This is a genomic window from Marinobacter nitratireducens, assembly GCF_000708045.1.
GTDB lineage: Bacteria > Pseudomonadota > Gammaproteobacteria > Pseudomonadales > Oleiphilaceae > Marinobacter > Marinobacter nitratireducens.
The window spans coordinates 922747-969006 of record NZ_ANIE01000003.1; the positions used below are offsets into that span (position 1 = coordinate 922747).

Genomic DNA, 46260 nt, shown 5'->3' on the forward strand with positions numbered 1-46260 from the left:
ACGTCGGCACGGCGGTCGCCGTCTCACGGGCAGTGTTTGAAGGCAAACCTCTGATCTCTCGTATCGTGACCATGACCGGAGAGGGCGTCAGTGACCCTGGGAACTTTGAGGCACTGCTCGGAACGCCGGTTCAGAGCTTGCTGACACAAGCGGGATTCGATGCCGATCGGACAAACCGCCTGGTTTCCGGCGGCCCGATGATGGGCTTCACCCTGAATTCGCTTGAGGTACCGATTACCAAGACCAGCAACTGTGTGATCGCCGCCAGCGAGCGGGAATTACCCACGCCGGCGCCGGAGCAGCCCTGTATTCGTTGCGGCCAGTGTGCGGATGCCTGCCCGATGGAACTCCTGCCACAGCAACTGTTCTGGTACTCCAAGGCGGGCGAGTTCGATAAAGCAGAACACCTGAATCTATTCGACTGCATCGAATGTGGCGCCTGCTCCTATGTTTGCCCCAGCTCAATCCCTCTGGTTCAGTACTATCGCCACGCAAAGGGAGAGATTCGGGTTCAGCGTGCGGAGCAACTAAAAGCAGACCGGGCTCGGGAGCGCTTCGAAGCCCGCCAGGCGCGCCTTGAAAGGGAGCAGGAAGAGAAAGAGCTCCGTCGCAAGGAGCGTGCGAAGGCGGCTGCAGAAGCACAGGCTCGTAAAAAGGCAGAAGCCGAACAGGCCGAGGCTGACGGTACAGCCACTGATGAGCGTGCTGCCAAGGCCGCTCTGGTCGAGCAGGCTTTGGCACGAAAGAAAGCGAAGGCCGAGCAAGGCCCTGCGACAGACAGTGACAGCCAACCGGCACCCGAGCCTCCCAGGCCGGACCTGGAAGCCCTGGAAAAACAGCTGACCCAGGCCCGCTCCAAACTGGAAACCATGCAAGGCATGCTGGAAGAGGCCAAAGCTCAGCAGGCGGACAACGTCGACAAGCTGGAACGCGCAGTGGCAAAGAATCATGACCGGGTCAAAAGGGCGGAAGAGGCCCTGACAGAAGCTCGCCAGTTGTTGGCGAATGCGACCGAATCACAGTCAACCGAATAACCGAGTTCAGGCCGAATCGACATGGCGTTTGTTCAACAGTCTTCCCCTCATGCCCGAAATGCCCGCCCGACCTCACGGGTCATGCTTTGGGTGATTATCGCAGCCCTGCCGGGACTGATCGCCCAGACCATTTTTTTCGGCTGGGGTAATCTGATCAATGTCATCTGGTGCATAGCCGTGGCGCTTGCTTCAGAGGCCATTATCCTCAAGCTCAGAAAGAAGCCCGTTCGTTTCTTTCTGAAAGATAATACCGCGGCTGTCACAGGGCTTTTGCTGGGACTGTCCCTGCCTCAATTCGCACCCTGGTGGGTGTCAGCAATTGCCGTGATCTCCGCCATTGTTATCGCCAAACAACTCTATGGCGGCTTGGGCTCCAACCCCTTCAACCCGGCCATGGTTGGCTATGCCCTGGTGCTTATATCTTTTCCGGTCGCCATGACCACCAACTGGGCCGAACCCACCCTGCTCTGGCAGGGCGCGCCCGGGCTTGGAGAAACCCTGAGTTCCATCGCCTCCGGACATCAGACAGCCGTTGATGGCTGGACGATGGCGACGCCATTGGATGAATACAAGCACAAGATTGCGACCCACACCGCTGACGAAGTGTTGTCTCACCCAACCTTCGGCGATGCAGTAGCTCGTGGGTGGGAATGGGTAAACGGCGCATTCCTGGCTGGAGGCCTGCTGTTGGTCGGCCTGCGAATCATCAGCTGGCATATCCCGGCGGGCTTCCTGGCAGGCCTTGCCGTGATGAGCCTGGCCTTCGGCAGCAATGCCGACCAATACGCTCCGCTTTCATTGCATTTGCTGGCCGGTGGAACCATGTTGGGCGCTTTTTTCATCGCGACAGATCCGGTATCGGCCGCTACCAGCCACCAGGGCAAACTGATCTACGGTGCCGGAATTGGCGTTCTGATCTATCTGATCCGCACCTGGGGGAACTACCCGGACGCTGTTGCTTTCAGCGTCCTGCTGATGAACTTTGCGGTGCCATTCATCGACCATTTCACGCCACCACGCACCTACGGCCATCACAAGGCCCGTCGCGGCGTGCCAGGCAAGAGTCAGGGGTAATTCATGGCAGCACTTGCTCAGTCCATCCGTCGAAGTGCCATTGGCCTTGGTCTATTTGCCGTCATTACCGGGGGCACCATTGCGGTAACGCAAGCCTTTACCGCCCAACGCATTCAGGAACAGGCAGCTCGCGCTGAAGCCAAGGCCTTATTTGAGATTATTCCTGAAAGCACGCATGACAACGACATGCTGCATGACACCGTTGAGCTGCCCGCCAGCGAACACCTGGCTCAGGATGGCCCGTTGACGGTATGGGTTGCCCGCAAAGACGGCTCTCCCACCGGCATGATCATGCCCGTCATCGCGCCGGACGGATATTCCGGAAACATTCGTCTGCTCGTGGGTGTCAACCTGCAAGGTACGGTTCTGGGTGTCAGAGTCACTAGCCACAAGGAAACCCCAGGGCTTGGCGACCGTATAGAAACCCGCAAATCCGACTGGATCCAGAGCTTCGAAGGGCGCTCGCTGGGCAAACCGCCCCACAGCGAATGGAACGTCAAAAAGAACGGCGGCATGTTTGACCAGTTCACCGGTGCAACGATCACACCACGGGCCGTTGTCAAAGCGGTACAGAAGGCATTGATCTACTTCCGGAAGAACCATCGGGTGATTCTGGAGCGCCTGGGCGCGCCTGCAGGGCCGGGAAAACACAAGCTAAAACCGGACGCAATTGCTGGTGAAACCAACACGTTGGAGCATTCCTGATTATGGCAGACAAGACTCCTGGAGAAATCATCAAGGACGGGCTCTGGAATAATAACCCCGCTCTGGTTCAGGTTCTGGGGTTATGCCCGCTACTGGCGGTTACCAGTACCGTTGTCAACGCTATCGGCCTTGGTCTCGCAACGCTACTGGTGCTTATGGGCTCCAACCTCGCCGTCTCCCTGATTCGCAACTTTGTGGGTGAATCGGTCCGGTTGCCCGCGTTCGTGATGATCATCGCCTCTTTTGTTACCTGCGCTGAACTCCTGATGCAGGCCTTCACCTATGAGCTTTACCAGATCCTCGGCATCTTCATCCCGCTGATTGTTACCAACTGTGCCATCCTGGGCAGGGCCGATGCCTTCGCCTCCCGCAATGCGCCCGGACGGGCCCTGCTGGACGGTGCCATGATGGGGCTTGGGTTCCTGGCGGTATTGATCGTCCTGGGCGGCATGCGCGAACTGATCGGTCAGGGCACCCTGTTCGTGGATATGAATCTTCTGTTGGGCCCCATGGCTGCAGACTGGGTCGTACGCCCCTTCGAAGCCTATCCGAACATGCTGTTCATGATGCTGCCCCCTGGTGCGTTTATGGGCCTTGGGCTGCTGATCGCCCTCAAGAACAGCATCGACAGCAAGCTCGAAGCCCGGCGGAGAGTCGCAACACCCGCGCCGGCATCCTCCGGCAGTAAGCGTGTACGGGTCACTGGTAACGTATCCTGATTATGAATAAAGAAAAACGCACAGAGATTTTCACGCGGCTGCGGGACGCCAATCCCAACCCGACAACCGAGCTGAATTACTCGTCACCGTTCGAACTGCTGATTGCCGTTATTCTCTCAGCACAAGCGACAGACGTCGGCGTCAACAAGGCTACAGACAAGCTGTTTCCCGTCGCTAACACCCCCGAAGCCATATTTGCCCTGGGTGTCGATGGCCTCAAGGAATACATCAAGACGATTGGCCTGTTTAACAGCAAGGCCGAAAACGTCATCAAAACCTGCCGGATACTGATCGACCAACACGGCAGCCAGGTGCCAGAGAAGCGCGAGGAACTGGAAGCATTGCCGGGCGTGGGCCGGAAGACCGCCAACGTGGTGTTGAATACCGCTTTTGGCCACATGGCCATGGCCGTCGACACGCATATTTTCCGGGTATCCAACCGCACCGGGATTGCGCCCGGAAAGAATGTCCTGGAAGTGGAGAAACGACTGATGCGCCTGGTGCCCAGGGAGTTTCTGCTGGACGCTCACCATTGGCTGATTCTTCACGGCCGCTACACGTGCACCGCCCGAAAGCCAAAATGTGGCGCCTGCATTATTGAGGATCTTTGCGAATTCAAGCAGAAGCGGGAATACCTGTAAGCCGTTCTTCCTCCGCACAGGCATCAACAAAAAAGCCGGCGTCGAAGCCGGCTTTTTCAGTCTGCAGGGGATCGCTGACTCAGCGCTGACCCAACATCTTCTCTTTCAGATCTTCCTGGGCAGGCTCATCGGACAACCAGATGCCGAAGAGCGCCTTTTTGAAGGCCAAGTCGCCAACGGTGTCTTTCAGCTCACCGTTTTTCAGAACCTTGACGCCCTCTGCCGGTAAATAGACCAGATCGAACACATCGCCCTCTTTGATCTCTTCTGCAAAAACCGCCATGAACTGGTCAACATCGCTCTGTATCGGAGCCAGGTTGCCATTGGTGGATGCCTCAAAGCCTTCCAGTGTGGCTTCGGTCATCCGGTCACTGGTGATCATGCCGGAGATAATATGCAAGGTGATCGCCTGGGGTTCATCCGCATTAATAACCGCTTCACCATCATCAACATTTTCCGGTACGTAGAGCCCTCCCACGTACAGGTCCATAAACCATTTGGAACGGGTGCCGGCACCGTTCAGTTTGAGCTCGGTATCCATGGCGGAATAGGTATCCGGAACATCAACACCTTCAACAGTCAAAGCTGTCGCCGGAGCCGAGAGCGCTGCCGCCATAACCAATGAAGCAAAACCGGTTGTAAGAGCCTTCATCATAGTCCTTCCTTTTCAGTCGTTATTATTAACGTGTTTCATTCGTGCGCCGGGATTCGACACCCTATCCCACCCGGTTCACGCATTCTAGCAACGACTAAGGACCACAATGCGCCACCTGGTTCTCATTTGCGGGGTTACTGAAACAGAAAAGCCGACCAGATGCACTGGTCGGCTTTTCAGAAAGGACAGGTCAGCGGGGCTACTTGAACAAAAGGTTTCCTGAAAGCCCTTCTTTCTCTAGTATTTCCCGCAGACGGCGAAGCGCCTCTACCTGGATCTGACGCACCCGCTCCCGGGTCAGCCCGATTTCCTGGCCGACTTCCTCCAGCGTGCTTACCGGGTAGCCACGCAGTCCAAAGCGCCGTGACAGAACTTCCTGTTGCTTTTCACTAAGCTGGTCGATCCATTTACCGAGACAGGAGCACATGTTGTTATCCTGAAGCAGATCGGCAGGATCAGAAGCGCCTTCATCAGCAACGGTATCGAGTAAGGACTTTTCTCCTCCTGAACCAATCGGCGTGTCCATGGAGGCAACCCGCTCATTCAGGCCGAGCATCCGTTTCACGTCCGCAGCCGGCTTGTCGACCATGCGGGCGATTTCTTCGGCGGAAGGCTCGTGATCCAGCTTCTGAGTCAACTCCCGCGCGGCGCGTAGATAAAGATTGAGTTCTTTGACCACGTGAATGGGCAAACGGATGGTCCGGGTCTGATTCATGATCGCCCGTTCAATGGTCTGGCGAATCCACCAGGTCGCGTAAGTCGAGAACCGGAAGCCACGCTCCGGATCAAACTTTTCCACTGCACGGATGAGACCGAGGTTACCTTCTTCAATCAGGTCCAGTAGCGTTAGTCCCCGGTTCACGTAACGGCGGGCGATTTTAACCACCAAGCGGAGGTTGCTTTCGATCATCCGTTTTCGACCGGACTCTTCGCCTTTGCGGGCAAGGCGGGCAAAATAGACTTCCTCTTCGGGAGTCAGGAGTGGAGAGAAACCGATTTCGTTGAGGTAAAGCTGGGTGGCATCCAGCTGTTTCTGACTGGTAAAATAACGCCCTTGGGTGGGAAAGTCGCCGCTGGATTCGGCACTGTCGCTACCGGATGAATCCTTCTCGACCTTCTCTTCGGCTAGCAGCTGATCCTCAGATTCTTCCAGATCCGCTACACGATCAATGATCACTTCATCTTGCTCTGCTGACATGGTTCTTGCCCCGCCTCTTAATAATCCTGGGTGTTGATCCAATACTTCTTGTTATTGCGGATCTTTTTCGTATCCGTGCTTTTTTCAGGACATCAGTTGGTTGGCCGGCCATCGCCGTAACCCTTGTTGTTTTTTTTTGCGGTTTTCTGTCAGTGCCAATTCAGGTGTTGGGCAGCATCCTGGCTGTCTGTTTGGTACTAGCGCGGAGGCAGATAATGGGCGGGATCAACCGGATTGCCATTTTTTCGTATCTCAAAATGCAACATGGGTCGTTCTGCGCCACTGCTACCGAGCTCAGCGATCACCTGACCGGCTTTCACATCCTCCCCTTCCTGCACCAGAATCTTCCGGTTGTGGGCGTAAGCGCTCAAATAACGCTCACTGTGGTTCACAATAATGAGGTTTCCGTAACCTAGCAACCCGTTGCCAGCGTATACCACGTTTCCGCTAGCAGCTGCCCTAACAGCATCCCCGGGTTTACCGGCAATATCAACTCCTTTGTTGACTTTCCCGGATGATGAATATCCAGCAATTACGGTGCCAATATGCGGCCAGCGCCAATTGATTCTGGCCACTGTCTGAGTCTGGGAAGCCAGCGGTGTTGCTCTGTCAGGTGCTCGAGTAACATCAGGTTTGGGCGATGTATCTGGCTTTGGAACACGCACCGTCGCCTGCCGGGATGGGCGAACAGAGGGGGTTGTGCGCGTGGATTGGTTTGACGATGTGGCGGATCCGCGAAGGTCGAGACGAAGTACCTGTCCCGCCCTGAGATGCCAGGGAGGACCAATGCCATTGGCACTGCCCAACTCCCTGTAGTCCCTGCCGTAGCGCCAGGCAATGCTATACAGGGTTTCTCCGGACTGAACCACATGGCGCCCCCAGTAAACGGGAGGATTGTAGAGATCGTCCTGGTAAATCGCCTGGCTGTTGCAGCCTCCCAGCAACACGAAAAGGGGCAGCATCAGCAGCAGAGTCGGACGACACAGGCCCGCTTTGGATGCACGAGTCGGTACGTGGGCACCGGATGGGAACCGCGGGGAGGCCGTTAATACGGCGATGATTAGCCCACGCAAAAATCTCACAGAAATAAGAGCTGTCCGGTTATGAAAAATCCGTATAAGAACTACAGAGTACCAAAGCAATTTCTAAAGTTTTTAGAGTAACTTGCTAATATATTGCACATTTCTATCCGGAATCCAAGTTACTCTGCGGCCACTATTGTTACCGCCCGAAACACCGGTTCTGCGCATCAGGTAACACTTTTGGCATCTTTCACATTTCGCTTTGCGCACCGCTTACAGGTTGCTGATACCGGCTTCCAACCCATTCCAGAGCGAAAACCAGAAACAATCCCGCCAAAGCCAGAACAATGGCCAGTGCGATCTGCGGGTCCTGCCCCGTCAGCTCCGCGTACGAAGCAGGCATAATACTTACCTCCTGCAATGGCACCTGCTCACCGGCACTGTTGGTGCGCCAGCTTAGGGTCTCCTTCCAGGGCCAGACTTTGTTCAGTGCGCCAATCATAAAGCCTGTCAGCAATGCCAGAACATGATCGTGAAAATGATGGAACGACCAGGTGATCAGTCGGGCAATCGACAATAACCCGACAACACATCCCGCCATAAACAAAAGCAGTATGCCGATATCTCCACCCTTTATGGCGGTCAAGACCGGTGAATACATGCCGATAATCAGCAAGATGAAGCTCCCGGAAATCCCCGGGAGGATCATGGCGCATATCGCCAGTGCACCGGCACCAAAAAAGAGCGGCGCGGAGGGTGTTGCCTGGCCAACCGACAGGGTCGTGATCCACCAGGCAACAGCAATGCCTGCACTCAGCGGGAGCACCAACGAATACCGGTATCGCCTGACCTGTCGCCCGACATGCCAGACGGAGGCAAGAATAAGGCCGAAGAAGAAACTCCAGATAAGCACCGGATAGGCCTCCAACGCAAAACTGATCGCAGAGGCAAGGGTCACAATACTGCCGAGAATGCCCGCCAGCAGGCACAACAGGAAGGCACCATCGATTTCGATCCAGAAGGACTTCAAATGGCCCCGGAAAAGATGCCGGAGTGCGGCTTTAGGCGCAGCATTGATCGCTTCCAGCAAGCGGAAATATATACCGGTGATGAACGCAATCGTGCCTCCGGATACCCCGGGGACGATATCCGCCGCTCCCATGGCAACACCCCGGAGGAAAATACCTACCGGCCGATGGCTACGATCCACTTCATCAGTGGCCGGTGTTGCTTCAACGCCCACGTCATTCAACGGATCACACCTCCTAACAAGGGCACAAAATAGACAGGCTCCAATTCCTGGTAATCAAAGTTGTCTCCCCTCCGAGTGACCTGCACCAGTACCTGTTCTTCTTCTCCGACCGGTGCGATCAGGACACCGCCATCACCGAGTTGGGCCAACAGCTCAGCCGGCACTTCTACCGGCGCCGCGGTCACGATAATACCGTCAAATGGCCCCCGGTCCGGCCAGCCCATGCCCCCATCGGCATGTTTGAGCAGCACGTTCCGGGCTCCAAGCTGCCTGAGACGATCTCTGGCACGGTCCTGCAACGGTTTTATGCGTTCAACACTGTAGATTTCATCAAACAAACGGGAGAGAACCGCCGTCTGATAGCCGGAACCGGTACCAAGCTCGAGAACACGGGCAGGCTCATGGGCCAGCAAAAGCTCCGTCATCCGGGCAACAATATAGGGCTGGGACAACGTTTGTCCGTGACCGATCGGCAAAGAAGTATCTTCGTAGGCTCGATGAGACAGGGCCTCGTCGAGAAATATATGGCGCGGAACCTCACCCATGGTTTCCAGCACCCGATCCGACTCGATCCCCGCCTCGCGGAGCCTCTGAACCAATCGCATTCTGGTTCGCCGGGATGTCATTCCGATGCCTTCCAGTTGCGCACTCATACCTGCCCCCCGAACCCATCCGGGAGCGCATCCACCCATTCATCCAGCGGCACCAGCGCTTCGTGACGCGTCATATCAACGTGGACGGGTGTAATCGACACATACCCCTCACGCACGGCATGGAAGTCGGTGCCTGGCCCGGCGTCGCCGCCCTCTCCTGCCGCACCGATCCAGTAACGTTCTTTGCCCCGGGGGCAGGTCATGGGTACTGCGCCCTCAGCTCGCTCACGACGCCCAAGACGGGTAACCCTGAAGCCTTTCAATTCATCCCATGGCACATCCGGGACATTGACGTTCAGAATCGATCGGGGCCCAAGAACCAGAGGACGGTTGTGCTCCAGCAACAGCCGAACAACCCGGGCAGCGGTTTCGTAGTGAAATAACCCCTCGTTGGCGAGGGACACGGCAATAGCCGGCAGTCCGAGATGGCGACCTTCCGTTGCAGCGGCCACGGTCCCGGAGTATATGATGTCATCGCCCAGATTGGCGTGGGTATTGATGCCGGAAACAACCCGGTCAAAGGGAACATCAAACAAACCATTGACCGCCAGATGGACACAATCGGTTGGTGTGCCATCAACTGACCGGAAGCCATTAGGGTGCTGTTCAACCGTTAACGGCCGATTGAGGGTCAGGGCATTACTTGCCCCGCTGTGATCTCGATCCGGGGCGACCACTTCCAGGTCACCCAGACCCCGAAGCCCTTCATACAGGGCTACCAGCCCCGGTGAATGAACCCCGTCGTCATTCGACAACAGAATACGCACGATGTTCTCCGCTAGCCTTGCTGTTTATTATGGTGGCCGAGGCTCATGTCCTCGATCTCAAAAATATCGTTCAGAATCGTAGTGGCATATTGTCCCGGGAGCAGGTTGAAACGCAGTTCCAGGGAGTCATTCGAAAACCACTTCCAGGACAGTTCTGCCGGAATGGTCGAGAGCGCCCTGCGCTCAGGCTGCATCCGGGTTGTTGAAAATACTTTCAGAAGCTCCGGAGCCTGCTCTGCCACTGCCTGTTCGAGTTGAGCTTGTTCCCCGGATGCACCAGATCCCCCATCCCCCCAGAGCGGCCCGGTGACCACACCCGGCTGATCAGGAAGACCCGTCTCACCCGAAAGGGGTTCCAACCAGCTCCCTTCCTCAACCCGACGCGCAAGCACTTCGTTGAAGATCCAGGAACGTGCCGCCGAAAAGTACAATACGTTTTTCGAGTCACGTCCGCCACTACGCTTTCCACGTCCTCGACCTTTGCCGCGACGACGCTGGTCCAGTGCGGACGGATCCATGACGGCTGCGCGATCAAGGTTGCCGCCATCAATCCCGAAGCGCTGGGGACCGAAGTAATTAGGTGCCCCACGCTCACGCAGGCTGGCCAGAGCCTGTTCAATATCGGATTTAACACCGTCCATGTCCCTGAGCGTGATCACAAAATGATTACACTGATGATCGCCACGGCGAAGCTTTCGGTGATAACGGCAGGCTTCGACAACCTTCCATTGTTGCGAGATTAGAGCAAGCACATCCGAGTCATTCGCCTGTTGCCCGGGACGATACAGGCTGAACCATTGCCGGGTTATGGCATGGCGATCCTTGAGGCCACTGAATCCGACATCAAGGTGACGACACCCTGACAGTTTCGCCAATTCGCGCGCCACGTACTCGGTGTTGTCCCCGGTCTTTTCAATGTGGACAAGGAGATGCTCACCCTCCCCAGGCACCTGCCCAGCAGAGAGACCCGTGACCATTCCGTCCAGCTTGAGGTCTTCGTAGACACAAAAATCCTCCGGGGAACGCTTGAGCCTTGCATGGGCGACTCGGCGTCCAGAAGACGTGGGCCAATCCAAACGCCATTTACTGTGAGATGGGGAGGCATTACTCACGAGGGCACAGCTTCCAGCAAACAAACGGCCTGACAGGCGATGCCCTCGCTCCGTCCGGTAAAGCCGAGCTTCTCCGTGGTGGTCGCTTTGACACTCACTCGACTGGCAGGAATGCCCAGATCTTCGGCGATGTTGAGGCGCATGGCTTCGACATGAGGCGCCATTTTTGGAGCCTGGGCAATAATGGTGCTATCAACATTGATGACCTGATACCCCTCTTCCGAGACCCGTTCCATCACCCGACGCAACAGATCCCGGCTATCCGCCCCGGCCCATTCTTCGCTCGTATCCGGGAACAAATGCCCAATGTCGCCAAGCGCAACCGCTCCAAGCAGCGCATCAGCAAGGGCATGCAGCAGCACATCGCCATCGGAGTGTGCTTTCAGGCCCTGACTATGGGGAATCGCAACACCGCCAAGAATAACGCGGTCACCGTCACAGAAGGCGTGAACATCAAAGCCCTGGCCAATTCGCATATTTCACTCCGGGAAACAAAACATTCAGAGACGGCTGAGAACGAAACCGGCTAACGCCAAGTCCGCCGGCACCGTAATTTTCAGGTTATCCGGTCTTCCTTCTACCAGAACCGGCATGTTACCGGAAAATTCCATGGCGGAGGACTCATCGGTGATCGGTTGCCTTTCAGCCAGGCTATTTTCAAGAGCCATTTTCAGGGCACCAATCCGGAACATCTGGGGCGTCAGTGCCCGCCAAAGTCGGCTGCGATCCACCGTTGCTTCCACTTCCGGTATCGCACCCCCACCTGCCTGTTTCAGGGTATCCGCAACAGGAGTCGCCAACAGTCCACCCACAGGATGGCTGGAAAGTGTGTCAATCAGATTAGCGAGATCGTCAGGATGAATACACGGCCGAGCGGCATCGTGCACAAGTACCCAGTCATTCTCATCGGCCTGACCTTCCAGGGCATGCAATGCCGACAATACAGAATCTGCTCTTTCCGAACCTCCGGTGCAGGTCTGAACACGATCATCGCCAGCCGCGGCTGAATCGGGCCACCACTGATCCTGCGCACTTAATGGGACCATACAGCCGGAAAAATCGGCGTGATCCAGCAATCGCGAAAGGGTGATGTCGAGGATAAAACGGTTATCGAGCTTGAGGTATTGCTTGGGGACGTCAGATTGCATCCGTTTGCCGATACCGGCGGCAGGAACGATAAGCCAGTACTTGGGGGATGTGGTCATTACAATTACTTGTCAACAACGAGAAAGAAGGTCTCGTCCTCGCGAATCAATCCAAGGTTCATTCGGGCCCGCTCCTCAACCGCACTTTGCTCGTTACGTAAGTTCCGGACCTCAGCGTAGAGCCGGTCATTACGAGCGGCCAGCTCGGCATTCTCGGCACGCTGCTCGGCAATGGACTGTTCCAGCGCCCAGACCTGCGCAAAGCTACCCTCCCCGACCCACAGGCGCACCTGTAGCAGGAGGATAAGTACAATCATTGTGGTCCAGAGTAGTTTCACGCCAATATCGTTCCGAAAAAAGCCGATCAAAAATTCATCGCTGGATGATGAGTATAGACCTTAGAGTAGATTAGCAACAAATTCTTCTAACTGATTGTGTAAAAAGGCCATCGGGCCCGGGTTCTCACCTCGGGCCCGATGGCCTTGGCATTCTTTACGCCACGATCATAACGATCGTGGCTAAAAAAGGGAACGCCGGGTATTAACCCTGCCCCTTGATCTCACTCAGGCCGCGGTAAGGTGCCTTGCCATCCAGCGCTTCTTCGATTCGCAGCAGCTGGTTGTACTTGGCAACCCGGTCGGAACGGCACAGGGAGCCCGTCTTGATCTGGCCGGCGCAAGTCGCCACAGCCAGATCCGCAATGGTGGTGTCTTCAGTTTCACCGGAGCGGTGCGAAATGACCGCCGTGTAACCGGCGTCCTGAGCCATCTTGATAGCATCCAGCGTTTCAGACAGGCTGCCGATCTGATTGAACTTGATCAGGATGGAGTTACCAACACCCTTATCGATACCCTGCTTCAGGATTTTCGTGTTGGTCACGAACAGATCATCGCCAACCAGTTGAACCTTCTCACCCAGCTTGTCGGTCAGAACCTTCCAACCGTCCCAGTCGCTCTCGTCCATTCCGTCTTCGATAGAAACGATGGGGTAGCGCTCGCACAGACCCGCCAGGTAATCGGCGAAGCCTTCAGAATCGAAGCTCTTGCCTTCGCCGGTCAGCTGGTACTGGCCATCTTTGTAGAACTCGGAGGACGCGCAGTCCAGGGCAAGAGTCACATCTTTGCCAAGCTCGTAACCGGCTTTCTCAACCGCTTCCTTGATGGCCGCCAGCGCTGCCTCATTTGACGGCAGGTTCGGCGCGAAGCCACCTTCGTCACCAACCGCGGTATTCAGCCCCTGGGCACTCAGAACTTTCTTCAGGCTGTGGAAGATCTCGGCACCGATGCGCAGCGCTTCGCCAAAACTCTTGGCGGAGACAGGCTGAACCATGAACTCCTGGATATCGACGTTGTTGTCTGCGTGCTCACCGCCGTTCAGGATGTTCATCATCGGAACCGGCATGGAAAATTTGCCAGAGGTACCATTTACATCGGCAATGTGCTCGTACAGCGGCTTGTCCAGGGCGGTCGCTGCCGCTTTGGCGGCGGCCAGGGACACAGCCAGAATGGCATTGGCGCCCAGAGTTGCCTTGTTGTCAGTGCCGTCGAGATCCAGCATGACCTGGTCCAGGCCACGCTGATCGGCAGCATCTTTACCCAGCAAGGCGTCGCGAATGGTGGTGTTCACAGCGTTAACCGCCTTGGTAACACCCTTGCCAAGGTAACGGGACTTGTCACCGTCACGCAGTTCGAGAGCCTCACGGGAACCGGTGGACGCGCCAGAGGGGGCACATGCACGGCCAAGTGTACCGTCTTCCAGAATCACGTCGGCTTCCACAGTCGGGTTACCGCGGGAATCCAGGACCTCACGAGCTTTGATGTTGGCAATCTTGGTCATTCTTCTGGGTCTCCAGGTTTTCAATGTCTAATCGTGTTCAAAAACAAACACCGCCAATCAGGCGGTGTCGACAGGTTTAAAACTTTTTATCAGGTCATCCACAGCCTTAACACGCTCGAGGAAAGGCTCCAACTGGCTCAGACGAAGCGCGCACGGACCATCACACTTTGCCTGATCGGGATCCGGGTGAGCTTCCAGGAACAACCCCGCCAGGCCCTGGGACATACCCGCCAGCGCCAAATCAGTAACCTGTGCTCGGCGGCCACCCGCAGAGTCGGCACGACCACCCGGCATTTGCAGTGAATGGGTAACGTCAAAGAACACCGGTACATTCATCTGCTTCATAATGCCAAAGCCAAGCATGTCGACCACCAGGTTGTTGTACCCGAAACTCGAACCACGTTCGCACAGGATGATCTGGTCATTACCGGCTTCTTCGCACTTCTTGATGATGTGCTTCATCTCCTGGGGTGCCAGGAACTGGGCCTTCTTGATGTTAATCACTGCGCCAGTGCGGGCCATGGCCACAACGAGATCGGTCTGCCGGCTCAGGAAAGCCGGCAACTGGATGATATCGCACACTTCAGCAGCAGGAGCTGCCTGATCCGGCTCATGAACGTCCGAGATAATCGGTACGCCATACTTGTCCTTGATATCCGCCAGGATCTGCAGCCCTTTCTCAAGGCCGGGGCCACGGAAAGAGTTGATCGACGAGCGATTGGCCTTGTCGAAGGATGCCTTGAACACGTAGGGGATTCCCAGACGCCCGCAGACATCCACGTACGTCTCGGCCACTTCAAAGGCAAGATCCCTGGACTCCAATACGTTCATGCCGCCGAACAGCACGAACGGCTTTTCGTTGGCAATCTCTATTCCCGAGACGGTCAGGTTGCTCCGGGCCATGATCAGGCTTCCTTCTGGCTCGCCAGCGCGGCCTTAACAAAGCCCTTGAACAGCGGATGGCCGTCGCGGGGCGTTGAGGTGAATTCCGGATGGAACTGGCACGCCACAAACCACGGATGATCCGGCGCTTCCACGACCTCAACCAGCTTGCCATCCGTAGAGCGACCGGAAACCCTCAGGCCAGCGCCTTCCAGCTGTGGCAGGAAATGGTTGTTTACTTCATAGCGATGACGATGACGCTCGCGGATCGTTTTCTTGCCGTAGCTATTAGCGATGGTCGAACCTTCAGTGAGCACACAGTCCTGGGCACCAAGACGCATGGTTCCACCCAGATCCGACTCTTCGGTACGCTCCTCACGTTCACCGGTCGCGTCCAGCCATTCGGTGATCAGGCCAACCACCGGCTCTGGCGTATGGGTGCGGAACTCGGTGCTGTGGGCGTCTTTCAGACCCGCGACATTACGGGCATATTCAATGACCGCCACCTGCATCCCCAAACAGATACCGAGATACGGAACCTTGTTCTCTCGGGCATACTGGACCGTACGGATCTTGCCCTCGACACCCCGTTCACCGAAACCACCCGGAACCAGGATTGCATCGGCGGACTTGAGCGCCCCGACACCGTCCCGCTCGATGTCCTCGGAATCGATATAGTTGATGTTGACCTTGGTGCGGGTCTTGATGCCGGCGTGCAGCAAAGACTCAATCAGCGACTTGTACGCATCCAGCAGTTCCATGTATTTGCCGACCATGGCGATGGTCACTTCGTGCTCCGGATTCATCAGAGCATCGACAACACCGTCCCACTCTCCAAGATCCGCGTTACGGGCGTCCAGATTGAAGCGCTCGATGACCAACTGATCCAGGCCGTGCTCATGGAGCATCCGGGGGATGGCGTAGATAGACTTGGCATCCTCAAGCGGGATAACCGCACGCTCTTCAACGTTGGTAAACAGGGCAATCTTACGACGGGAGCTGGCATCCACCTCATGCTCGGAACGGCACAGCAGGATATCCGGCTGCAGGCCGATGGAGCGCATTTCCTTCACGGAGTGCTGGGTCGGCTTGGTCTTGATCTCGCCGGCCGTGGCAATGTAGGGAACCAGAGTGAGGTGCATGAACAACGCACGCTGGGAACCCACCTCAACCTTGAGCTGACGACAGGCTTCCAGGAACGGGAGAGATTCGATATCACCGACGGTGCCGCCAATCTCGATCAGCGCCACATCCACACCGGCTGCACCCTCAACCACACGACGTTTGATCTCGTCGGTAATATGGGGGATGACCTGTACGGTACCGCCCAGGTAATCGCCACGACGCTCCTTGCGGATAACCTCTTCGTAGACACGGCCGGTCGTAAAGTTGTTGCGGCGGCTCATCCGGGTGCGGATAAAACGCTCGTAGTGGCCCAGATCAAGGTCGGTTTCCGCGCCATCATCGGTGACAAAAACCTCGCCGTGCTGGAACGGGCTCATGGTGCCGGGGTCTACGTTAATGTAGGGATCCAGCTTGAGAATAGTGACCTTCAGGCCGCGTGCTTCGAGGATGGCTGCCAGTGATGCAGAGGCAATACCCTTCCCCAGGGAAGACACGACACCGCCGGTGACGAAAATATAACGCGTCATGCAGATTCCGTGATTATCTGGTTCGGTGAAGGAGGGAGATTGTTCATCTCAAGATGGGACGCCAGACTACCAGAAAGCCCCCCCTGACTCAATCACAATCCCGCTCTACAACCAGCCGCCAGCCAGCGGCATGGGCGTCTCCGGAGTATTGGTCAGAACACCACAAATCGCCAACCGCAACCAACTCCTCTTCTCCTTCGGAAACCGCAAAAAACAACGGCATCCGGGGCCTTTCCCAGGGGGGAACACCTTGTTCCTGGAACCAGGTTTTCAACCGCCTGGACGGCCCACCCGGGTGTGGACGCAGGGTTTCACCTCCCTGCCTCGTAGATATCCGTATTGGCTTGGCAGCATTTTCAGGGTTGGCACCGGCAACCGGTTCCAGGCGAACATACCACTCCCCCCAGCGGACCGACTCTCCCGGCTCAAGCAAAATGTCGGAATCAGGAAACTCAGCGGGATCCGGAACCAGCCAAAGCCATCCCTGAAAACGACGAACACTGAACCCTGCACCACGTAATTCGGGCTCACGGTCATCGCCGGCATATAACAGGTCGTTCGCCACCTGCCCCCAATCTGCCAATGTCGGCACCGGTGATCCGCTTGTCCGGATCCACCAGAAAAGGAGGTTTTTCCGCTCAGCGTCGGACAGGGCCTGAACCCCCTCAACCGACAGCCGGCCCGCGTCGTCCATCAGCTCTCCCAACTGAAGTGAGGCCAGGCGCTGATGAAGCTGTTCACTTTCGGCACAGGCACTGGAGGTGTGCTTAAGCCTCCTGGTTAACCCCGGCCACCGAGACCTGAGCCTTGGCAAAATGGCGTGTCGGAGATAATTGCGGTCATAGCCTTCGTCGGCGTTGCTTGGATCCTCGACCCAGGACAATCCGGCTTGACGGGCACACGCCACCAGACCGGCGCGCTCAAATTCGAGAAGGGGACGAACCAGCTCACCAGCGCCCAGCGCCCGGCTTCTAGGCATACCAGCCAGGCCAGCCACACCACTGCCCCTCAGAAATCGGAAAAGCATGGTTTCAGCCTGATCATCAGCATGATGGGCCATCAACAGCAGGTCGCCGGCTTCAAGAAGCTCTTCAAACACCTGATAGCGGGCATTACGCGCCGCTTCTTCGATGCCTCCCGGGCCCGATTCAGTACCGTTTTTCTCGACCGTCACAGGACGGACGATGACTGGCACACCCAGCGCCTTGCATTCGGCACGACAGTGCGCCTCGGTGTCGCCGGCATTGGACTGCAACTGGTGATTGATATGAATGGCGCCCACAGGCACACGCCCCTGATGGCAATGGACAACCAGGTGAAGAAGGAGAACCGAATCCAGACCACCACTGAGGGCGACCCAGAGACGGTCGTGTTCAGGCAGGTTCCTGACCGAAGCACACACCGCTTCCGGCCAGGTAAATCCGGTTGCGGGCTTAGCGCCCGCTTTCATAACGGGTCAATCGCTCGTACCGCCGGGCAACCAGCTCGTCTACTGGCAGACGGCTGAGCTCGGACACACCCTTGCTCAACACCGCCTTCAGGGACTCGGACATATCCTCCGGGCTACGATGGGCGCCGCCCATCGGCTCCTGCACTACGTTATCCGCCAGCCCGAGATCCTTAAGGCGATCGGCCGTCACACCCATGGCCTCGGCGGCCTGGGCCGCGTATTCCGCGCTTTTCCAGAGAATCGAGGCGCAGCCTTCCGGAGAAATAACCGCGTAAGTGGAGTACTGCAGCATGTTGAGCTGATCGCAGACGCCAATTGCCAGGGCTCCACCGGAGCCGCCCTCACCGATTACGGTCGAGATGATCGGAGTCTTCAGCCGGGACATGACCGCCAGGTTGAAGGCGATGGCTTCACTCTGGCCGCGCTCTTCCGCTCCGATTCCGGGGTACGCACCCGGGGTGTCAATGAAGGTGAGTATTGGCATTTTGAAACGCTCTGCCATCTCCATCAGACGCAGGGCCTTGCGATAACCCTCGGGACGGGGCATGCCGAAGTTGCGTTTAACCTTGTCCCGTACTTCCCGGCCTTTCTGGTGGCCGATAATCATCACCGGCTTGTCGTCCAGCCGCGCGGTGCCACCCACGATCGCCAGATCGTCGGCGTAGCGACGGTCGCCATGCAGCTCATCAAAATCTTCGAAGATGGACTCAATGTAGTCCAGGGTATACGGCCGCCGGGGATGTCGGGCCAGACGCGCCACATCCCAGGGCTGGAGATTCGAGAAGATACTCTCGGTAAGGCTGACACTCTTCTTCTTCAGCCGGGTAATCTCATCGTTGATGTTGATATCGGTGTCGTTACCCACCATCCGAAGCTCTTCGATTTTGGCTTCAAGGTCGGCAATAGGCTGTTCGAAATCCAGATAATTAGGGTTCATGATGTTCCATCATTTGATTGTCAGGCAGAAACACACTCCGCCAAATCAGAATTTGGGACAAAGATAGCAGCGCCCGGTGGCTGGCTAAAGCGGACCTTTGTATGAGTCCGCATTCTGACAAACTTTTAATATTCCACGCAGTTAAACCCGGATAGCCAGTCCGCGCCTTGCCCGGCTACCTCAATCATAGACCAGTTCTACGCACTGGTCGCCCACCAGGTACCGAAGCTCCAGGAGCAAATTGTCGTCGGGCTGAACTCGCCAGGATTCACCGAGCTCGATCCGGGTCTTTGCCTCCGGACTGCTGTACTCAATCCAGACCGGACTCCCGTCACAGCGGAAAGGCCTGAGCGTATGATCCAGCTTGTCCAGAAGGCCGTTCTGCAACTGATCCGCATGCAGATTCAGTTGCAACCCTCGGCTGAACTGCTGACGCGCCGTTGCAACGTCCATCACCGAACTCACGCGCATTTTCATCTGCCCGGAGTAATCGTCATGGCTAACCTGCCCCTCAACCACAATGACCTGGTCCGACTGCAACAGCTCCCGGTTCTCAAAAAATGCCTCAGAGAACAGAGTGGCCTCGATACGGCCGCTGCGGTCGTCCAGCGTTATAAAGCACATGGTGGAGCCGGTCTTGGTCTTCATGGTGCGCTGGGCCACGACCAGCCCCGCAACCCGCTGGGGGGACTTGTTGGGTTTGAGGTCCACGATGGATGAACGGACAAACCGACGCACCTCTTTCTCGTATTCATCGAACGGGTGGCCGGTCAGGTAGAGGCCCAGAGTGTCCTTCTCCCCCTTGAGGCGTTCTTTTTCCGGCCACTCCCGAACACCCGCCACATCGGCGTATGGGTCTTCGCCCTCACCGCCGCTTTCGAGCATTTCCCCGAACATGTCCATCATACCGGCCGCATCGTTACGGGATTGTTGATCCGCTTGCTGAACCGCTTTGTCGATACTGGCCATCAGTTGCGCACGTCCGGCACCGAGCTTGTCCATCGCACCGGCCCGGATCAGGGCTTCCATGGCACGCTTGTTCACTTTTTTCAGGTCGACGCGACGGCAGAAATCGAAAATGTCCTGGAACGGGCCGTCCTGGGCCGCTTCAACGATGCTTTCGATCGGTCCTTCACCCAACCCCTTGATGGCGCCGAGACCGTAAACAATCTGGCCATCGTCGTTAACGGTGAAGGTATAGGCCGAGCGGCTCACGTCTGGCACCAGAAGGTCCAGCTTCATGTTCCGGCATTCTTCCACCAGCGTCACCACCTTGTCGGTGTTCTGCATATCGGCGGTGAGTACCGCAGCCATGAATTCGGCCGGGTAATGGGCTTTCAGCCAGAGCGTCTGGTAGGAAACCAGGGCGTATGCCGCAGAGTGGGATTTGTTGAAGCCATAGCCGGCAAACTTTTCCACCAGGTCGAAAATGTTTTCGGCCAGTGTCTTATCAATGCCATTGTTCTCACACCCTTCCAGGAAGACAGCTTTCTGCTTGGCCATTTCCTCGGGTTTTTTCTTACCCATGGCCCGTCGCAGCATGTCTGCACCGCCCAGGGTGTAGCCCGCCATAACCTGGGCGATCTGCATGACCTGCTCCTGGTAGAGGATAACCCCGTAAGTGGGCTCCAGAACGGGCTGCAGTCCTGCGTACTGGTAATCCGGATGCGGGTACGACATCGGCTGGCGACCATGCTTCCGGTCGATAAAGTCGTCCACCATGCCCGACTGAAGAGGCCCGGGCCGGAACAGGGCCACCAGGGCGATCATATCTTCAAGAGAGTCCGGCTGCAGGCGTCGGATCAAATCCTTCATACCCCGGGATTCCAGCTGGAACACCGCGGTGGTCTCGGCCTTTTTGAGCATGTCGAACGAGGGTTTGTCGTCCAACGGAATGGTTGCGATGTCCAGTTCACCCTCCCCGCGCTTCTCCCTGCGCGGGTTAATCATGTTCAGGGCCCACTTGATGATGGTCAGGGTCCGCAGACCGAGGAAGTCGAATTTGACCAACCCGGCGTCTTCCACGTCGCCCTTGTCAAACTGGGTGACCAGGCTTCCACCTTCGTCATCACAGTAAAGCGGCGAAAAGTCGGTAATCTTGGTCGGGGCAATAACGACACCACCGGCGTGTTTACCGGCATTCCGGCACACCCCTTCCAGCTTGAGCGCCATCTCCCAGATTTCCTGGGCTTCCTCATCCTGCTCCAGGAAGTCCTTGAGCTGGGGTTCCTCTTCAATGGCCCTGTCCAGGGTCATGCCCGGCTCAAACGGGATCAGCTTGGACAGCTTGTCCGCCAGACCGTAGGACTTACCCTGAACCCGGGCAACGTCCCGCACTACCGCCTTGGCCGCCATGGTACCGAAAGTGATGATCTGGGATACCGCCTCGCGCCCGTATTTGCGCGCGGTATAGTCGATCACGCGATCCCGTCCTTCCATGCAGAAGTCGACGTCGAAGTCAGGCATGGATACCCGTTCCGGGTTGAGGAATCGCTCGAAAAGCAAATCGTATTCCAGCGGATCCAGGTCCGTGATCAGTAGCACATAAGCGACCAGCGAGCCGGCACCAGAACCCCGGCCCGGCCCTACCGGCACGCCGTTGTTCTTGGCCCACTTGATGAAGTCCATAACGATCAGGAAGTATCCCGGGAACCCCATCTGGATGATAATATCCAGCTCAAAATTCAGGCGCTTGTAATAGGCCTCCCGCTTCTTGTCGTACTCCGGATCATCCTTGCTCAGAATCGTCTTGAGGCGCTCTTCCAACCCCTCCTCGGAGGCATGACGGAAATACTCGTCCATGGTCATGCCTTCCGGGATCGGATAATCCGGCAGGAAGTACTCACCCATCCTGACTTTCACAGAGCAACGACGGGCAATCTCAACCGTATTCTCGACCGCCTCCGGGATGTCCGAGAAAAGCTCGATCATCTCATCGGCACTGCGGAGGTACTGCTGATCGCTGAAGCGCCGGTCACGACGGGGATCATCTAGCGTTCGGCTTTCACCAATGCAGACCCGGGCCTCATGGGCTTCGAAGTCGTCTGCCGTCAAAAAGTGCACGTCGTTTGTCGCGACCACCGGCAAACCAAGCTCGCCGGCAAGCTCCACACTCATGTGCAGACAATCCTCGTCCCCGGCACGCCCCGTACGCTGAAGCTCGAGGTAGTAGCTGTCCGGATAGAGGTTTTTCCAGTATTCCGCTCGCTCCCGGGCCAGTTCGGGTTTCCCCGCCAGCAGCGCCTTGCCGACATCGCCCAGTTTGGCACCGGACAGGGCGATCAGACCGTCCGGCCGTGCTTCCAGCCACTCACGCCGGATAATCGGCTTGCCAAAACGCTGTCCCTCGGTAAAACCCAGGGAGATAACTTCGGTGAGGTTGAGGTAACCGTCACCATTTCGGGCAAGCAGCGTCAGGCGGAAAGGATTTTCTGGTTCATCCGGATTCTCCAGCCACAGATCTGCGCCGATAATGGGCTTCACTCCGGCGCCGGTGGCCGCTTTGTAAAAACGGACCAGCGAGCACATGTTGGATTGCTCTGTCAGTCCCACGGCGGGCATTCCCAGCTCGGCAACACGACCGATCAACGGTTTGACCCGGACCAGGCCATCCACCATGGAGTATTCAGAATGAACCCGGAGGTGTACAAAAGTCTGTGGCATAACGTCAGGTGATTCCTGCTACTAGAATATTCAGGGCTGGCACTTAACCGCCAATCAGGGCCCGGATGTCCGATTCTGTCTGAGGGCCGAACCGGGTCTCCACCAATTCGCCCTCGGGATTAACAATAAACGTGGCAGGAAGTCCAACCGGCATCTGCCAACCGAACGCTGGCCCGGGGTCCTTGTTCAGCAAGGTATAACCAATACCCATCTTCTCTCCAAGAGCCGCCAGGGCCTTTCCCTCAACACCGTCAAAATTAACGCCAAGAACCGCAATGTCCGGCGCTTTGTCCAGCTCATTCAGATCCGGAATTTCCTCAAGGCAAGGCTTGCACCATTCAGCCCAGTAATTCACCAGGACCCATTGCCCTCTGAACTTGTCCCATCCAATAGCAGGCGCATCCGCCCGCTCAAGCTCAATCCTTTCACACGCGGCGGTCAGCAGCATGGTGACTACCAGACCAAGTCGCAGCATACCTCCGGAAAACCTCCGGAATGCAGGGTACTGCACGGGAAAACCTCCTGTTAGACTACTGTCCACAAAACTGCTGTATCCATTCAGATAATCAGGCACGAAGATGACAGAACCAACCCGGATTTTCCACAACCCACGCTGTTCAAAATCCCGTCAAACCCTTGAACTGCTTAAAGAACAAGGCATTGAACCTGAAATCGTACGCTATCTGGAAACACCGCCATCGGCCCAGGAACTGTCAGACATTCTGCAACAGCTTGACTGTGAGCCGCGAGACCTGATGCGGGTCAAGGAAAGCGAATACAAGGAGCAGGGGCTCGACAATCCTGACCTGAGCCGTGAGCAGCTCATTGCTGCCATGGTCGAGACACCCAAACTGATCGAGCGGCCCATTGTACTCGCCAATGGCAAGGCAGCGGTAGGACGACCGCCAGAAAATGTGCTTTCAATCCTCTGAACTCGATGACACAAGGAACTCAGGCCATGGCGGATCAATCCCCCTACATTCTCGTGCTCTATTACAGTCGCACCGGTCAGACCGCCGAAATGGCGGCCCAGATCGGTCGGGGCGTGAGTCGGGTTACCGGTATTGATGCCCGTATTCGCAGTGTGCCGCCGGTGGCACCTGAGACCCGAGAGACGCTTCCGCCGGTGCCCGACGCCGGCGCTCCCTATGCTACCAAGGAGGACCTGTCCGGTTGCTCGGGCCTGGCTCTGGGCAGCCCTACCCGGTTCGGTAATATGGCAGCACCGCTGAAACATTTTCTCGATACCACCGGTGATATCTGGCTCGCAGGCACTTTGGCGGGCAGGCCGGCTGGAGCCTTCACCTCTACCGGGAGCCTTCATGGAGGGCAGGAAACCACGCTCGTGACCATGATGATGCCACTGCTTCACCATGGCATGGTGCTATGCGGCCTGCCTTATTCGGAAAGCGCTCTGTCAAAGACCGAAACCGGCGGAACGCCTTACGGCCCGAGTCACTGGGCAGGCACTGAAGAACAACTGGCACTGAGTTCCGATGAAAAGGCTCTCTGCCAGGCATTCGGTGAACGCCTGGCAACCATCGCGCTTAAGCTTGCCAGCTAAAACACCGCCACCCAACTCCATGCATTCTGGATATCGCACCATGCTGCACAATCCCAAAGCGAAAACGACAGCTCTGCTGACCTCCATTGTCTATCTCGCTGTTCTGGTCACGCTATTACTGACCACTTTCTTACCGGCTCCCGTTGAGGGCGTCTCGGTTCCGCTGATGCTATCGGTGAAGCTTCTGCCACTGCTGGCCTTCGCGATTCCTGTCTTTCGTGGCCACAATAAAGGATATATCTGGTTGGCCTTTGTGGTGATTTTCTACTTTACCCAAGCTGTGGTCTCAGCCTGGCTGAGTGAAGGAGCGCCTGGCCCCGTTATTCTCACGGTGCTAACGCTTGCGCTGTTTGTCATTGCCATGATTCACCTCAAAGTGAACCGTCCGGTGGCTGAATGAACGAAGCGCTGCCGCCTGTTCCTCCCCAGGGCCCGTTATCGCTCAGAGACCTTTGTACCGCGCTGGTCAGCAGTGGCGAAATCACCCAGGACGACGCAGAGCGCGTCCTGAGCGCCAACCTGGGCTCAGTGTCAGGAGGCAGCCAGGGCGCAAAACGCCATCCACTTGAATTGGTTGCCATAGCGGGCCTGACCAGCAGGTCTTCCGGTCGAACGCTCGATCTCGACACGTTAACCAAATGGCTTGCCGGATGGGCTGATCAGCCGTACTACCACATCGATCCCCTGAAAATTGATACCCCGGCGATTGCTCAGGTCATGTCCTACGCCTTTGCACAACGCCACGGTATTCTCGCGGTGGACATAGGTGCCCATGAGGTGGTCATTGCCAGTGCCGAGCCCTTCAAAAGCGACTGGGAAGGCAATCTGGGCCAGGCCGTGCGCAAAGACATTCGGCGAGTCGTGGCGAACCCCGAGGACATACGGCGCTACACCGTTGAGTTCTACCAGTTGGCCAACTCCGTTAGTAAGGCCGGCGGCCAGCAAACCCCTGGCGGCTCTGCCGGCTCGCAGAATTTCGAACAGTTGCTGGACCTGGGCTCCAATGAAAATCCCGATGCCAATGATCAACACGTTGTCCGGATCGTTGACTGGCTTCTGCAATACGCTTTCGATCAGCGAGCCTCGGACATCCACATCGAACCGAGGCGCGGCGTCACCCAGGTGCGCTTCCGCATCGACGGTGTGCTGCACAACGTATATGAGTTTCCGGAACATGTCGGCATCGCAGTCACCAGTCGCCTCAAGATTCTGGGCCGCCTGAACGTCGCGGAAAAGCGCCGGCCGCAGGATGGCCGAATCAAGACCCGCAAACCCGATAACAACGAAGTGGAATTGCGGCTGGCCACCATGCCGACGGCCTTTGGCGAAAAAATGGTGATGCGTATCTTCGATCCCGATGTGCTGCTTAAAAGCTACGAACAGCTTGGATTCAGCAAGGAGGATCAGCAACGCTGGCACGACATAACAACCCGTCCCTATGGCATTGTTCTGGTAACCGGCCCGACCGGATCCGGCAAAACCACGACGCTCTACTCCACACTTAAGCAGATCGCGTCACCCGAGCTGAACGTGTGCACCATCGAAGATCCCATCGAAATGGTGGAGCCGGCATTCAACCAGATGCAGGTTCAGGCCAATATTGATCTGACCTTTGCCGCAGGCGTTCGGGCGCTCCTGCGCCAGGACCCGGACATCATTATGATTGGTGAGATTCGGGATCTTGAAACCGCCGAAATGGCTGTTCAGGCGGCGCTGACAGGGCACCTCGTACTGTCGACCCTCCATACCAACGATGCACCCAGTGCGATTACGCGGCTGCTGGAATTGGGCATACCGCCCTACCTGATCCGTGCGACCGTTCTCGGCGTGATGGCTCAGCGTCTGGCACGTACTCTATGCTCTCACTGCAAGGCCCCGGGGCCTTCCGACGAACAGGCGTGGCAGACATTGACCCGCCCCTGGAAAGCCCCCACACCCAGGCAGTTCTATCATCCGGTCGGGTGTCTCGAATGCCGCAATACCGGCTACATGGGGCGTGCGGGTGTCTATGAAATCATGCCGCTGTCGGGCAACCTGGTTCGACAGATCACGGAGCGCTGTGAGCTGGAGCAGCTCAGACTGGACGCCTACAAGGAAGGCATGAAATCCCTGCGCCTGAGCGGGGCGCAGAAAGTCGCAGCCGGCCTGACAACGGTCGAGGAAATTCTGAGGGTGACTCCCGAGAGCCAGCGCTGACTCACGCCCCGGGGCGCAAGCCGCACTGCTCCAGAAGGTCCTGCCAGCGCCGGGTATGACGCATGATCGACGCATCCAGTTGGCGCCAAATGCTCTCATCCGCCGCAGCGGCCAGATAACGCCGGTACCATGCCTTGAACCCCTCCGGCATAATCGCCAGCTGTTGCTGCGCCAGGTCTGCCAGGGGCTCGATCAGCACCTGCCTGGCCCGGCGTACGTCGCTGAGGTACGGCTGCACTTTCCCGATATAGATGCTGAAAAACATGTTCTGGACAATATCGGATTGATTGTTCGATTTACCATTCAGGCATAGAGGGCGACCTTCCAATCGCTGCTGGATCAGAGCCGAGGCGTCATCAAGCCGGGCACTCAGAAGTACTGCACTGTTGATGAGCTGACCCGCGCGGTGCTCGGCCTGCCATCGCTGCTGGACGGGTCCGGCGAAATCCAGATTGACCTCAAGTTGGCCCGCCAGTACCTGGGCCACGGCCTGGTTCAGTTGGCGGGCATCAAGCGCGAGATCGGACACCGGATTACCTTCAGACGCGACCGGGTATTGACCCTTTGAGAGTGAAAACAGGGGCTCGATTTCCTGCCCACCCCAGGTCGCATTCCAGACCGCAATGGGCAGCGATTCCCGCTTGCTTTCAATCGCCTGCTCGAGCACCTCAACCAGGTCTTCATCCTCTGTCTCCGGCAGACACTCCCTGGCAGCCCGAATAAAACGCACTTCATAACGCAACCGGTTAAGCGGTTGCATCACCCTCCCCAGAACCGAATTTTTCTCGCCAACCACAACCTGTAATTCACAACCATAGAGGGACAAGAAATCCAGCATTCCCAACTCCAGCTCGGGCATCTCAAGGGCGCGTTCCCGTCGTCTCGGGAGCAATGAAGGGGATTCAATCGGGGAAAACTGTGGCTCGGATTCCAGAACCCGGGCGACCCGCTCCACGTATTCATCCATCATGGAGCGGGCATCAGAGAAGGGATTACAGCCAGTGAGTGCAACAAGGAGTAGTGCCTGGGCCGCCAACCGGAGAAGCTGTTTTCCGGGCATAGTCACCTCACTGGTCAATGCATGGGGCTAGCGCGTTTTCAGGAGCTGGTCCACCTCCGAAAAATCCTGCGCTACGAAACGGGAAGTCTCCGGAGCATCGCCGTCCCGCACCAGCCAAGCCGTCCGCATTCCCGCCTCTTCAGCGGCTGCCAGCTCGGCCTCGACATCGGAAAGGAAAAGCACAGTACTGGCTTCCACGCCCAACTCCCCAAGAATATTACGATAGGAATCCGCTTCTTTCTTACCGCCAATGCGGGTATCAAAGTAACCGGAAAAACAGGGGGTAAAATCGCCAACGGTGGTGTGACCGAATATCAGTTGCTGGGCCTTCACGGAGCCCGATGAATACACAAACAGGCGTAGTCCCCGATCATGCCAGCGCTGAAGATAGTCCGCCGCATCGTCATAAATGTGGCCCTTCAATTCCCCCTGATGATAGCCCTGCTCCCAGACCATCCCCTGGAGTGCCTTGAGGGGCGTTTCCTTTCTGTCTTCCCTGATCCAGGTTTGCAGAACCTCAACGAGCCCCTCAATATCATCACGGCTGACTCCGGAGCGCTCAGCCACTGCTGCAAGTTGCTCCGCGACAGCCGGGTTCGTCTCGTGCTGGTCCCGCACATAACCTGGCAGATGCTCACTCGCGTAGGGAAAAAGCACATCATGCACAAACGAGATCGAACTGGTTGTGCCTTCGATATCGGTCAGGATAACCCTGATCATCCAGCCGCTCCTGCCAGAACCTCATATCGCGGCAGACGAGAGGCAATATCTTCGCCCGTAAACTCGGCGACCCAGCCTTCGGTATTGGTAAACAGGCGAATACAGGTGAACTCCGGTTCCGGGCCCATGTCGAACCAGTGGCGAGTGCCATCCGGGACGCTGATCAAATCACTCTTCTCACACAGAAGCGCATACACCTGATCCCCGAAATGAAGATAAAACAGGCCATTGCCGCGAACGAAGAAGCGAACCTCATCCTCGCTGTGGGTATGTTCATCCAGGAATTTCTGACGAAATGCTGCTTTCTGAGGGTTGTCCGCTTGCAGACTGACGACATCGGCCGTCTGAAACCCGCACTCCTGCTTGAGGCTCGCGACTTCATCGCTGTATGCCTCCAGTATTTCCTCCTGGGAGGCATCGGCAGGCAGATCGCGGGTATCCCAGCGTTCAAACCGAACCCCGTGCTCGGCCATCATGTCACGGATTTCAGACGCATCCGAGGTAACGGTATGAGCTTTCTCAGGCTGATCCTGGTGAAAAACACTCAAGGTAGTCATGGGCGGACCCTCATGGTTTCAAGTTCACATTCAAGCAGGAATTCAAAGGCTTCAACATGGCGCAGACAATCGGCCATGGTCTTGCCCCAGGTATAGAGGCCGTGCCCTCTTATGAGGTAACCGGGCTGCTCCGGGTGATCAGCAAACCAGGCCTTGGTCTGTTCTGCCAGGGCCGTGATGTCCTGGGTATTATCGAACACGGGAATTTCCAGCACCGATTCATGACTCTGCACACCGCTAAAGGCCTTCTGCAATTCGTAGCCTTCCAGCTTCAAAGGCGTTCCCGGGGGCAAAAGCCGGCTGAGGACAGTCGCATTTACGGAATGGGTATGCAAGACGGCGCCAACATCCGGAAAGATGTCATAGAGGACGGTATGCAACAGGGTTTCTGCCGAGGATTTACACTCGCTCTGGACAGGCCGCCCCTCGAGATCAACCACCATGACATCACCGGCACCGAGTTCGCCCTTGTGGCGCCCGGACACTGTGATGGCAACGTGGTGTTCATCAATGCGCGCTGAGTAGTTGCTACTGGTCGCCGGAGACCAGCCCTGACCATAGAGAAAACGGCCAGCGGCGATAATGGTATCGGCTGCGGCAGCATATCGGGTGACATCAAACACGGGCTTTCTCCCAGGGATTGCACGCTTTCACAGCGCTCTTACGACGCCATTATAGAGATGGCGAAGTCGACCGCAAATGGTGTCGTGCGGCGATCAAGTCCGCCACAATGGAGATCGCAATTTCAGCGGGGGTCTTGCTCGGAATATCGACGCCTATCGGGGCTCGCAGCCTATCCAGAGAGTGCTCATCCAGCCCAAGAGACAGAAGCCGCTCGCGCCGGACCTCCGAGGTTTTCCGGGACCCCATGGCCCCAATGTAAAACGCGGAAGAGTTCAATGCCGCCAGCAATCCCATATCATCAATGCGGGGGTCGTGGGCCAGCGCCAGCACACCCGACCAGGCATCATTGAAATCAGAGACAATCAGATCATCGGGCAACTGACGTCGCACCGGTATATGGCTGTAGCCCCAGCCATCGGCAAACGCCGCCCGGGGTTCGCAGAGAGTTACCTCGAACTCCGCAGCCGACGCAAACTCCGCCACGTATCGAGCAACGTCCCCAGCCCCGATCAGAAGCAGCCGGCATTCCGGTTGCAGGCGGTGTACCAGGATCTCACCATCAAAACGGACAGCACTGCCCTGTCCGGAATCTGCAGATAACAGCCTGGTTTGCCCCTCCAGTGTCACGCGACGCACGACGGCCCGACGCTCTGCCAGGGCGGAAACCAGATCATTCATCTGGTGATACGCCTGCTCAGGCTCAAGGGGCTCGATCAGCAGGCGAATACTTCCTCCACAAGGCAACTGGAAGTGGTCACGATCTTCATCGGTGATCCCGTAATCCACCACCGTTGGGTGTTCCAGTTCCTCAGACACCGCGCGACGAAAAAGGTTTTCTTCCAGGCAGCCCCCAGAGACGGAACCACTCCACTGCCCACTCTCGCTTACAGCCAGCCACGAGCCGACCGGGCGGGGTGACGATCCCCAGGTATCGACAATGGTGCAGAGCCAGACCCGTTGACCCTGCCCCAACCAGTTTCGAACATCCCTGATGATCGACTCCCGCCCCATGGGCGGTCGCTGATCACCTTCGGAGTTCGATCGCTCTTCAGGCATTGGCGTTCAACGGCAGCACGCGCTGGCGTTTCCCGGTCAGAGCGAACAGAGCGTTGCCAAGCGCCGGAATCACTGGCGGCACACCCGGCTCTCCAACACCGGTGGGCGCCTCGTCGCTTTCAATGATATCAACGACTACCTCTGGCCGCTCATACTGACGCAGCATCTGGTAATCATGGAAATTGCTCTGCTGGACGACACCATCGACGAAGTCGATCTTGCCATACAGTGCGGCCGTAAGGCCGAAGAGGGCACCACCCTCTATCTGATCCCGGACAATCTGCGGGTTTACCACCTGGCCACAGTCAACCGCCGCAAACACCTTGTAGACGCGTATCGAGCCCCCCTCGATGCCGGCTTCAACGACCTGGGCAACGTAAGTCCCGAAGCTCCGGAAGAGTGCAATACCCCGTGCCCGGCCTTCTGCCAGAGGCTCTCCCCACTTGGCCAAGCGGGCAGCCCGATCCAGCACTTCCCGATGACGTGGTTCGTTGGCAAGCAGGTTGCGGCGGAACTGATAGGGATCCTGCCCCGCCTCGTGGGCAAGCTCATCCATAAAGGTCTCAACGGCAAACCCGTTATGGGAATAACCGACTGACCGCCACCAGGTAATCGGTACGCCAGGATCTGTGTGGGTATGGCGAATATCAATATTGCCTACCTGATACGGATAGCCGATGGCCCCTTCAATGGCGGACACGTCTTTCGGCGTTGCCAGACCTTCGGCCATGACCCCCACTTTGCCGAGGGTCCCATACATAAATTTCGGAGCCCAAGGGTACTGGGCAGGTGCCGCATTGCGAACGTACCAGTCAAGGATCTGCGGCCCAACAATCTGATGGTGCCACCCGGTGAGATTCCCATCCTCAACGGTAGCTTTCATTCTGTGCAGCATAGCCGGCCGGTACAGATCATGCTGGGTGTCTTCTTCGCGGGACCAGACCAGCTTGACCGGTTTTTCGACACGATAGGCGACGGCCGCCGCTTCCTCTATGTAATCCTGAACCAAGCGACGACCAAACCCTCCGCCCAGGAAGGTGGTGTGCACCGTCACATCATCGGGGGACAGGTCTGTGTGCCTGGCAACCGCAATTCGACCCAGATCCGGCCCCTGGGTCGGTGCCCAGACTTCCGCATGATCACCGCGATACCAGACGGTAGCATTCATCGGTTCCATGGTTGCGTGGGCGAGGTAGGGTTGCTCGTATTCCGCTTCCACCACGCGGCTCGCGCTCTCCAGAGCATCATCGAAATCCCCTTCGCTGCGCTCCGACTCTCCGGTATCGTCATCCGCCGCCTCTCGATACCCGGTAAAGACGTCAGCGGTTGACAGGGACAACGCCTCACTTTCATCCCAGTCGACTTTCAATGCCGCCTGAGCCTTGCGCGCACGCCAATACTTGTCCGCGACAACCGCAACGCCACGTTCTATCTCGAAAACATCGACCACCCCGGCCATGGCCAGGACCTCGTCCGCATTAAAACCGCTGACCCGGGCACCATATCTGGGGGCTCTGGCAATCACCGCGTAAACCATGCCAGGCAATTCGACGTCGATTCCGTATTCCGCAGTACCAGTAGATTTGGCAATCGCATCCAGGCGCTTGTTCGCCTTGCCGATCAACTTCCACTCGCTCCGGGGTTTGAGCCCCACATCCCCACGAAGAACTTCCCGTGAGGCCAATTCGACGAGCTTGGCGTACGGCAGGGAGTCAATCCCGTTGGCATGGACCACCCGACCGTCTGTCGCAGAACACTCGGAAGCATCCACGTTCCAGACCCGAGCGGCGGCCATGATCAGCAACTGGCGCGCGGACGCACCCGCTGTCCGCAGTGGCTCCCAGGCGGTGGCAACACTGGTGCTGCCACCGGTAAGCTGAAGCTTGAATAACGGATTCCGGTATTCTGGAGCCACTGGGGCAAACCGGACGGAGATGGCTTCCGGTGCAACCTCCAGCTCTTCCGCAATCAGGGTGGTCAGGCCAGTGTACGTACCCTGCCCCATTTCCACCCGATCAAGGGTGAACCAGATGTCACCAGACTTGGTCAGTTCCAGCCAGGCATCCGCCTTCCATGTCCCGGACTCCGGTTTAAAGCCAGTCTGGACACCCGCGCAACCGGGCAAAGACAAAGAGATCAGGAGGCTTCCGGAGGTTCCGGCACCAACCTTCAGAAAGTCGCGTCGGTTCATCGTCATATTACGCGCCCTCCTGTCGTGCCGGCTCCACGATACCCACCACGGATTCAACCGCAGCAACGATGCGAGAGTAGGTCCCACAACGGCAGATGTTGCCGGTCATCGCCGCGACGATTTCGTCACGAGTCGGAGAAGGATTGGTCTTCAGAAGATGGGCAGCACTCATGATCTGACCAGACTGACAATAACCACACTGTGGCACGCCATGCTCTACCCAGGCCTGTTGGAGTGGGTGGAGCTTTCCGGGCTCCCCCAGCCCCTCGATGGTGGTGATCTCACCGCCAGCGGCCAATTCCAATGGTGTCGAGCAGGAGCGAATCGGTGCACCGTTGAGATGCACTGTACACGCGCCACACAATCCTGCTCCGCAACCAAACTTGGTTCCCTTGAGCCCGAGTTCGTCTCTCAACACCCACAGCAACGGCGTATCGCCCTCGACCTCTATCGAGCGGTTTTCGCCGTTTACAGTCAGATTCACTGCCATCCCGATCTCTCCCGTATAGACCTTCAGGAGGCCTATTTATTTATCATTGTTGTCAGTTACTGCTGGCATTCCGTTTTTACTTGACGACTTCCTGACCGTCCTTGTTGACCCAGATCTTACGCTCCCCGGTTTCCATCTTGCCGTTGGAGTCCCAGACCTCACGGTTTTCAGTTGCTTCATTCAACTTGCCGTTGTCATTCCAGATCACCCGATCTTTGCAACCAGCAAGGGCCGCGAGGGAAAACACAACAACCATCATCTTCTTCACAGATTCACCTCCGTAATGCCGAATCATCGGCGTATTAATCTCGAATTAAGCTGAATGCCCGCTCACTCGGTTCTAGCGGCTACCATGACGTTCACGATTGTTCTGCTTGTCGCGTTCACTTTTTCGAACCATGACATAAACCGCCCCGGTACCACCATGGTGTTTCTGGGCCGAATGAAACGCCAGAACCGAATCCAGTTCCGGCAACCACTTGGCGACATAGCTCTTGAGCTGAGCAATACCATCGGGATTACGCTCGCCCTTCCCGTGCAGGATGATCACAGACCGCAGGCCATACCTAACGCAGTCCCCAATAAAAGAAAACACTTCTCGGCGTGCCTCTTCAACGGTCATCCGGTGCAGATCCAGCCTGGCCTCTATCGGGTACTGTCCCAGCCTGAGCTTACGGAACACGCCATGCTGAACGCCGGGCCGCTGCCAACTCAGGACATCATGGGATTTCAACGGCTCCACCATGTCGGCTGTCAGCGGATTCCGATCTCTCACCACCTTTTCCACCGCAGATCGCTGCCGCTCAAGGTGGCCCGGAGTCAACTCTTTGGGCGCCTGAACCTCCGCCCGGTTTGGCTTCTTGATGCGCTTAACGTCTTTCATTTCTTCCAGAAAGCTCAAGCGCTCGTCTTTAGTCGTCATAGTGACACACGAGTTATCGTTTAGATTCAGGAACTTTACCACCCGCTCCCGCAGCCATAAAGTGAAGTATCCGGAGCCCTGGACTGCGACCAAAATCGTAAGGCCTGCTGACCGCACTCTGAACTAAACTGCAAACTCACAATAATAACGATCGTTCGACTCAGGGAGCCAAACATGGCCGCAGCGAATCAGGACAGTTCCCGCCCTCAGAACACCCGAGCAATCATGGGCTTTCTCCGTGAACACGCGCCTTTCTCAAGCATGGAAGACCCGCACCTCGCTCATTTCGCCGAGCATGCCACACTGAGATTTTTTGCCGATGGCGATGCGGTGCTCTCCCCGGATGACGGAATCGTCAAGAGATTTTACGTGGTAAAGCAGGGACGGATTCGTGGCGAACGCCACAATGAGAAAGAGGACCGGCTGGAAACCACCTTTGAGATCAGCCAGGGCGAATGCTTCCCCCTGGCAGCCCTGATTGGCGAGCGCCCGACCCGGACGCTGCACCGCGCATCGGGTGACACTTTCTGCCTGAGCATTGAACAGGACGCATTTATTACGCTGTTTTCGGAAAGCGAGACCTTCCGTGATTTCTGCATTCGGGGTGTCAGCAGCCTGCTGGACCAGGTAAACCAGAGGATTCAGTCCAGCGCGATGGCATCCATGGGTTCCAGCAACACTTTGGACACCCCGCTGGAGCGATACGCGCTCCGCAATCCCATTGTCTGCTCACCAGATGTGCCCGTGCGCAAGGCCGTCGCCAGGATGCATGAGAACAACGTGGGGAGCATCATCGTCACCGATGACAACCGGCATCCGACCGGCATTTTTACTCTCCGGGATCTCAGGTCCATGATCGCCAAGGGGGAGTTTCCTCTGGACACGCCGATCCAGCAGGTCATGACCCAGAACCCCTGCCGCCTCCCAGCCCAGGCCGATGCGTTCGAAGCCGCCATGCTCATGGCCGAACATCATTTCGCACACCTGTGCGTTGTTGACGCGGACGACCACCTGATCGGCGTTGTCTCAGAGCGCGATCTCTTCTCCCTTCAGCGGGTTGATCTCGTTAACCTGGCTCGAACGATCGGCACGGCGACCCACCTGCGAACGCTTGTCAGCCTGCGCTCTGACGTTTCCCGCTTGGTGGATGCCATGCTCGCCCATGGTGCAGATTCCGGACAGGTCGTCAAAATCATCACTACCCTGAACGACGTGACCGTGCGCCGTGTACTGGAACTTAATCTGAAAAAGAACGACCCCGGCATTCCCTTCACCTGGCTTACCTTTGGCAGCGAAGGACGGCAAGAGCAGACGCTTCTCACAGACCAGGACAACGGCATCCTGTTCCAGACGCCCGAGGGCATGACCGAAGACGAGGCCAGAGAAAAACTCCTGCCCTTCGCGCGGACCATCAATGATGAGCTCGCAGAATGCGGATTCACCCTCTGCAAGGGCAACATCATGGCAAGCAACCCCAAGCTGTGCCTGAGCGAACGGGAATGGGACGACTGGTTCATTCGCTTCATCGAGGCATCCACGCCCCAGAACCTCGTGTACTCCTCGATTTTCCTCGATATGCGGGCGGTGTTTGGACCGATGGAACCGCTTCATCGTCTGCTTGAGAACGTACTTACCCGAATCCGGAAGAATGCCCTGTTCCAGAAGATGTTGGCCGGCAACGCACTCCAGCGAAAACCACCCCTGACCATGTTCCGCAATTTCCGTTATCTCAATGAAGGTAACAAACACTCGCTTGATTTGAAGCGACAGGGCCTGGCGCCCTTCGTGGAATCGGTCCGGGTGTTTGCACTGGCAAACGGCGTGGAGGCCGCGAACACACTGGAGAGAATGGACGCACTGGCCCGTAACGGCGTATTTGACCCCAAAGACGCCAATGCCTGGAAGGAGGGCTACAGCCTGATTCAGGCCATTCGCATGCGCGCCCATCAGGAAATGCTGGATCGCGGCGAGGAGCTCACCAACTACATCGATCCTGACGACCTGAATCCGCTGGACCGGCGGATTCTTCGGGAGTCCTTCCGGCAAGCGCAGCGTCTGCAGCAGAAGCTCGAAGTCACGTATCAACTCTGAGGCACTGAGCGACCATGCTGGAGCACATCAAACAATGGTTGGATAGGCGTCGTGGCGGCGTCATCGGCAGCCACAATCCCGACAACCTGCCGCACCCCAAAGCCCCTGGAGACCAGTTGCTTTCGGAGTCCCGGCTGATCGTTCTGGATCTGGAGACGACCGGCCTCAACGCCTCCAAAGATGAGGTTATTGCCATCGGCGCTGTCGCCATTCAAGGCGGCACAATTCCGCTGGATGACCAGTTCGACCTGATCCTGCGTCGCCCCGAACTGGACATCCGGGAGACTGTCCTGATCCACGGCATCGGCACTGAAGCGCTGACTCAGGGCCATGAAACGGAGGATGCCCTGCTTTACCTTCTCGAATGGATGAATGGCGACCCCATCCTTGCCTATCACTCCGCCTTTGATCAGAAATTTCTGGAAAAGACCCTCAAGGCACAACTTGGCTACACCCAGCCCCACACCTGGATGGATGTTGCGGACATCCTCCCTGCTTTCTTTCCGGACGCGAAAACCGGCGGTAAAGGCCTCGACCATTGGGCCGACTACTTTGGCCTGGAAGTCAGCGCACGTCACCATGCCGCCGCCGATGCCCTCGCGACCGCCGAACTGACCTTGGCCGCACTGAACAAGGCAGGAAAAGACGGGGTCAAAACCCTTCACGAACTGAATGACAAGCTCAAATACCATCGACGCCTGCAAAACATGCATCGGTTCTGAGACATAAGTCTAATCAGCATCACGGAAACGGCCGAAACCACGGCAAATACCTGAGAATTAGACCTTTTGCCAATATCTATAAATCAGTTGCCAAGTAAAGTCAGAAGAGACAACAGTCGGAGAAATACTTATATGAATAATAAATTCTCTAACCACAAAAGCTCTCAACAAACCCACCCAACCTCCACAACAACAACACAGGAGTGAAACCTATGTCAGGTCATAGCTACGACGCTGAACAATACTGGAAGGCGAACCTCCGTCTGATATTCGGAAGCCTGATTGTCTGGGCTCTGGTGTCTTACGGCTTTGCCATTCTTCTTCGTCCCATGCTTGCAGGTATCGGGGTCGGCGGAACCGATCTTGGCTTCTGGTTTGCCCAGCAAGGCTCAATTCTTACCTTCATCGTTTTGATCTTCCACTACGCGTGGCGCATGAACAAGATCGACGAAAAATTCGGCGTACACGAGGAGTAAGAACGAATGAGCCAATTTGCAATCAACCTCATCTTCGTAGGGGGGTCCTTCCTCCTCTACATCGGTATCGCTATCTGGGCGAAAGCCGGTAGCACCAAAGACTTCTACGTGGCAGGTGGCGGCGTTCACCCGATCACCAACGGCGCCGCCATCGGCGCGGACTGGATGTCAGCGGCATCCTTCATCTCCATGGCAGGCCTGATCGCCGCCGGTGGTTATGCAAACTCTACCTTCCTGATGGGCTGGACTGGCGGTTATGTTCTGCTGGCCATGCTGCTGGCTCCGTACCTGCGGAAGTTCGGCAAGTTCACCGTTCCCGAGTTCATCGGTGACCGTTACTACAGCAGCAATGCGCGCCTGGTGGCTGTAATCTGTCTGATTGTGGCTTCTGTCACCTACGTAATCGGTCAGATGGCCGGTGCCGGTGTCGCGTTCTCCCGCTTCCTGGAAGTAGACGCCACTATGGGGCTGATCATCGCCGCAGTTGTCGTATTCATGTACGCCGTTCTCGGTGGCATGAAGGGCATCACCTATACCCAGGTTGCTCAGTACTGCGTTCTGATCGTTGCATACACCATTCCTGCAGTGTTCATTTCCCTGCAACTGACAGGCAACCCGATTCCTGGTCTGGGTATGTTCTCGACCCACACTGAGTCCGGTCTTCCCCTGCTGACCAAACTGAACCAGGTCATCACCGATCTTGGCTTTAATGAATACACCGCCGACGTTGATAACAAACTCAACATGGTGCTGTTCACCCTGTCTCTGATGATCGGTACTGCGGGTCTGCCGCACGTTATCATCCGCTTCTTCACCGTACCCAAAGTTGCTGACGCTCGCTGGTCCGGCGGCTGGGCTCTGGTCTTCATCGCCCTGCTGTACCTGACAGCACCGGCCGTTGCATCCATGGCTCGCCTGAACCTGATGACCACCATCTACCCGGATGGCACAGCATCGGCACCGATCGAGTACGAAGCGCGTCCGAACTGGGTTAAAGAGTGGGAAGTCACCGGTCTGATCAAGTTTGAAGACAAGAACGAAGATGGTCGCATCCAGCTCTACAACGACAGCGAAGCATTCAAGGCAGAAGCGGATTCACGCGGCTGGGAAGGCAACGAGCTGACCGTAAACCGGGACATCCTGGTACTGGCCAACCCGGAAATCGCCAATCTGCCAGGCTGGGTCATCGGTCTGATCGCAGCAGGTGGTCTGGCCGCCGCTCTGTCCACTGCGGCGGGTCTGTTGCTGGCAATTTCTTCGGCGGTGAGTCACGACCTGATCAAAGGGCGCTTCAATCCGAATATCTCGGATAAAGGCGAACTGATGGCAGCTCGTATTTCCATGGCCGTAGCCATCGTGGTTGCAACCTACCTCGGTGCGAATCCTCCGGGCTTCGCGGCACAGGTGGTTGCCCTGGCCTTCGGTATCGCTGCCGCATCCCTGTTCCCGGCCCTGATGATGGGTATCTTCTCCAAGCGGGTGAATAACAAGGGTGCCATCGCAGGTATGCTCTCCGGTCTGACCTTCACCCTGGTGTACATCTTCGTGTATAAGGGCTGGCTGTTCATCCCGGGCACCAACAACCTGGCAGACACCCCGGAAAACTGGGTATTGGGGATCTCCCCGCTGTCCATCGGTGCCATTGGTGCAATCGTCAACTTTGCGGTAGCCTTCGTTGTATCCAACGCAACTGAAGAGCCGCCCGTTGAGATTCAGGAGCTGGTTGAAAGCGTCCGTTACCCACGCGGTGCCGGTCAGGCTTCAGACCACTAAGCAATACATCAGCCTGAGTCAGTCATTGAATTGACAGGTTGATAACGGACGGGCTTCCTCCTTGAGGGAGCCCGTTCTTTTTTGAGGAATTGATTTTATGTTCTGGACCTTTGTAGCCACTGTATTCTGCGGCCTGGGCGCGGCCGGTATTGCCCTCGGGATTCGCACCCTGACGAAGAAAAAGGCGCCACGCTGGCTTATCCCGGTCTTTGCCGGAGCCGGCATGCTGGGTTACCTGATTCACGGGGAGTACACCTGGTACGAACACAAGAAGAGTCTGCTGCCCGACGAGGCGGTCATCGTGGACACCGAAGACGACGGTATTTACTGGCGTCCATGGACCTTTGCGTTCCCCTATGTCACTGCCTTTTCTACCGTAGACGTGGATAGCATTGGCAGGGATACCGGCAACCCGGATATTGTCCGCTTCACGCTGTATCGGTTCGAGCAAAAGATGACAGACGCAGTCTCCCATCGGGTTCATCTGATCAACTGTCAGAGCCTGGAACTCGTCCCGCTCGGATCCGATGGCACACCAAGGGTCGATAATATGAAAGTTCTGGATCAGACTGATCCACTCGTACGGACGGTTTGTTCGAGCTGATTCGATATCTCTCCGTCACCTGAAGCTGTTTACGACGAAAAGAGCGTTCCATGATAAGCGCCTGGCTGCTGGTACTGATCTCCATCACCTACATCTCCATCCTGTTTGTCATCGCCTGGGCCGGTGACAAACATCCGGGGCTCTATCGGCAGCGATTGGCCCGCACCCACATCTACGCTCTCTCCCTGGCGGTCTACTTCACTTCGTGGACATTCTACGGCGCCGTGGGGCGTGCTACCCAGGAGGGCCTCGGCTTCCTGCCGATCTATCTGGGCCCCCTGCTTGTTTTTGTGTTTGGGGCGCCGCTTCTTCGACGAATCATCTACATCAGTAAACGGAACAACAGTACGTCGATCGCCGATTTCATCGCCTCCCGCTACGGCAAATCGCAACTCCTGGCGGCAATGATTGCGACCTTTGCGCTTATTGGCAGTGTTCCCTACATCGCGCTGCAACTGAAGGCGATCGCCATGGGGTTCAATGTACTGTCCCAGACCGGTAGCGGGTACCAGGAACTCAGCTCCGCCGCTTGGAATGACTCCGCGTGGTACATCACCCTTGCCCTCGCGGTGTTTACGGTACTGTTCGGAACCCGCCACCTGGAATCCACGGAACATCATCGCGGCATGATCCAGGCGGTTGCGTTCGAATCACTGATCAAGCTGGTGGCCTTTGTTGCGGTGGGGCTTTTCGTGGGCTTTGGGCTCTATGGCGGCTTCGGCGATCTGTTCAGTCGCGTTCAGGAAGCAGATCTGGTTGGGACGTTGACAACCGATGGCTTACAAGCGCCGGCTTTCATTACCCAGACACTGGTGGCGATGCTGGCCATTATCTGCCTTCCCCGGCAATTCCACGTCATGGTCGTGGAGAATACCGACCACAGGGATTTCGAGTTCGCCCGCTGGGCAATGCCAATCTACCTGATTGTTGCGAGTGCCTTTGTGCTCCCGATTGCAGCAGCAGGAATGCTGGCACCAGAGGGGGTCAATTCCAACCCGGACATTCTGATTCTCCAACTCCCCATCATGGCCGGAAAGGAGTGGCTGGCGATCCTTGCGTTCCTCGGTGGCGGTTCAGCCGCTGCTGCCATGGTCATCGTATGCTCGGTTGCCATTGCCACCATGGTCAGCAACGAAATCATCATGCCGGCCCTGCTCAAGTTCTTCCGACCGGGAATGAACCGCAGAACCGACCTCAGTTATCTGTTGCTCAGCATCCGTCGGGTCGCCATCTTTGTTGTATTGCTAACCGCCTATGGCTTCTACCGCATGGCTGGGGAGGACTACAGCCTGACAGCCTTTGGCCTGCTCTCTTTCGCCGCTGCTGCCCAGTTCGGGCCGGCCCTCGTGGGCGGCATCATCTGGCGCCAGGGTAATTACATGGGCGCAGTCTGGGGTCTGGGGCTTGGCTTCCTGGTATGGAGTTACACATTGCTCCTGCCTGCTCTGGCGACAACCGGGTGGCTGTCGAACACCCTGGTGAACGAAGGATTTATGGGCTTCAGCTGGACCCGTCCCACCGCCCTGTTCGGTTCCGAACTCGACCAGATCAGCCATGGCATCATCTGGAGCCTTGGCGTCAATACGGTCACTTACATCGTACTGTCCATGCTTACCCGCCAACGGGTCAGGGAAAAGATTCAGATCGCCTCCTTTTTCCACGACCCCCAGCCCAAGGCAGAGACCGCACAGCACCAGAGCTGGCAGGGCGAAATCCTGACTTCAGACCTCCAGGCACTGACAGACCGGTTCATGGGGGAAGAACGCTCGGAAACCATTTTCCGAAATTACGAACGCCGCAACGCCATACGCCTGCACCCTCATCGCCCCGCGTCTGCGCACTTGATGAAGTATATTGAGCGGCAGCTGGCGTCCGTTATTGGCGCCTCCACCGCCCGGGTCGTGCTCGAATCAACGCTGACCGGCCGGGACATGCAAATCGAGGATGTGGTCAGCATTGTCGATGAAGCCTCTCAGGCCATGACATTCAGCCGGGAGCTGCTGCAGTCAGCGATTGAAAACATCAGCCTCGGGGTATCCGTGGTCAACCACCAGCAACAGCTGGTGGTCTGGAACCATCGATACCTGGAACTGTTCACTTACCCCAAGGGGTATGTCCGGGTCGGCCGGCCGGTGGAAGATCTGATGCGCTATAACCTGACCAATGCCAACCTGTCCGCCCGGCGGATCGATGAGATCATCGCCAACCGTTGCGACAGCATGCGCGAAGGTCGACCGATGTCCTACGAGCGCCAGCGTCCTGACGGAACCGTTCTGCGCATTGACGGAAGCCCGATTCCAGGCGGCGGCTACGTGACGACGTTCCAGGACATCACCGCCATGCGACGGACCGAACAGGCGCTCAAGGAAACCAATATCTATCTTGAGCAGCGGGTGAAGGAGCGCACTCAGGAGCTACAGGTCATCAACGAGCAAATGCTCAAAGCGAAGTCCGTTGCCGAACAGGCCAACCAGAGTAAGACCCGCTTTCTGGCCTCCGCCAGTCACGACCTCCTACAACCTCTGAATGCGGCTCGACTGTTCACCTCCGCTCTCGCGGGCAAGGCCAACGACGGAGAGATGAAAGACCTGGTCGATCATATCGACAGCTCCCTGGGGGCGGCCGAAGAGATCATCAGCACCCTGTTGGATATTTCGAAACTCGACGCCGGCGCTCTGGAACCCAACATCGGCGTGTTTCCCGTCAATGATCTGCTCCGGCATCTCGCCACAGACTTTTCCGCTATTGCCAAGGATCAGGGGCTGGACCTGCATGTAGTTCCCAGCACCGCCTGGGTGCGCTCCGATTCAAAGCTGCTGCGACGGGTTGTACAGAACTTCCTGTCCAATGCCATCCGGTACACCTCCGACGGCAAAATCCTGTTGGGTTGCCGGCGGTTGAAGGGGTACCTGCGAATTGAAGTCTGGGATACGGGCCCCGGTATTCCGGAAGACCAGCTGGCCCATATTTTTGAGGAGTTCCGCCGCTTCCAGCAGGGGCGGGACAAGAAAGGTCTGGGGCTTGGTCTCGCAATCGTTGATCGAATCAGCGGCATGCTGAATCATCCAGTCAGTGTTCAATCGATTCAGGGCCGGGGCAGCGTTTTTGGCATCACGGTACCGATAGCGGCGCCGGATCAGAACCACCAGGCGGCAGCGAAATCCAGCAGTGGTTCTCGCCGGGTGTCCAGTCTTGGCGGGCTGCAGGTTCTCTGCATTGATAATGATCCCGCCATTCTCCAAGGCATGGTCGCGCTGCTCGGTAACTGGCAGTGCAACGTCACTGCTGCGGAGAGCCTGGAAGATGCCCGTATCAAACTCGGCGGCCGAAAGCCCGAAATCATCCTCGCGGACTACCAGCTAGACGACAACAAAAACGGGCTGGATGCCATGGATGCGCTTCGCAACGATCTTGGCGAAGATTTGCCCGGCATCCTGATTACTGGATATATGGCCCCGGAAGTCCGGGAAGATGCGATCAATCGTGGCTACCATATACTGTACAAACCAGTGAAGCCCGCGGCACTGCGGGCAATGGTTAATAAACTTCTAAAGTAGAAACTGCATGATCTCATCGTCACAGAAAGGCAGCGCAAATCCATTCGGGAAGCTCAGTTATCTGATTATTGATGACTTCGAAAGCTTTCGCCTTTCCATGAGACAAATGCTCCGCAGCTGTGGTGCCGACAAGATCGAGCTGGTCGGCCACGCAGCGCCAGCTATCCAGTACTGTACCTACAACCATGTTGACGTCGTGCTCTGCGACTACAATCTTGGCGAAGGAAAGAACGGGCAGCATGTGCTTGAGGAGCTGAGACACAAGAAATTGCTCAGGCGCTCATCTCTCTTCCTTATGGTCACCGCTGAAACCTCCAAGGAAATGGTAATGGGTGCACGGGAATACCAACCTGACGGTTACCTGACAAAACCTATCAACCGTGCGATGTTGGAGAAGCGACTCGGAAGCCTAATTGAGCAACGCAATGCGCTGCTTCCGATCAACCGGGAAATTGATCGTGAAAACTATCCCGAGGCGATCTCATTGTGTCTGCAAATGCTGCCCAAACAGCCCCGATATAAAACCTGGCTGATGAAAACCCTTGGCGACCTGTATTTTCAGCTCGGTGACCTTACCCATGCCATTAAAGTCTACGACGACGTATTAGCACAACGGGAACTGTCATGGGCAAGGCTGGGTAAATGCAAAGTCTTGCTTGCCAACCGCAACTATGACGACGCAGTCCAGGGACTCCAGCAGTTGATCGAAAGCCACCCCGACTACATGGAAGCCTATGACCTGATGGCCGAAGGGCTGAAACGCCAGGGGCGCCTACCACAGGCACAGCAGGCACTTCAGAAGGCAATTGAACACTCGCCCAATGCCCTGCTTCGCCAGAAACACCTGGCAGAGCTTGCGGCGTCTAACCAGGACATGAACACTTCAGCCGATGCCTGGCGGCGGACCGTAGCGCTTGGCACCTACTCGATTCACGACAGCTCAGAGCACTACCTGGCCCTGAGTCAGACACTGTCGGACCTCAGCGAAGGTAATACCGAAGCGGACGGTGTGGATCAGGCCAACGAGGCACTGAGCATACTGGGCAAAATGGAAAAGCGGTTTTCCGATGAGGACGGTATTGGTACCCGGAGCCGTATTATTCAATGCCGGGTCCATGCCGGTCAGGGACGACAGCAGGAGGCGGAGAAGATATTAACGGCCGTCCGGAAAGAGTTTGAAGAGGCCGGGGCATCGTCTGCCGAGGCCGGTCTGGACTATGCGAAGACCCTGTTCCGGCTCAACCATCCAGGGGATGCCAAAAAGCTTCTCGCCGACCTGGCCCAACGATTTTCCGACAACCCAGATGTTCTCTCAAAGATCGAGGCGCTACTGGACGAACCCGTAGGCTTCCGCCAGAAACTCCAGGCCCGTGCTTTCACACGCCAGGGTATAAAGGCATTCGAAGCCGGCGAACTGGATGCAGCAGCCGATGCGTTTACCAAAGCTCTGAGCGTTGTCCCGGACCACCCCGCTCTGAATCTCAACCTCATCCAGGTTTATCTTAAGCAATCGGAAGCTGAAGCAAACCAGGGAGACCTCGTCGCCAAATGCCGTGCACTGATCGATCGGCTGGAGACCCTGCCGGAGCAACACCGACAGTATCGGCGCTATACCGCATTGAAAAGGAAGCTGGAGGGAATGACATGACGGACTCCGACCTGCCCGCGCACGAGACGCCTCTGAAAGACCCTGGTATTGATTTTTCCATGGTCCTGGCCTCAGCAGTGCATGACATGAAAAATTCACTGGGCATGCTGCTGAACAGTCTGGATGAGCTTCGTCACGACAATGAAAACACTCTCGGTGGTTCGAACCAGTTCAACATGCTTCAGTATGAAGCCGAACGCATGCACAACGATCTGGTTCAACTGCTGGGCATCTATCGCCTCGGTGAAAACAACCTATCGGCTCACATAGAAGAACACTTTGTTCCGGACTTCCTCTCAGAGCATATGGCCCGACACACCCCTCTCCTGGAGGGATTGGGAATTGAGTGCACCATAGATGCCGATAACATCAACGGATTTTTCGATGCCGATCTTCTCACTGGCGTACTGAACAACACCATCAATAACGCCATTCGATACACCAAGAGTAAAATCCGCCTAACTGCCCGGGAGCAGGATGGCTATCTCGTGATCGGTGTCGAGGACGATGGAAAGGGCTACCCCGCCAGTATGCAACTCAGTGGCACGCTGACGTTCAAGTCCCTCGATTTCAACAGCGGCAGCACCAGCCTGGGGCTGTTTTTCGCTTCCTCAGTTGCAAAGCTGCACAGCGAGGGCACTTCCACAGGTTCGATCAAATTGCATAATGGTGGTGAATTCGGTGGTGGCGTGTTCGAGATCTGGTTACCCTGAGCAATAACCTTTCAGGAGCGCCGGATTCACACAGGGAGGAAGAATCGTATGGCCCGGGGACATGCACTCATCATTGAGGATTCGTCGACAGCACGAATCCTACTTTCACGCATGCTTAGCAAAGCCGATGTCACAAGCCAGGGCGTTGCAAGCGCAGAAGAAGCGTTCGACCTGCTCCACAGCCAGATTTTTGACCTCATTTTCCTCGACCACCTGTTGCCGGGTATGGACGGCTTCGAAGCCCTAAAGAAGCTCAAGAGCCAGCCAGACACACGGGACATCCCCGTGTTTATGTACACCTCCCAGAACGCACAAAAGTATCTCATGGAAGCCAAAGCCCTGGGCGCTGCGGGTGTCATTCATAAACAGGTCGATCGTGAACAGCTGAGTGCCACACTGGACAGAATCCTTACCGGTATTCCGGAACCCGAAAAGAGCGAATCCTTGAGGGACGCCGTTCAGGGTGCTGAAAAAGGCGCCCGGGAAAGCATCGAACAGGCCTCACGACGAATTACCGGACGACTGTCAACGGTAGAGGTTGCATACGAAGAACTGGAAGAAGAAGTCAGGGAATTACGACTGACAGTGAAAAAGCTGAGAAACGAGCAGTTGGAAAGATCTAACCGAGATCGATCCCGGACCAGGGTGTTTGGTGTCGCAATGCTTCTGACTGTAGGGATAGTCGTCTGGCTGGCCTCATGGCAAACCAGCCTTCTTGATAACCATATCAACAACGCCAATGAACAGTTCGATCTGCTCCGGGGGATCATCGATGGCCTTGTAGAGTTAGTCGGGAAGTAAGTTTTTTCAGGCAATAAAAAACCCCAGCATCGGGGATGCTGGGGTTTAGGTATTAGGCGCCTGACGATGACCTACTCTCACATGGGCAACGCCACACT

44 protein-coding genes (1 of these 44 only partly in view) are annotated in these 46260 nt (G+C 56.8%); 18 read left to right on the forward strand and 26 right to left on the reverse strand.

The window, feature by feature from the left end:
• The 5 genes in view from rsxC to nth are tightly spaced (at most 21 nt apart) and all read left to right on the forward strand, a layout consistent with a single transcriptional unit that may run on beyond the window.
• Positions 1 to 1034, forward strand: partial view of an electron transport complex subunit RsxC gene (rsxC, locus tag D777_RS06100; RefSeq protein ID WP_036129506.1) — the 3' portion only. Its footprint begins 799 nt before the window's first position; 1034 of the gene's 1833 nt are visible here — the last part of the coding sequence; its start codon lies beyond the left edge, outside the window; it ends in the stop codon at positions 1032 to 1034.
• A gap of 21 nt (positions 1035 to 1055) precedes the next feature.
• Entirely contained in the window at positions 1056 to 2108 is a 1053-nt protein-coding gene (gene rsxD / locus D777_RS06105) for an electron transport complex subunit RsxD (protein ID WP_036129507.1), read from the forward strand.
• A 3-nt stretch (positions 2109 to 2111) separates the two neighbouring features.
• Positions 2112 to 2813 (forward strand): electron transport complex subunit RsxG, encoded by a 702-nt coding sequence (gene rsxG / locus D777_RS06110; RefSeq protein WP_036129508.1) that lies wholly within the window; start codon positions 2112 to 2114, stop codon positions 2811 to 2813.
• 2 nt (positions 2814 to 2815) lie between these two features.
• A complete protein-coding gene (locus D777_RS06115) occupies positions 2816 to 3532 on the forward strand; it encodes an electron transport complex subunit E (RefSeq protein ID WP_036129509.1) in 717 nt (238 codons plus the stop codon).
• 2 nt (positions 3533 to 3534) lie between these two features.
• Positions 3535 to 4173 (forward strand): endonuclease III, encoded by a 639-nt coding sequence (gene nth, locus D777_RS06120; protein ID WP_036129510.1) that lies wholly within the window; start codon positions 3535 to 3537, stop codon positions 4171 to 4173.
• A gap of 79 nt (positions 4174 to 4252) precedes the next feature.
• On the opposite strand, the gene D777_RS06125 is transcribed toward nth, so the two are convergent.
• The 17 genes from D777_RS06125 to D777_RS06205 all read right to left on the reverse strand — a co-directional run bounded on the left by D777_RS06125 (position 4253) and on the right by D777_RS06205 (position 22908).
• Entirely contained in the window at positions 4253 to 4828 is a 576-nt protein-coding gene (locus D777_RS06125; RefSeq protein ID WP_036129511.1) for a chalcone isomerase family protein, read from the reverse strand.
• 199 nt (positions 4829 to 5027) lie between these two features.
• Positions 5028 to 6026: an RNA polymerase sigma factor RpoS gene (rpoS, locus tag D777_RS06130; protein ID WP_036129512.1), complete on the reverse strand. Its 999-nt coding sequence runs from the start codon at positions 6024 to 6026 to the stop codon at positions 5028 to 5030.
• Positions 6027 to 6223: 197 nt separating this feature from the next.
• Positions 6224 to 6988: a peptidoglycan DD-metalloendopeptidase family protein gene (locus D777_RS06135; protein WP_201443346.1), complete on the reverse strand. Its 765-nt coding sequence runs from the start codon at positions 6986 to 6988 to the stop codon at positions 6224 to 6226.
• Between the two features lie 310 nt (positions 6989 to 7298).
• Positions 7299 to 8210, reverse strand: coding sequence for a DUF368 domain-containing protein (locus tag D777_RS06140; protein ID WP_081849481.1), 912 nt, complete (start codon positions 8208 to 8210; stop codon positions 7299 to 7301).
• 86 nt (positions 8211 to 8296) lie between these two features.
• Entirely contained in the window at positions 8297 to 8953 is a 657-nt protein-coding gene (locus D777_RS06145) for a protein-L-isoaspartate(D-aspartate) O-methyltransferase (RefSeq protein WP_036129514.1), read from the reverse strand.
• The gene (gene surE / locus D777_RS06150; protein WP_036129515.1) at positions 8950 to 9720 is read right to left on the reverse strand and encodes a 5'/3'-nucleotidase SurE; all 771 of its coding nucleotides are present in this window, start codon (positions 9718 to 9720) and stop codon (positions 8950 to 8952) included. The genes D777_RS06145 and surE overlap by 4 nt, the downstream gene beginning before the upstream one ends.
• Positions 9721 to 9731: 11 nt before the next feature.
• Entirely contained in the window at positions 9732 to 10832 is a 1101-nt protein-coding gene (gene truD, locus D777_RS06155) for a tRNA pseudouridine(13) synthase TruD (protein ID WP_036129516.1), read from the reverse strand.
• Positions 10829 to 11308, reverse strand: coding sequence for a 2-C-methyl-D-erythritol 2,4-cyclodiphosphate synthase (gene ispF / locus D777_RS06160; protein ID WP_036129517.1), 480 nt, complete (start codon positions 11306 to 11308; stop codon positions 10829 to 10831). Before ispF ends, truD begins: the two co-directional genes overlap by 4 nt.
• Before the next feature lie 24 nt (positions 11309 to 11332).
• Positions 11333 to 12037 (reverse strand): 2-C-methyl-D-erythritol 4-phosphate cytidylyltransferase, encoded by a 705-nt coding sequence (gene ispD, locus D777_RS06165; protein ID WP_036129518.1) that lies wholly within the window; start codon positions 12035 to 12037, stop codon positions 11333 to 11335.
• A 5-nt stretch (positions 12038 to 12042) separates the two neighbouring features.
• Positions 12043 to 12294, reverse strand: a complete 252-nt coding sequence (locus tag D777_RS06170) for a septum formation initiator family protein (protein WP_051668958.1) — start codon at positions 12292 to 12294, stop codon at positions 12043 to 12045.
• Between the two features lie 223 nt (positions 12295 to 12517).
• Positions 12518 to 13813: a phosphopyruvate hydratase gene (gene eno, locus D777_RS06175; RefSeq protein WP_036129519.1), complete on the reverse strand. Its 1296-nt coding sequence runs from the start codon at positions 13811 to 13813 to the stop codon at positions 12518 to 12520.
• Positions 13814 to 13870: 57 nt separating this feature from the next.
• On the reverse strand, positions 13871 to 14716 hold the full coding sequence (kdsA, locus tag D777_RS06180; protein ID WP_036129520.1) for a 3-deoxy-8-phosphooctulonate synthase: 846 nt from the start codon (positions 14714 to 14716) through the stop codon (positions 13871 to 13873).
• 2 nt (positions 14717 to 14718) lie between these two features.
• Entirely contained in the window at positions 14719 to 16347 is a 1629-nt protein-coding gene (locus D777_RS06185) for a CTP synthase (RefSeq protein WP_036129521.1), read from the reverse strand.
• Between the two features lie 88 nt (positions 16348 to 16435).
• Complete coding sequence (gene tilS / locus D777_RS06190) at positions 16436 to 17797, reverse strand: tRNA lysidine(34) synthetase TilS (protein WP_036129522.1); 1362 nt, start codon at positions 17795 to 17797, stop codon at positions 16436 to 16438.
• A complete protein-coding gene (gene accA, locus D777_RS06195; RefSeq protein WP_036129523.1) occupies positions 17781 to 18734 on the reverse strand; it encodes an acetyl-CoA carboxylase carboxyl transferase subunit alpha in 954 nt (317 codons plus the stop codon). The genes tilS and accA overlap by 17 nt, the downstream gene beginning before the upstream one ends.
• A 180-nt stretch (positions 18735 to 18914) precedes the next feature.
• Entirely contained in the window at positions 18915 to 22397 is a 3483-nt protein-coding gene (gene dnaE / locus D777_RS06200; RefSeq protein WP_036129524.1) for a DNA polymerase III subunit alpha, read from the reverse strand.
• 43 nt (positions 22398 to 22440) lie between these two features.
• Positions 22441 to 22908, reverse strand: coding sequence for a TlpA family protein disulfide reductase (locus tag D777_RS06205; protein ID WP_036129643.1), 468 nt, complete (start codon positions 22906 to 22908; stop codon positions 22441 to 22443).
• Positions 22909 to 22975: 67 nt separating this feature from the next.
• Between D777_RS06205 and arsC the strand changes: the two genes are divergently transcribed.
• The 4 genes from arsC to D777_RS06225 are packed head-to-tail and all read left to right on the forward strand — an operon-like array spanning position 22976 to position 26157.
• The gene (gene arsC, locus D777_RS06210; protein WP_036129525.1) at positions 22976 to 23329 is read left to right on the forward strand and encodes an arsenate reductase (glutaredoxin); all 354 of its coding nucleotides are present in this window, start codon (positions 22976 to 22978) and stop codon (positions 23327 to 23329) included.
• Between the two features lie 26 nt (positions 23330 to 23355).
• Complete coding sequence (gene wrbA / locus D777_RS06215; protein ID WP_036129526.1) at positions 23356 to 23961, forward strand: NAD(P)H:quinone oxidoreductase; 606 nt, start codon at positions 23356 to 23358, stop codon at positions 23959 to 23961.
• Between the two features lie 40 nt (positions 23962 to 24001).
• On the forward strand, positions 24002 to 24361 hold the full coding sequence (locus D777_RS06220; protein ID WP_036129527.1) for a DUF2069 domain-containing protein: 360 nt from the start codon (positions 24002 to 24004) through the stop codon (positions 24359 to 24361).
• On the forward strand, positions 24358 to 26157 hold the full coding sequence (locus D777_RS06225; RefSeq protein WP_051668959.1) for a GspE/PulE family protein: 1800 nt from the start codon (positions 24358 to 24360) through the stop codon (positions 26155 to 26157). Before D777_RS06220 ends, D777_RS06225 begins: the two co-directional genes overlap by 4 nt.
• A 1-nt stretch (position 26158) precedes the next feature.
• Here D777_RS06225 and D777_RS06230 read toward each other — a convergent pair whose 3' ends face one another.
• The 9 genes from D777_RS06230 to smrA form a co-directional block, all read right to left on the reverse strand.
• On the reverse strand, positions 26159 to 27217 hold the full coding sequence (locus tag D777_RS06230; protein WP_036129528.1) for a DUF3080 domain-containing protein: 1059 nt from the start codon (positions 27215 to 27217) through the stop codon (positions 26159 to 26161).
• 27 nt (positions 27218 to 27244) lie between these two features.
• The gene (gene mtnC / locus D777_RS06235; protein WP_036129529.1) at positions 27245 to 27937 is read right to left on the reverse strand and encodes an acireductone synthase; all 693 of its coding nucleotides are present in this window, start codon (positions 27935 to 27937) and stop codon (positions 27245 to 27247) included.
• The gene (locus D777_RS06240; RefSeq protein WP_036129530.1) at positions 27934 to 28494 is read right to left on the reverse strand and encodes a 1,2-dihydroxy-3-keto-5-methylthiopentene dioxygenase; all 561 of its coding nucleotides are present in this window, start codon (positions 28492 to 28494) and stop codon (positions 27934 to 27936) included. Before D777_RS06240 ends, mtnC begins: the two co-directional genes overlap by 4 nt.
• Positions 28491 to 29117, reverse strand: a complete 627-nt coding sequence (locus D777_RS06245; protein WP_036129531.1) for a methylthioribulose 1-phosphate dehydratase — start codon at positions 29115 to 29117, stop codon at positions 28491 to 28493. The genes D777_RS06240 and D777_RS06245 overlap by 4 nt, the downstream gene beginning before the upstream one ends.
• A gap of 49 nt (positions 29118 to 29166) precedes the next feature.
• Positions 29167 to 30174, reverse strand: coding sequence for an XdhC family protein (locus D777_RS06250; protein WP_227501682.1), 1008 nt, complete (start codon positions 30172 to 30174; stop codon positions 29167 to 29169).
• Positions 30167 to 32371, reverse strand: coding sequence for a xanthine dehydrogenase family protein molybdopterin-binding subunit (locus D777_RS06255; RefSeq protein ID WP_036129532.1), 2205 nt, complete (start codon positions 32369 to 32371; stop codon positions 30167 to 30169). Before D777_RS06255 ends, D777_RS06250 begins: the two co-directional genes overlap by 8 nt.
• Before the next feature lies 1 nt (position 32372).
• On the reverse strand, positions 32373 to 32855 hold the full coding sequence (locus D777_RS06260) for a (2Fe-2S)-binding protein (protein ID WP_036129533.1): 483 nt from the start codon (positions 32853 to 32855) through the stop codon (positions 32373 to 32375).
• 76 nt (positions 32856 to 32931) lie between these two features.
• Positions 32932 to 33114 (reverse strand): hypothetical protein, encoded by a 183-nt coding sequence (locus D777_RS06265; RefSeq protein ID WP_406564763.1) that lies wholly within the window; start codon positions 33112 to 33114, stop codon positions 32932 to 32934.
• A gap of 81 nt (positions 33115 to 33195) precedes the next feature.
• Positions 33196 to 33777, reverse strand: a complete 582-nt coding sequence (gene smrA / locus D777_RS06270; protein ID WP_036129535.1) for a DNA endonuclease SmrA — start codon at positions 33775 to 33777, stop codon at positions 33196 to 33198.
• Between the two features lie 174 nt (positions 33778 to 33951).
• Here smrA and D777_RS06275 point away from each other — a divergent pair, with 174 nt between their 5' ends.
• The 9 genes from D777_RS06275 to D777_RS06315 all read left to right on the forward strand — a co-directional run bounded on the left by D777_RS06275 (position 33952) and on the right by D777_RS06315 (position 46162).
• Positions 33952 to 35868 carry a putative nucleotidyltransferase substrate binding domain-containing protein gene (locus D777_RS06275; RefSeq protein WP_036129536.1) on the forward strand — a complete coding sequence of 639 codons (1917 nt, stop codon included), beginning with the start codon at positions 33952 to 33954 and terminating at the stop codon, positions 35866 to 35868.
• 14 nt (positions 35869 to 35882) lie between these two features.
• Positions 35883 to 36590, forward strand: a complete 708-nt coding sequence (locus D777_RS06280) for a 3'-5' exonuclease (RefSeq protein WP_036129537.1) — start codon at positions 35883 to 35885, stop codon at positions 36588 to 36590.
• Positions 36591 to 36802: 212 nt separating this feature from the next.
• Positions 36803 to 37066, forward strand: a complete 264-nt coding sequence (locus D777_RS06285) for a DUF4212 domain-containing protein (protein ID WP_036129538.1) — start codon at positions 36803 to 36805, stop codon at positions 37064 to 37066.
• A 6-nt stretch (positions 37067 to 37072) separates the two neighbouring features.
• Positions 37073 to 38839 (forward strand): sodium:solute symporter family protein, encoded by a 1767-nt coding sequence (locus tag D777_RS06290; protein WP_036129539.1) that lies wholly within the window; start codon positions 37073 to 37075, stop codon positions 38837 to 38839.
• Positions 38840 to 38936: 97 nt separating this feature from the next.
• Positions 38937 to 39443, forward strand: coding sequence for a hypothetical protein (locus D777_RS06295; RefSeq protein WP_036129540.1), 507 nt, complete (start codon positions 38937 to 38939; stop codon positions 39441 to 39443).
• A gap of 50 nt (positions 39444 to 39493) precedes the next feature.
• A complete protein-coding gene (locus D777_RS06300; protein ID WP_036129541.1) occupies positions 39494 to 43000 on the forward strand; it encodes a hybrid sensor histidine kinase/response regulator in 3507 nt (1168 codons plus the stop codon).
• Between the two features lie 7 nt (positions 43001 to 43007).
• Positions 43008 to 44648 (forward strand): tetratricopeptide repeat-containing response regulator, encoded by a 1641-nt coding sequence (locus tag D777_RS06305; RefSeq protein WP_036129542.1) that lies wholly within the window; start codon positions 43008 to 43010, stop codon positions 44646 to 44648.
• A gap of 32 nt (positions 44649 to 44680) precedes the next feature.
• Positions 44681 to 45361 carry a sensor histidine kinase gene (locus D777_RS06310; RefSeq protein ID WP_036129646.1) on the forward strand — a complete coding sequence of 227 codons (681 nt, stop codon included), beginning with the start codon at positions 44681 to 44683 and terminating at the stop codon, positions 45359 to 45361.
• A 48-nt stretch (positions 45362 to 45409) separates the two neighbouring features.
• Positions 45410 to 46162 (forward strand): response regulator, encoded by a 753-nt coding sequence (locus D777_RS06315; protein ID WP_036129543.1) that lies wholly within the window; start codon positions 45410 to 45412, stop codon positions 46160 to 46162.
• The last annotated feature ends 98 nt before the right edge of the window (positions 46163 to 46260 follow it).

Bases quoted from the DNA above. Each gene is read 5' to 3' on its own strand.
- rsxD (WP_036129507.1), top strand. From the start codon at position 1,056: ATGGCGTTTGTTCAACAGTCTTCCCCTCATGCCCGAAATGCCCGCCCG.
- rsxG (WP_036129508.1), top strand. From the start codon at position 2,112: ATGGCAGCACTTGCTCAGTCCATCCGTCGAAGTGCCATTGGCCTTGGT.
- D777_RS06115 (WP_036129509.1), top strand. From the start codon at position 2,816: ATGGCAGACAAGACTCCTGGAGAAATCATCAAGGACGGGCTCTGGAAT.
- nth (WP_036129510.1), top strand. From the start codon at position 3,535: ATGAATAAAGAAAAACGCACAGAGATTTTCACGCGGCTGCGGGACGCC.
- D777_RS06125 (WP_036129511.1), bottom strand. From the start codon at position 4,828: ATGATGAAGGCTCTTACAACCGGTTTTGCTTCATTGGTTATGGCGGCA.
- rpoS (WP_036129512.1), bottom strand. From the start codon at position 6,026: ATGTCAGCAGAGCAAGATGAAGTGATCATTGATCGTGTAGCGGATCTG.
- D777_RS06135 (WP_201443346.1), bottom strand. From the start codon at position 6,988: ATGCTGCCCCTTTTCGTGTTGCTGGGAGGCTGCAACAGCCAGGCGATT.
- D777_RS06140 (WP_081849481.1), bottom strand. From the start codon at position 8,210: ATGGGAGCGGCGGATATCGTCCCCGGGGTATCCGGAGGCACGATTGCG.
- D777_RS06145 (WP_036129514.1), bottom strand. From the start codon at position 8,953: ATGAGTGCGCAACTGGAAGGCATCGGAATGACATCCCGGCGAACCAGA.
- ispF (WP_036129517.1), bottom strand. From the start codon at position 11,308: ATGCGAATTGGCCAGGGCTTTGATGTTCACGCCTTCTGTGACGGTGAC.
- ispD (WP_036129518.1), bottom strand. From the start codon at position 12,037: ATGACCACATCCCCCAAGTACTGGCTTATCGTTCCTGCCGCCGGTATC.
- D777_RS06170 (WP_051668958.1), bottom strand. From the start codon at position 12,294: ATGATTGTACTTATCCTCCTGCTACAGGTGCGCCTGTGGGTCGGGGAG.
- eno (WP_036129519.1), bottom strand. From the start codon at position 13,813: ATGACCAAGATTGCCAACATCAAAGCTCGTGAGGTCCTGGATTCCCGC.
- kdsA (WP_036129520.1), bottom strand. From the start codon at position 14,716: ATGGCCCGGAGCAACCTGACCGTCTCGGGAATAGAGATTGCCAACGAA.
- D777_RS06185 (WP_036129521.1), bottom strand. From the start codon at position 16,347: ATGACGCGTTATATTTTCGTCACCGGCGGTGTCGTGTCTTCCCTGGGG.
- tilS (WP_036129522.1), bottom strand. From the start codon at position 17,797: ATGAAAGCGGGCGCTAAGCCCGCAACCGGATTTACCTGGCCGGAAGCG.
- accA (WP_036129523.1), bottom strand. From the start codon at position 18,734: ATGAACCCTAATTATCTGGATTTCGAACAGCCTATTGCCGACCTTGAA.
- dnaE (WP_036129524.1), bottom strand. From the start codon at position 22,397: ATGCCACAGACTTTTGTACACCTCCGGGTTCATTCTGAATACTCCATG.
- arsC (WP_036129525.1), top strand. From the start codon at position 22,976: ATGACAGAACCAACCCGGATTTTCCACAACCCACGCTGTTCAAAATCC.
- wrbA (WP_036129526.1), top strand. From the start codon at position 23,356: ATGGCGGATCAATCCCCCTACATTCTCGTGCTCTATTACAGTCGCACC.
- D777_RS06220 (WP_036129527.1), top strand. From the start codon at position 24,002: ATGCTGCACAATCCCAAAGCGAAAACGACAGCTCTGCTGACCTCCATT.
- D777_RS06225 (WP_051668959.1), top strand. From the start codon at position 24,358: ATGAACGAAGCGCTGCCGCCTGTTCCTCCCCAGGGCCCGTTATCGCTC.
- D777_RS06230 (WP_036129528.1), bottom strand. From the start codon at position 27,217: ATGCCCGGAAAACAGCTTCTCCGGTTGGCGGCCCAGGCACTACTCCTT.
- mtnC (WP_036129529.1), bottom strand. From the start codon at position 27,937: ATGATCAGGGTTATCCTGACCGATATCGAAGGCACAACCAGTTCGATC.
- D777_RS06240 (WP_036129530.1), bottom strand. From the start codon at position 28,494: ATGACTACCTTGAGTGTTTTTCACCAGGATCAGCCTGAGAAAGCTCAT.
- D777_RS06250 (WP_227501682.1), bottom strand. From the start codon at position 30,174: ATGCCTGAAGAGCGATCGAACTCCGAAGGTGATCAGCGACCGCCCATG.
- D777_RS06255 (WP_036129532.1), bottom strand. From the start codon at position 32,371: ATGACGATGAACCGACGCGACTTTCTGAAGGTTGGTGCCGGAACCTCC.
- D777_RS06260 (WP_036129533.1), bottom strand. From the start codon at position 32,855: ATGGCAGTGAATCTGACTGTAAACGGCGAAAACCGCTCGATAGAGGTC.
- D777_RS06265 (WP_406564763.1), bottom strand. From the start codon at position 33,114: ATGATGGTTGTTGTGTTTTCCCTCGCGGCCCTTGCTGGTTGCAAAGAT.
- smrA (WP_036129535.1), bottom strand. From the start codon at position 33,777: ATGACGACTAAAGACGAGCGCTTGAGCTTTCTGGAAGAAATGAAAGAC.
- D777_RS06275 (WP_036129536.1), top strand. From the start codon at position 33,952: ATGGCCGCAGCGAATCAGGACAGTTCCCGCCCTCAGAACACCCGAGCA.
- D777_RS06280 (WP_036129537.1), top strand. From the start codon at position 35,883: ATGCTGGAGCACATCAAACAATGGTTGGATAGGCGTCGTGGCGGCGTC.
- D777_RS06285 (WP_036129538.1), top strand. From the start codon at position 36,803: ATGTCAGGTCATAGCTACGACGCTGAACAATACTGGAAGGCGAACCTC.
- D777_RS06290 (WP_036129539.1), top strand. From the start codon at position 37,073: ATGAGCCAATTTGCAATCAACCTCATCTTCGTAGGGGGGTCCTTCCTC.
- D777_RS06295 (WP_036129540.1), top strand. From the start codon at position 38,937: ATGTTCTGGACCTTTGTAGCCACTGTATTCTGCGGCCTGGGCGCGGCC.
- D777_RS06300 (WP_036129541.1), top strand. From the start codon at position 39,494: ATGATAAGCGCCTGGCTGCTGGTACTGATCTCCATCACCTACATCTCC.
- D777_RS06305 (WP_036129542.1), top strand. From the start codon at position 43,008: ATGATCTCATCGTCACAGAAAGGCAGCGCAAATCCATTCGGGAAGCTC.
- D777_RS06315 (WP_036129543.1), top strand. From the start codon at position 45,410: ATGGCCCGGGGACATGCACTCATCATTGAGGATTCGTCGACAGCACGA.